The organism is Kosakonia sp. 1610 (genome assembly GCF_050435845.1).
Classification (GTDB): domain Bacteria; phylum Pseudomonadota; class Gammaproteobacteria; order Enterobacterales; family Enterobacteriaceae; genus Kosakonia; species Kosakonia cowanii.
The window spans coordinates 288,357-344,542 of record NZ_JBNDKZ010000004.1 but is presented as its reverse complement, the minus strand read 5'-3'; the positions used below and the strand labels follow the sequence as shown (position 1 = coordinate 344,542).

Here is a 56,186-nt window from a genome sequence, read left to right as displayed (position 1 = left end):
GCCACGAATATAACAAATCAATGGATGTAAATAATTAATGGCTATCTTTTTGCACATCGAAATAATGACAGATAAAGAGCAAAAGATCAGTCGTGATAAATTAGATGCCATTGAGCAGGAAATTATCAGTAGCTTAGAGAAACTGTCTTTTTCGTCTGAAATTTGTATAAGAAAAAGTCATTTCAAAGTGCTCAAAGAGCCTGCCATAAAACTTGATGAACAAAAAAAACAAGTAATGGAAAGCCTGCGCTTTATCTGGCAAAAAGATAATTCGAGTCACTGAGTAATCCCGCCACACAATTTTTAGGGTGTGGCGGGATTGGGCAAACAGCAAGGCGAGGCGGCAGGAGGACAATATGGGCGTGAAAGATAGCAATTATCAGGTGGTTAAACGTGGCGAAAGCCTGCCACGATTTGTAGATGGCGGCTGGGTCTTTTTTCAGCGTCTCAAAGAATATGGCGGCGGGTTTTGGGTCGGTCGAACTTATATGGATGTTTTCATTTTTGGCATAGAAAGGCCGGTTTCGCTCATTGAGGGCATGCAGTTTATGATTGCAGTCAATTCAGCCGAATCAAGGTATATGGAGTTTTTAACAGCGGAGGAAGATCCAAATTTATCATTATTCTAACGTTAGAAAAAAAGTAAAATTCAAAGGGATAGCCCTTTATAACGGGCTATCAATACCATTTGTTATATTTGAGATATAAATAAGAAACGACTAAGAACCATATAAAAGTAAGAACACCAGAATAGCCGGGGATGAACTTAATAAATAAAAAGGCACCTGCCAGTATAAGGGCGATGGGAACTAAGTGAGAGTGAGCGCCCCATAAAAACAAGAAAAACCTTTTCATTTTTTTAACATCTCGTATAAGGCGTCACCGATAACCTCTTCATTATTCCCACCGGATTGAAACTCGTAAATTACTTTCGACATTTTAGGTTCGATAAGGAAATACAGCATCTCTAACTTTTCTTGATAAAGTATTTGATAATATTCTGAATCCTGAAATTTAAGTTTCCTTGCTGCCTGTGCCGCTACCTCAGCCTTGGAATAAAATGTCGTTAGTTGAACAAACCACATGGACATTTGATTCACGTTCCGAATAAATGACTCTTGAAAATCACCACTGCTTACGATCAATTTAGCGATAGTAAATGAAATGGCGAGCTTGCTTGAGCGGTCAGCTGCATAATAAGCCCTCTCTCCAATTTTCTCTTTTAAGTAAGAAACAAGCGTATTACTTTTGCTTTCCCCGAGGCGCTTGAAAGCTTTGCGAAAGTAAAGTTCGACCATATCAAGCACGACATCATTTCGTTTGTATATTTCTAGCAAGGATAAATACAAGCGCCTATCTTCGCTCCATTGCTCATGGCAAGTACTTCTGTAATATTCATTAGTAACGAAGCATGAGCCATAATTAATAAGCCTTTGGCTACCAAGTTTCACTTTTTCAATGGTTTCCATTTGACCTTCATGGATCTCTCTTAAAGCCTTCGTTACAGCTATAGCCATATTTCGGTCTGTTTCCGATTTCCACTTAAGATAGTTTTGTGCCATTTTCATGTGCCTTGTTGTAACATTGTAGGTTAATGATTGATCATGGTCGCTCGCGGGGGCAAGGTTGAAGATGAAAAAAAGTCGAAAAATACTCATTAATGTTGCGGCTGCAATTATTTCATTTCTAATAATTCCCGAAATTATATTAAGGACGGTTCCTAATGACATTCTTGGCAGACTTAGCGACTTTACGAGCCTGGGTGGTTTGTTCAGTCCCTTCCTCTCGTCAATTGTATTTTTTGCGGTTTCATCGATATTATTCGGCATTCTGGCCGTGTATGTAGTGGGTAAAATTTATTGTGCTATCACGCGTGAGAAGCATTAATAATCGCGCGTTAATAATACGAGACATCGCCCCTTTAGTGGGCTGCATGCATTACTGCATCGTTTTGCATGCGTCACGTAATTTCCGAGATGCTGAACGGAGTCAGTACAGGCAAGGATTTGCCGACCCGATGCAACTGCATTAAAACCGACACGCGAAGCGGGCAGGCGAGGAGGGGAAAGCACTGCGCGCCGGAGGCATAAATAATTAATTTATTTACGCCCTGTGCGGTGCGCTGAGGCGTCGGGAGAGGGAAAAGTGTGAAAGAGTGAGACAAGGCGACAGCGCGCAGTGTGCGCGTGCTCACGGCGTCTGATGCGGGGGGATGAAAAAGCCGCCCGTAGGCGGCTGAGGTGGGTTATTCGTTGTCGCCGTCGAGGCTGTATTTCTGGAACCTGACGATCTCCTCGCCCGCCCACTCGTTAAGCTCCATAAAGCGCGACTGCAACGGAATCAGCTCGTTGCGCACAAACACCTTTGCCACCTTCTCAACATCCCCGACAGAGCCCGCATTTTCTGGCTTGCAGCCCATCAGCTGAAACGGGATGCGGTGTGCATCGAGCAGGTCGGCCGCACTTACCTTCTTAATGTTGAAAAAATCGTCTTTGGTGGCGACTTCACTTAGCGGCACAATTTTAATGCCGTCAGCCTTTCCGTTCGGTGCGTAAAAAAAAAGGTTCTTGAAGTTGCCGAGCCCTTTCGAATCGCGCATTGCCTTGCGCAGCGCCTCAACATCAGTACTGCTTTGCGCCGCGTCGGTGACGTACATGATGTAACCGGCGTGCGCCCCGTTCTGGTAATACTTGCGGCGAAACAGCGTGGCACTCTCGTTGAGCCAGGCCGAGTTAAGTGCGCTCAGGTATTCGGGCACCCCGTATAGCTCCTGATTGATGTCCGGCTCCAGCAGGTGAAACACCGAGCCCGGTGCAAACTGGTGCGGCTTTGTGAAGTTCTGAATATACCAGTAGGTGTCCTGTTCGACGCCGCGCCGGGTGTATTTAGCCGGGGAGGTTTCATACTTTACCGGCTTGCCTGTGACGCTCAGGCGCTCCTCAATAAACGCATTCCCGAACACCATGTAATCGAGCGCAAAGCGGCTGAAATCCTGTCGGGACAGGCGCGGGTGCGGAATATAGGTCGACACCAGAATGTTACGCTTTACGTAAATCGGTGAGCTGTGGTGAACGGCGGCGCGCATGCTTTTCGCCAGTCCCGAAAAGCTGACCGGCGGCTCGTACCACTGACCGTTATCGATGCACTCCACGTAATCCAGAATGTCGCGCTTATCGAGCACCGGAACCGGCTCGCCGAAGGTGAATGCCTCCATGCTCTGTGCGGGCGTGGCGGTCTGCTGGCGCGGTTTCGGTGTGTATTTCTTTTTATTTTTGCTCATCAGTTGAAGTCCAGAATGGAGGATGATGGCTGGCCGGTTGCGGCGGTCAGCGGTTCGTTAATCAGTACGTGCATGGTTGCCCAGGCTAAATCTGCGTGGCTGGCTTCCTCGGTGCGGCTGGCCTCGTAGGTGGCGCTGCGCCCGCTGCTGGTCATGGTTTTACGAATCGACATAAACGACTGCGTGATGTCGGTTGCACTGACGTCATACTCCAGGCAACCGCGCATGATGGTGTCCTTGGCCTTGAGCACCATTGCGGTTTTCATTTCGGGGGTATAGCGGATATCACGCGCAGCCGGATAGAACGAACGCACAAGCTGAAACACGCCCTGACCGAGACCGGTCGAGTCGATGCCGATGTATTCCACGTTATATTTCTGCGTAAGGGCGCGAATGGACTCGGCCTGGGTGGCAAAGTCCATGCCTTTCCACTGATGGCGCTCCAGTATGCGGAACTTGCCCCCGGCAACTACCGGCGGCGCGATAACCACGCACCCGGCGCTGTCGCCCCGGTGCGACGGGTCGTAACCAATCCACACCACGCGATGACCGAATGGCCGGTCGGCAAACGGCGCGTAGTCCTCCCACTCCTCCATGCTGTCGACCATGCAGCGTTGCAGCTCCTCAAACGGGAACACCGAGGCTTTATCGTCGACAAACTCGCACATAAACAGATTGCGGAAGTCGTCTGCGCTGTTTTCGCGGCGCAGTGTGTCCAGGTCAAACAGGGTACAGCCCCCGGCGAGTGCGTCCTCAATGGTCACAATCTGTCGCCACTGACCATCGGCGCACGCCACCCCGCGCGCGAGTGCGGCGTGGCTGATATCAATCTCGACCCGCTCGCTGGCGCTGGCGCGCCCGCGGTTAAACAGGTCGCCTGACCAGAACGGATACGCACCGTGACCGAGTGAGGACGGGGTTGAAAAATAGGTCGTGCGCAGGTGCTTTTGTGACGCCATGCCCGAGGCAACTTTGCGTAATTTCTGGAAGTTGGGTATCCAGAAAATCTCGTCGACATACAGGTCGCCGTTATGACTCTGCGCGGTGTTGCTGTTGGTGCCGAGGAAAAGCAGCTCTGCGCCGTTGTTGCCGATGACAATCGGATCGCCGCTCAGGTCAACATCAACCAGCCTCGCAAACGCGATGATGTATTTGCGGAACACATACGCCTGTGTTTTCGATGCCGATAAAAATATCTGGTTCTGGCCGGTCGCAAGGGCGCGCAGCAGCGCCTCGCGGGCAAAATAAAATGTCGCACCAATCTGGCGGGATTTCAGGATGTGGCGAATACGGTGCTTAAGCCCCGCCTTGTGCCAGTTGAGCTGATACTCAAATGACTGGTCGAAAAAAATCGCCTGTAATTTCTCGATCGCCTCCTCGCTGAAATAGTTCTTTTTCGGCTTCTTACGCTCGCCCTTGTTACGGTTCGCCACGTTTGGATTGAGATCCGCCTCGTTTCCGGTCTGGCCGTAGCGGTTGATGCGGGCGAAGCGCTCCAGCTGGCGCGCGAGAAAATCAGCAACCTTGAAATCATGTGCGGTGAGGTCGGGCTTGGCGTAAAGCTGAATCAGGCGCGCCTCAAGCGTGTTCCCCACCCGGTCTGGCGGGGCGGTCTCGTCCCATCCGTCGCGCTGTTTCCAGCTCTGCACCGTCGGGCGTTTGGTCTGCAACATTTCCGCGATTTGCGGCACGGAAAACCCCTGCCAGTAGAGCAGCGCGGCCTGCCGTCGCGGGTCGTTAAGGAGTGTGGTGTCGGTGGTGATGGTCATGGATGCCTCGCCGTAATCAGTACAGGGCAAGGCTACTGAAGCGCGGGCGGCGATTCGCTAAGGGACTGATGTGCAGGCGGCAAGCCATCTGTGACTGATGGCGAACCAGCGGACGAGCCGGGAAACTACACCCCGACAGAACGCAATCCTTCACACAATCAGGACTCCTGACGATGGCAAAAAAAGTATCAAAATTCTTTCGTATTGGCGTAGAGGGCGACACCTGCGACGGGCGTGTAATCAGCGCGACGGATATTCAGGAAATGGCCGATTCATTCGATCCGCGCGTTTACGGTTGCCGCATCAACCTTGAGCATCTGCGCGGGCTTCTGCCGGATGGCGCGTTTGCCCGTTACGGCGATGTGATCGAGCTGAAAGCGGAGACAATCGAGGACGACTCCGCGCTTAACGGCAAACTGGCGCTGTTTGGCAAAATCGCGCCGCTCGACACCCTGGTCGATATGGTGACAAAAGGCCAGAAGGTTTATACCTCCATGGAAATTCAGCCGAACTTTGCCAACAGCGGCAAGTGCTATCTGGTCGGCCTGGCCGTCACTGATGACCCGGCAAGCCTTGGCACTGAGTATCTGGAGTTTTGCAGCAAGGCGAAACACAACCCGCTACAGCGTTTCAAGATGAGCCCGGAGAATCTCTTCTCTGTCGCCTCCCTGGCCGAGCTGGAGTTTGAGGACGTGCCCGACACCCTACTTAACAAACTGACCGACTCCGTTAAATCCATTTTCAGCCGCAAACAGACCAGCGACGACGCGCGTTTCAGCGACGTGCATGAAGCGGTCACCACCATCGCCGAGCGTGTGCAGACCAGCACCGACAGCGCTGAGACGCGCTTTTCATCTCTCGAAAGCGAAATCGCCACGCTGAATCAGCGCCTGATTGACCAGGCAACCACTACCGGCGCGAAGCTCAGTGCGATCACCGCCACCCTGGACAAAACACCGGATGGGACGCAGCCGCGCCGCACGCTCAGCACCGGCGGCGAAGGGGCATCCGTCACCCTGACCGACTGCTAATCCGACCAATTTCATAACAGGAAAATACCATGCGCAAAGAGACACGTTTCAAGTTTAATCAGTACCTGACTCGCCTCGCCGAGCTGAACGGCATTGGGGTTGAAGACCTGAATAAAAAATTCAGCGTTGAGCCGTCAGTAACGCAGACGCTGTTTGAAAAAATCCAGCAGTCGTCCTCCTTCCTGCAACAGATCAACATGGTGGTCGTGCGCGAGCTGACCGAGGAGAAAGTCGGCATCGATGTTAACGGCACCATTGCCAGCACCGCTGACACCGACAACGGTGTAAAGCGCCAGACCGCCGATTTTTCGAAGATGGACGCCTATCGCTATTTCTGTAAGCCGGTGAACTTCGATTACCACCTGAAATATAACAAGCTTGATTTGTGGGCGCGTTTTCAGGACTTCCAGACCCGTATCCGCGATGCGATCGTTAAGCGTCAGGCGCTGGACTACATCACCATCGGCTTTAATGGTGTAAGCCGTGCGGCAACCTCTGACCGCCAGAAGAATCCGCTTCTTCAGGATGTGGCGGTCGGCTGGTTGCAGAAATACCGCAACGACGCGCCAGACCGCGTGATGAGCAGCGTCACCGATGAAACCGGTAAGGTGATTTCCCCGACCATCAAAGTTGGCAAAGCCGGTCATTACAAAAATCTCGACGCGCTGGTTATGGATGCGCATGAGTCCCTGATTGCTGAAATCCACCGTGAAAACCCGGATATGGTCGTGATTTGTGGTCGCCGTATTCTGACCGACAAATATTTCCCGATGATCAATAAATTCCAGCCCAACAGCGAGCAGCTCGCCGGTGAGCTGATTATCGGCCAGAAGACTATCGGCCAGTTGCAGGCGGTACGCGCGCCGTTCTTCCCGGCGAACAGCATTTTTATTACCACGCTGGATAACATTTCCATCTATCTCTACGAGGACGGTCACCGCCGCCACCTCATCGAAAACCCGCAGCTCGACCAGGTGGAAAACTACGAGCAGGTAAAAGTCGATTTCGTTATCGAGGATTACGAAGCCGGGTGCCTGATTGAGAACATCGAAGTTCTTGAGCCGGAAGAGAGCGACACCCCGGAAGCGGACGCGGCGAAAGTCATCGCGCGCGAGCTGGCGCTCGCCATGCAGGCGCTGGCACCCGGTGCCGCCCCTGCAACCGGTGAAGGAGCGTAAACTATGACGACCCCGGCGCAGCGCCATGCGATGCGGGTCTCGGCCAGCGCCAGTTATGGATGTGAGATCACACACTTGAGTGGGTCTTTTGTGGCCTTTTTCAATATATGCTAAAAACCCACCGCCATTTTATCGCCACTCGAAAAATGAGAAACAAAAAAGCCACTCTCTCGAGTGGCTTAATTATATGATTTTAATGCTAAAATTTGGTGGCCCCTGTTGGGTTTGAACCAACGACCAAGCGATTATGAGTCGCCTGCTCTAACCACTGAGCTAAGGGGCCGTGGCGGTGAATTATAGAGTAACTTACCCTCGCAATCCAGCAGGAATCGCCCGGCTGATGATTTTATAAACAGCGCATTTTCAATCTCTTATACTTAAGTTTATCGTTTCTAATCGGGAGTAAAGCATGATCCACGATATTCTGGCGCCGGGTCTGCGCGTCGTGTTTTGTGGCATTAATCCGGGGAAATCCTCTGCCCATACGGGATTTCATTTTGCGCATCCGGGGAATCGCTTCTGGAAAGTGATTCACCAGGCCGGCTTTACCGACCAGCAGTTGCGCCCGGAGGATGAGCACCATCTGCTGGATACGCGCTGCGGCATTACCATGCTGGTGCAGCGTCCAACGGTGCAGGCGACGGAAGTCGGGCTGCATGAGCTGCGTAACGGCGGCAGGGATCTAGTACATAAAATAGAGGAGTATCAACCCGCCGCGCTGGCGGTGCTTGGCAAACAGGCGTTTGAGCAGGTCTTTAGCGTGCGCGGTGCGAAGTGGGGTAAGCAGGAGATGACCATTGGCGTGACGCAAATCTGGGTGCTGCCCAATCCGAGCGGCCTGAACCGCGCTTCGCTGGAGAAGCTCGTAGAGGCATATCGTGAACTGGATGAGGCGCTGGCATCGCGCGGCTTGTAAATAACAGGCGAAAAAAAAGCTCCCGTCGGGGAGCTTTTTTGTCTGGCGTGACGATTAATCGTCGAGGAAGCTACGCAGCACTTCAGAGCGGCTCGGGTGGCGCAGTTTGCGCAGTGCCTTCGCTTCGATCTGACGGATACGTTCGCGGGTAACGTCGAACTGTTTACCCACTTCTTCCAGCGTATGGTCGGTATTCATGTCGATACCGAAACGCATGCGCAGCACCTTCGCTTCACGGGCGGTAAGGCCAGCCAGCACATCGTGCGTTGCAGCGCGCAGGCTCTCGGTGGTCGCTGAGTCCAGCGGCAGCTCGAGGGTGGTATCCTCGATAAAATCACCCAGATGCGAATCTTCATCATCGCCAATCGGCGTTTCCATGGAGATTGGCTCTTTGGCGATTTTCAGCACTTTGCGGATCTTATCTTCCGGCATCAGCATACGCTCAGCCAGCTCTTCCGGCGTCGGCTCGCGGCCCATCTCCTGCAGCATCTGGCGAGAGATACGGTTGAGCTTGTTGATTGTCTCAATCATGTGCACCGGAATACGGATGGTGCGCGCCTGATCCGCGATTGAGCGGGTGATTGCCTGACGGATCCACCAGGTTGCATAAGTTGAGAACTTGTAACCACGGCGGTATTCAAACTTATCAACCGCTTTCATCAGGCCGATGTTCCCTTCCTGAATCAGATCGAGGAACTGCAGACCACGGTTGGTATATTTCTTGGCGATAGAGATAACCAGACGCAAGTTCGCTTCAACCATCTCTTTCTTCGCACGACGCGCTTTCGCTTCGCCGATAGACATACGACGGTTGATATCTTTAACCTGTTCAATCGTCAGGCCGGTCTCTTCTTCAATCTGCTGCAGCTTCATCAGGCCGCGTTGCACTTCTTCAGTCACATCTTTCAGCTTCTCAGACCACGGTTTGTTCATGGCCAGCGCGGCGTTGAACCAGGTTTCGCTGGTTTCATTACCGGTGAAGAGGGTGATGAAGTTTTTCTTCGGCATTTTGCACTGTTCAACGCACAGCTTCATGATGATGCGTTCCTGGGTACGTACGCGATCCATCATCACGCGCATGCTGTTTACCAGGTAGTCGAACTGCTTCGGCACCAGACGGAACTGCTTGAAGACTTCAGACAGCTTAAGGATCTCTTCCTGTGCGGCAGCGTGGCTGCGTCCTTTTGCTTTGATTGTGTCGCGAGCCAGCTCGTACTGCGTACGCAGTTCAGCGAATTTCTCACGCGCCAGCTCAGGGTCGATGCTGTTGTCATCGTCGCTGTCGTCATCGCTGTCGTCTTCTTCTTCATCTTCATCGTCGTCCATCTCTTCGCTGGAGAGCTCGGAGCCGACGTGGGTCGCCGTTGGCGCCATATCTTCTTCGGCGTTCGGATCGACGAAACCGGTGATCAGATCGGAGAGGCGAGCCTGCTCTGCTTCAACACGGTCGTACTGTTCCAGCAGGTAGGTGATAGCTTCCGGATACTCGGCAACGGAGCACTGAACCTGGTTAATCCCGTCTTCAATACGTTTGGCGATGTCGATTTCGCCTTCACGGGTCAGCAGTTCAACGGTGCCCATTTCGCGCATATACATGCGCACCGGGTCGGTAGTTCGTCCGATTTCAGACTCTACGCTGGACAGAACCTGTGCAGCGGCTTCTTCAGCATCTTCGTCTGTGTTGTTGGAGTTTTCAGCCAGCAACAGATCATCAGCATCCGGCGCTTCTTCCATCACCTGGATGCCCATGTCGTTGATCATTTGGATGATGTCTTCGATCTGATCGGAGTCGACGATATCTTCCGGCAGATGGTCATTGACCTCGGCATAGGTCAGATAGCCTTGCTCCTTACCACGGGTAACAAGAAGCTTCAGCTGTGACTGCGGGTTTTGCTCCATAAGACGGTATCCACACTTAAATTCATGAGGTTGGTGTCGGTTAGCGAAATAAACCGCCAACATTTAACGCGAGGGTGTATTTATATTTTTGCCGCTGGCCCTCGTCGCGGCTGTCGGGATCAACCCGAACGATTATCGGCACTTAAGCCGTTAAATTTATTTTTTAGCCAGCTCCTGGTTCAACTGCCAGAGCTCCCGGCGTTCTTCGCTGCTTAGACCGTGCGTGCGATCGCGAGCTATCAACTCTTCTTGTCGCCGTTCAAGCATCGAATCAAACATATGATTGAGCGCGTCGGTAAAGGTTTTTTCAGCGATGTCCTTATCTGCTATATCGTCCCACATTGACAGTTTTTCAAGGGTTGCGGCCTCATTCGTGCCGCGATAATGTTCCAGTAACTGCCCAGTTGTCAGACCAGGTTGAGACAAACAAGTGTTGACCAGTTCTGCAAATAAGCCAAGTCCGGGCAGTCTGGATTGATCAAGACCGGCCAGCGAAGGCACTTTTGGTGCAAGCTCCGGATTCTGGATCAACAACCCTATCAGTATACGCATGGTTGTGCGTTTTAGCTGAGGGGCAGGGCGCGCCGCCGCGCTCTCCACCTGCTTTGGCATTAATCGATCGAGCTGTGCATCGTCGAAAATGCCAATCTTGTTGCCGAGGATCTGGCGTAACTGAATGCGCAGCGTCTCGCCCGGCACCTGGTTGATCAACGGCAGTGCCAGCGCGGCAAGCTGCGTTGTCCCATCCGGCGTGGTGAGATCCGCCTTCGGCAACAGGCTGTTAAACAGAAACGTGGAGAGAGGCTGAGCCTGCTCCATCCGCGCTTCGAACGCCTCTTTGCCCTCTTTACGCACCAGCGTATCCGGATCTTCGCCATCCGGCAGAAACATAAAACGCAGCTGCCGCCCGTCGCTCATATAGGGCAGCGCGGTTTCCAGCGCCCGCCATGCGGCTTCGCGGCCGGCACGGTCGCCGTCGTAACAGCAGATAACGTTTTTCGTCACCCGGAACAGCAGCTGAATATGATCCGCCGTCGTAGAGGTGCCAAGCGATGCAACGGCATAGTTAATGCCATATTGCGCTAGCGCCACCACGTCCATGTAACCTTCGACCACTAACAGCCGCTGCGGTTCATCCTTATCCTGCTGCGCTTCATAGAGGCCATATAGCTGGCGGCCTTTATGAAAAATATCCGTTTCCGGGGAGTTCAGGTATTTGGGCGTATCGTTGCCCAGCACGCGTCCACCAAAACCAATCACCCGGCCGCGCTTGTCGCGAATCGGAAACATCACCCGCTCGCGGAAGCGATCGTAACTGCGTCCTTGATCGTTTGTGACCAGCATGCCTGCATCGATCAGCGACTTGCGGTTTTCGCTATTGTTGCCGAAACGCTTTAAAACGTTGTCCCAACCGGGCGGCGCGTAACCAATAGCGAATCGCGTAATGACTTCACTGCTCAAACCACGCCTGGAGAGGTACTGACGAGCAGGCTCTGCGGCGGATTGGGTCAGCGATTGCTGATAAAAAGCATTCAGCCCGTCCATCAGTTGATAGAGTGTTTGCCGTTGATGGCGCTCTATCAGGCTCGGTCCGCTGCCTGCTTCGAACGGCACTTCGAGGTTGTGCATTGCCGCCAGCTCTTCGACGCTTTCGACGAACTCGAGCTTGTCGTAGTTCATTAAAAAGTCGAGGGCGTTGCCGTGCGCGCCACAACCAAAGCAGTGGTAAAACTGTTTTTCACCGTTCACGGTGAAAGAGGGGGTTTTCTCGTTATGGAATGGACAGCACGCGTGGTAGTTCTTGCCCTGCTTTTTTAGCTTTACGCGCGCGTCGATAAGATCGACGATGTCGGTACGCGCCAGCAGGTCATTGATAAAAACACGTGGGATTCGTCCAGCCATAGGCCCCGTTTTGATCTTATATAGTTTTCGTTATGCTCATCAGCGGTAAGTTGCTGAAAAGGCGAAAATTATATCAGGTTATAAACGAAAATAAGCCGCGCATTCCTTTCGGAAGCACGGCCTTACAACTACAACTCGGTCTAACACAGAGGGCGCTCGCCCTCAGTAATTAGTACAGACGAGTACGGCGTGCGTTTTCGCGAGCCAGTTTCTTCGCGTGACGTTTCACAGCGGATGCTTTAGCGCGTTTACGTTCGGTAGTCGGTTTTTCATAGAACTCACGACGACGAACTTCCGCCAGAACACCTGCTTTCTCGCAGGAACGCTTGAAGCGACGCAGAGCTACGTCGAACGGCTCGTTTTCACGTACTTTAATTACCGGCATGTGCCTCTCACCTTTGATTAAATCGGTTTGCCGCTGGCGTTCACGCCAGCTTATTTCAAAATGGTGCGGAATTTTACTGCAACTGGTGCTGCTTTGTAAAGCACCGCCGCCCTTTTTGAAAGGGGACTTTTGTAAGGGTGAGGAGTATACACGAACTCAGCTGCACAAGTGAGCAAAGTTTTACATCGCCCCGCATTCGCCCTACACTGCGCGCTATTGCAAAGAGGTAAACAGAGCCATGCGCGTACTGGGTATTGAAACATCCTGCGATGAAACCGGCATCGCTATCTATGACGACCAGAAGGGTCTTCTCGCTAACCAACTCTATAGTCAGGTAAAACTGCACGCCGATTACGGCGGCGTGGTGCCGGAGCTCGCCTCCCGCGACCACGTGCGCAAAACCGTGCCGCTGATTCAGGCTGCTATAAAAGAGGCCGGATTAACCGCCAAAGAGATTGATGCAGTGGCCTATACCGCGGGTCCAGGCCTTGTCGGCGCGCTGCTGGTTGGTGCAACCATTGGTCGTTCGCTGGCCTTCGCCTGGGATGTTCCGGCGATTGCCGTGCACCATATGGAAGGGCACCTGCTGGCACCGATGCTGGAAGAGAACCCGCCTGCGTTTCCGTTTGTCGCGCTGCTGGTTTCCGGCGGTCACACGCAGCTTATTAGTGTGACCGGCATCGGTCATTATGAACTGCTTGGCGAGTCTATAGATGATGCTGCCGGCGAAGCGTTCGACAAAACGGCCAAACTGCTGGGTCTTGATTACCCCGGCGGGCCGATGCTGTCGAAGATGGCGGCGCAAGGAACAGAGGGGCGCTTTGTCTTCCCGCGTCCGATGACCGACCGACCGGGGCTCGATTTCAGCTTCTCCGGCCTGAAGACCTTTGCCGCCAACACTATTCGTAATAGTGGCAATGACGATCAGACCCGGGCAGATATCGCGCGCGCCTTTGAGGATGCGGTAGTCGATACGCTGATGATTAAGTGCAAGCGCGCGCTGGATCAAACTGGTTTTACCCGGCTGGTGATGGCGGGCGGCGTCAGCGCTAACCGTACGCTGCGTGCGAAACTGGGGCAGATGATGGAAAAACGTCGCGGGGAAGTGTTCTATGCGCGCCCGGAATTCTGTACCGATAACGGGGCGATGATCGCTTATGCGGGCATGGTGCGTCTGAAAGCGGGTCATGATGTCGGGCTTGGCGTGACGGTGCGTCCGCGCTGGCCGCTGGCGGAACTTCCCGCCGCGTAATTTACTGTTGCCCGGTGTTTTCACATGCCGGGCAAGTTTACGCTTTATCCTGCCGCTTCTTCCTTTTCAGCTTCGTCCAGATTTTGCTCTCCTGATGCCGCCATAAACGCTGAATATTGTCATGATGACGCAGCAGGATCAGGCATGAGAGCATCGCTACCGGAAAGGTGAACTGCGGTTTAAACCACCAGACATAGAATGGCGCAATCAGCGCACTGACAATTGCGCCCAGCGACGAATAGCCGCTTAACAGCACCGTCAGCAGCCAGGTTCCCGCCATTACGCCCGTTAAATCCCAGCCAATCGGCGCAATCGCGCCAAACGCGGTGGCCACGCCTTTACCGCCTTTAAATTTAAAGAATACCGGCCAGATATGGCCCAGACAGGCGGCGATAGCGATAAGACCCAGCCAGAAGGGCGTAACGCCAAGCGCATAGGCGCCCCAGACCGGCAGCATCCCTTTTAAAACATCAAAAATCAGTACCGCTGCGGCTGCGCCCTTGCCGCCAATACGTAATACGTTGGTAGCACCGGGATTACCGGAGCCACTCTCTCGCGGGTCAGGGAAACCTGCAAGGCGGCAGACAAGGATGGCGCTGGAGATTGAGCCACAAAGGTACGCAAGGAAAATCATCCCAGGCGCGATTGCACTCATAACGCTGTTCCGTTTTGAAAATGTCGTTTTATTCTCTGCATCCATGGATAATACGCATAAATTTTGCAAAGTGGTATCCGGGTTTCGTGCAAATCCTGAAAGATAACCACTCAATTAGCGGCCTGGCGGCAGTAGCCCAGACGCAAATAAGCAGGCGGAGAAAAATGGACATTGTATTTATCGAACAGCTTTCTGTGATCACCACCATTGGTGTTTATGACTGGGAACAGACCATTGAACAGCAGTTGGTGTTCGATATCGAAATGGCGTGGGATAACCGTCAGGCGGCAAAGAGTGATGATGTTCAGGACTGCCTGAGTTATGCAGACATTGCCGATACCGTCGTCGGGCATGTCGAAGGTGCGCGTTTTGCGCTGGTCGAACGCGTCGCGGAAGAGGTGGCAGATCTGCTGCTTGCGCGCTTTAGCTCCCCCTGGGTGCGCATCAAACTGAGCAAACCTGGCGCGGTAGCGCGGGCAAAAAATGTCGGCGTGATCATCGAGCGTGGCCTAAATCCGAAAAAAAGTTTTTAAATTCATCATCGTTAAACCAAACGCTAGTATTCAGGTCATAGATACGGCTTTTCGCGGCTTCTCCACTGGATGAGCCGTTTTTTATATCTTTTTAGGGGTTTATTTGATGAGCGATATGCACTCCCTGCTGGTGGCGGCCATTCTTGGTGTCGTTGAGGGGCTTACCGAGTTTCTTCCCGTCTCAAGTACGGGTCATATGATTATCGTCGGGCATCTGTTGGGCTTTGAAGGCGATACTGCAAAAACCTTCGAAGTGGTGATCCAGCTCGGCTCGATCCTCGCCGTGGTAGTGATGTTTTGGCGCCGCCTTTTCGGCCTTATCGGCATCCATTTTGGCAAACCGCCGCGCCATGAAGGCACCAGCAGCGGGCGTTTGTCGCTGGTCCATATTCTGCTCGGTATGATTCCGGCGGTGGTAATTGGGCTGGTGTTCCACGATGCAATCAAAACACTCTTCAACCCGAAAAATGTCGCCTATGCCTTAGTGGTTGGTGGCGTGCTGCTGATCGCCGCTGAACTGCTGAAGCCGAAAGTGCCGCGCGCGCAGGGCGTGGATGATATGACCTACCGCCAGGCGTTTTTGATTGGCTGCTTCCAGTGTCTGGCGCTGTGGCCGGGCTTCTCCCGCTCTGGTGCGACCATCTCCGGCGGTATGCTGGTGGGTGTCAGCCGTTACGCGGCTTCGGAGTTCTCGTTCCTGCTGGCGGTGCCGATGATGATGGGCGCGACGGCGCTGGATCTCTATAAGAGCATCGGTTTTCTCACCACTGGCGATATCCCGATGTTCGCCGTCGGTTTTGTGACGGCGTTTATCGTCGCGCTGATCGCTATCAAAACCTTCCTGGAGCTGATTAAACACATCTCCTTTATTCCGTTCGCGATCTACCGCTTTATCGTCGCCGCAGCGGTCTACGTCGTCTTCTTCTAAGCGTTATCGCCCTCAGGCTTCGGGCTGAGGGCAGTGCTCGGCTTTCCACTGCGCAACCGCCGCAATACGTCGGCGGGTCAACTCTTCACGCACTGCCGCACCGGTAAAACCTGCTTCAATCACCGCTTTTGTTGGCACAGCACGTGCCACTTTCCAGGCCGCACGCAGTAAGCGCCCCTGCGAGTAATCAATGGCTTCAAAGCCGGTACGCCCGCGCACATCCGCTTCGCTGGTGAGCGCGATTTGCTCGACCCGCTGCGGTTTGCGCCAGGCATCAATAGAGTCGAACAGCTTGACGATGGTTTTAGGCTGCAAAACAGGGAAGGTGTGGATCAGATCGTGATACTCAGCCACCAGCTTCGCTAAATCGCGCAGCTCATTCGGCACGCGCAGGCGCTGGCACAACCCCTCAACCAGCCGGACACCCGCCGGGCCGTGGCCGTGATGGCGCGGCCAGAGCGCAGGTGGGGTCAGCCCCTTGCCGAGATCGTGGCACAGTGTGGCGAAACGCACATCCACCTCGGGGCTCAGCATCGCTGCCATTGATACCGTCATCAGCGTGTGAATACCGGTATCAATCTCCGGGTGCCATTTCGCCGGGGCCGGAACACCAAACAGCGCATCGATCTCCGGGAAGAGCACCTTCAGCGCGCCGCAGTCACGCAAAACCTGAAAGTAGACCTGCGGATTACGGGTGCGCAGCGCGCTCTCCGTCTCTTTCCACACTCGCTCAGGCGTCAGGTGCGCCAGCTCGCCCGCCCCGGTCATGTCGCGCATCAGCGTCATGGTTTCATCGGCAATACGGAAGCTGAGATGGGCGTAACGGGCGGCGAAACGCGCCACGCGCAGCACGCGGAGCGGATCTTCATTAAACGCGGGGGAGACATGGCGCAGAATGCGCTGACGCAGATCCTGCTGACCATTAAACGGGTCGATAATCGTGCCGTTTTCATCCTGCGCCAGCGCGTTAACCGTTAAATCACGGCGCAGCAGATCCTGTTCAAGGGTGACATCGGGGGCGGCATAGCAGGTAAAACCGGTATAGCCGGAGCCGGACTTCCGCTCGGTGCGCGCCAGTGCATATTCTTCGCGGCTTTGCGGATGGAGGAACACAGGAAAATCGCGGCCTACCTGCTGGTAGCCCGCGTCGAGCATCTCTTGCGGCGTGGCGCCGACCACTACCCAATCTCTGTCTTTGACCGGCAGACCCAACAATGTATCGCGTACTGCACCACCGACCAGATAACTCTTCACCCGCCACTCTCCTCTACACATTTGTCGTCAGATAATACGTAAGTGTAGAGAAGATGGCGAATCGGCTTAGTTCATCCAGCGATCTTTGCGTTTACGTGTCGGGATCATGTGCGGCAGTAGCAGGCCGAGCAGCAGACCCGCGCCCAGCACGCCACCGCCATACATAAACCACTGCATAATGATGGTGCGCTGCTTGTCATCAAGCTGCAGGTTAGCGGCGTTGACCTTCTTCTGCGCGACGATTAGCTCATTTTTGAGCTTCTGGTTCTCATCTTTCAGACCGTTAATCACCCCGTCGCTGCGCGCCACTTTCTGCTGCATATCCGCGGTGCGCTGGTTCCAGGTGTTGTCGATATTGGTCAGTTTATCGGTCAACGTTTTCACCTGGTTTTCCAGTTCCGGCACGCGGGTGCGCAGACTTGGCTGGGTGTTAAGCTGTTTAAGCGGGATCCAGGCAGTACGGCCGCTGCTGTCACGCACCTGGCCATACTCATTATTTTGTTGCAGCAGGGCGACCTCCTCACCGGCGTTTACCGTGCCAACAAGGCGGTAATTATCGCCGGGGCCGCTGCGGACCCAGGTGCTCAATTCGTCCGAAACATACCGCTTCTCTTCAGCGTGGGTGCCGACAGAGACGCTAAGCGCGAAAAGGGTTATTCCAATCAGGCGTAAATTTGGCATCAGGCAATCATTATTTTCTTTGAATGTGAATGGTAAACAGTGGCGACAGTCTGACGACACCCGGCAGGTACCATCAATCGGAATCCTCCAGATCAAACTGCGCACTGATGCGAACATTTGCACCCGCCAGATTGCGCATTCATGGCAATTTGGCAAAAAATACTATCTACTGACAAACCGAGGGCGCGTTAGTTCGCCAAAAATTTTCACTGATGTGACATAACCATAAGTGCAAGGCCATGGCTCAGGAAATTGAATTAAAGTTTATCGTGAAGAGCGACTGCGTGGAAACGCTTCGTCAACATCTTCATACGCTGACGGACGAACATATCCCGTCCAGCCAGTTACTCAACATCTATTACGAAACGCCTGACAACTGGCTACGCAGCCATGATATGGGTCTGCGTATTCGCGGTGTGAACGGCCAATATGAGATGACGATGAAAATCGCCGGTCGCGTGATCGGCGGTTTACATCAGCGCCCGGAATACAATATTCCCCTTGATAAGGCCGAACTTGACCTTTCGCGCTTTCCCGCCGAAGTGTGGCCCGCAGGCGGCCTGCCTGAAGACCTGCAATCGCGCGCGCAGCCGCTGTTCAGCACCGATTTTTACCGCGAAAAGTGGCTGGTTAACGTCGGCGACAGCCGCATTGAGATTGGCCTCGATTTAGGCGAAGTGAAAGCGGGTGAGTTCGCCGAGCCAATTTGTGAACTGGAACTGGAGCTGCTGAGTGGCGATGCGGCGGATATTCTCAAGCTGGCGCGCCAGCTGGCGACGCTCTCCTGCCTGCGTCAGGGCAGCCTGAGCAAAGCCGCGCGCGGGTACCATCTCGCGCAGGGCAATGCGCCGCGCGAGCTTCGCCCGACCCCCTTTTTGCAGCCCGCGCCGAAAGCGACCGTCGAACAGGCGTTTGCCAGTGCGCTGGAACTGGCCCTCTCCCAGTGGCAGTACCATGAAGAGCTGTGGGTGCGTGGTGACGACGCCGCACGGCCTGAAGTGCTGCGCGCGATTGCGCTTCTGCGTCACACCTTCACGCTGTTTGGCGGCATTGTGCCGCGTAAAGCGAGCGCTCACTTACGTGACCTGCTGACCCAGGCGGAAGCGACACTGACCTCCGCAGTTTCCGCTGAAACGGCGGTGTGGGATGTGCCGTCGGCGATGGCGAAATTGCTGTTAACAGAGTGGCTGGTGACTCAGGGCTGGCGCGCGTTTCTTGATGAAAAAGCGCAGGCGAAATTTGCCGACTCCTTCAAGCGCTTCGCCGATATCCACCTCTCGCGCACCGCTTCTGAACTGAAAAAGACCTTTGCTCACCACCTTGGCGACAGCTATCGCGATCAACTGCCGCGCCTGGCGCGTGATATCGACAGCACGCTGCTGCTGGCAGGTTACTACGACCGGGCGCTGGCGAACGCGTGGCTGGAGAACTGGCAGGGTCTTTACCATGCGATTGAAACGCGTCAGAAAATCGAAATTGAGCATTTCCGTAATACCGCCATTAACGAGGAGCCATTCTGGCTACACAGCGGGAAACGCTAACGTAAGGACGTTTTGAATGCAGCACGCATCCCTCTTATCGCAACAGTGGCAAACGGTGCTTTCCCGCTTGCCGGAGGCGCTGACCGCCCGGCCGCTTAGCGCGCAGGCGCAGTCAGTGCTCACGTTCAGTGATTTCGTCCAGCAGAGCCTGGCCGCTTATCCCGAGTGGCTGGCAGAGCTTGAGAGCGCGCCGCCCACCGCAGAGGAGTGGCAGCACTATGCGACGTGGCTGGATGCGCTGCTGCAAAACGTCACCGATGAAGCGTCGCTAATGCGCGCGCTGCGGCAGTTTCGCCGCCGCATCATGGTGCGTATCGCCTGGGCGCAGGCGCTGCGACTCATCAGCGATGAAGCGGTGCTGCAGCAGTTAAGCGTTTTGGCGGAAACCGTGATCGTTGCCGCGCGCGAGTGGCTCTACAGCGCCTGCTGCCGCGAATGGGGAACGCCGTGTAATGCGCAGGGTGTTCCGCAGCCGATGCTGGTGCTCGGCATGGGCAAGCTCGGCGGCGGCGAACTTAACTTCTCTTCCGATATCGATCTCATCTTCGCCTGGCCGGAAAATGGCGTGACGCAAGGCGGCAGGCGCGAACTCGATAACGCCCAGTTTTTCACCCGCCTTGGGCAGCGGCTAATCAAAGTGCTGGATCAGCCGACGCAGGATGGTTTTGTCTACCGCGTCGATATGCGCCTGCGCCCGTTCGGTGAGAGCGGCCCGCTGGTGCTGAGCTTTGCCGCGCTGGAGGATTATTACCAGGAGCAGGGGCGCGACTGGGAGCGCTATGCGATGGTAAAAGCGCGGATCATGGGCGATGACGAGGGTGCGCACGCCAGCGAACTGCGCGCCATGCTGCGCCCGTTTGTCTTCCGCCGCTATATCGACTTCAGCGTCATCCAGTCCCTGCGTAATATGAAAGGGATGATTGCCCGCGAAGTGCGCCGCCGGGGTTTGAAGGACAACATCAAGCTCGGCGCGGGCGGCATTCGCGAAATCGAATTTATCGTGCAGGTGTTCCAGCTGATTCGCGGCGGGCGCGAACCGGCGCTGCAATCCCGCTCGCTGCTGCCGACCTTAGCGGCTATCGATCGGCTGCATCTGCTGCCGGAGGGCGATGCGGAGAAACTGCGCGCTGCCTATCTCTGGCTGCGGCGGCTGGAAAACCTGCTGCAAAGCATTAATGACGAGCAGACGCAGACGCTGCCGGGCGATGAGCTGAACCGCGCGCGTCTCGCCTGGGGCATGGGCGTGGAGAGCTGGGATGCGCTGAGCAGCCAGCTTGAGGCGCATATGGCCGCCGTGCGGCGCATCTTTAATGAGCTGATTGGCGATGATGAAGCGGAGTCCGCCGACGAGGCGCTCTCTGAACAGTGGCGCGAACTGTGGCAGGACGCGTTGCAGGAGGAGGACAGCACGCCGGGGCTTGCGCATTTAAGCGATGAGGATCGCCGCCGCGTGGTGGCGCTGATTGCCGATTTCCGCCACGAGCTTGATAAGCGCCCCATCGGCCAGCGCGGCCGCCAGGTGCTCGATCACCTGATGCCGCACCTGCTGAGCGATGTCTGCTCGCGCGCGGATGCGCCGGTGCCGTTATCGCGCCTGACGCCGCTGCTTACCGGTATCGTGACCCGCACCACCTATCTTGAGTTACTGAGTGAATTTCCCGGCGCGCTGAAACATCTTATTTCGCTGTGTGCCGCTTCACCGATGGTAGCGAGCCAACTGGCACGCTACCCGATCCTGCTCGATGAACTGCTCGATCCCGCCACGCTCTACCAACCGACGGCGATGAACGCCTATCGCGATGAGCTGCGCCAGTATCTGCTGCGTGTGCCGGAAGAGGATGAAGAGCAGCAACTGGAAGCGCTGCGCCAGTTCAAACAGGCACAGATGCTACGCGTTGCGGCGGCGGATATCGCCGGTACGCTACCGGTAATGAAAGTGAGCGATCACTTAACCTGGCTGGCAGAGGCGATTATCGATGCCGTGGTTCAGCAAGCCTGGGGGCAGATGGTGAAGCGTTACGGTCAGCCTGCGCATCTGCACGATCGTGAAGGGCGCGGCTTTGCCGTGGTCGGCTACGGCAAACTGGGCGGCTGGGAGCTGGGTTACAGCTCCGATCTCGATCTGGTCTTTTTACACGACTGCCCAATGGATGTGATGACTGACGGCGATCGCGAAATCGATGGCCGCCAGTTCTACCTGCGGCTGGCGCAGCGCATTATGCACCTCTTCAGCACGCGCACCTCTTCCGGCATCCTCTATGAAGTGGATGCGCGCCTGCGCCCCTCCGGTGCGGCAGGCATGTTAGTGACTACCGCCGAGGCCTTCGCCGATTACCAGAAAAACGAAGCCTGGACCTGGGAACATCAGGCGCTGGCCCGTGCGCGCGTGGTCTACGGCGACCCGCAATTGACGGTGCAGTTCGACGCTATTCGCCGCGATATTCTGCTGACGCCGCGCGATGGCGCGACGCTGCAAACCGAAGTGCGCGAGATGCGCGAGAAGATGCGCGCCCATCTTGGCAATAAACAGAAGGATCGCTTCGATCTGAAAACCGATGAGGGCGGCATTACCGACATCGAGTTTATCGCGCAATATCTGGTGCTGCGTTACGCCCACGATAAGCCGAAGCTGACGCGCTGGTCAGACAATGTGCGCATTCTGGAGGGGCTGGCGCAGAACGGCATTATGGAGGAGCAGGAGGCGCTGGCGCTGACCCATGCTTACACCACGCTGCGCGATGAGCTGCACCACCTGGCGCTGCAGGAGCTGCCGGGAAATGTGCCGCTCTCCTGCTTTGTCGCGGAACGAGAGCTGATTAAAACCAGCTGGGTGAAGTGGCTGGTGGAACCGTGCGCCCCGGCGTAAGTGTGATATCATCGCGCGCAAATTTTGTATCTCTCAGGAGACAGGAATGAAAGTTACGCTGCCAGAGTTTAAACAAGCCGGTGTGATGGTGGTGGGCGATGTGATGCTGGATCGTTACTGGTACGGTCCAACCAGCCGCATCTCCCCGGAAGCGCCGGTGCCGGTGGTCAAAGTCGATACCATTGAAGAGCGTCCGGGCGGCGCGGCGAACGTGGCGATGAACATTGCCTCGCTGGGTGCCTCCGCGCGCCTGGTCGGCCTGACCGGCATTGACGATGCGGCGCGCGCGCTGAGCAAAGCGCTGGCGGATGTTAACGTCAATTGCGACTTCGTTTCTGTTCCGACTCACCCGACCATCACCAAGCTGCGCGTGCTGTCACGCAACCAGCAGCTGATCCGCCTCGATTTTGAAGAGGGGTTTGATGGCGTCGATCCGCAGCCGATGCATGAGCGCATCAACCAGGCGCTGGGCTCGATTGGCGCGCTGGTGCTCTCCGATTACGCCAAAGGTGCGCTCAACAGCGTTCAGCAGATGATTGCGCTGGCGCGTAAAGCCGGTGTACCGGTGCTGATCGATCCGAAAGGGACCGATTTTGAGCGCTATCGCGGCGCAACGCTGCTGACGCCGAATCTCTCCGAGTTCGAAGCGGTGGCGGGCAAATGTAAGAGTGAAGAGGAGATCGTCGAGCGCGGTATGAAAGTGATCGCCGATTACGATCTCTCTGCATTGCTGGTGACCCGCTCCGAGCAGGGGATGACGCTGCTGCAGCCGGGCAAAGCGCCGCTGCATATGCCGACTCAGGCGCAGGAAGTGTATGACGTGACAGGCGCAGGCGACACGGTGATTGGCGTGCTGGCGGCAACGCTTGCGGCGGGTAACTCGCTGGAAGAGGCCTGTTTCTTTGCCAACGCTGCCGCTGGTGTGGTGGTTGGTAAACTCGGCACCTCAACCGTTTCGCCGATCGAGCTGGAGAATGCCGTGCGCGGTCGTGCGGAAACCGGCTTCGGCGTGATGAGCGAAGAGGAGCTGAAAGTGGCCGTTGCCGCCGCGCGCAAACGCGGTGAAAAAGTGGTGATGACCAACGGCGTCTTCGACATCCTCCACGCCGGGCATGTCTCTTACCTGGCGAACGCGCGCAAGCTCGGCGACCGCCTGATTGTTGCCGTCAACAGCGATGCTTCGACCAAACGCCTGAAAGGCGAGACGCGTCCGGTCAACCCGCTTGAGCAGCGCATGATTGTGCTGAGCGCGCTGGAAGCTGTGGACTGGGTGGTGTCGTTTGAAGAGGATACGCCACAGCGTCTGATTGCCGGCGTTCTGCCGGATAAGCTGGTGAAAGGCGGGGATTACAAGCCGGATCAAATCGCTGGCAGCGAAGAGGTGTGGGCGAACGGCGGTGAAGTGCTGGTGCTCAACTTCGAAGATGGTTGCTCGACGACGAATATCATCAAAAAGATCCAGAAAAACAGCCAGTAAACGGCGGTTAACTCTGTAAAGCAGAACGGGCCTTGCGGCCCGTTTTTTATTACGGCGTATCGTCCACAGGCGGTATCGCCGGTGCCGGTTTTATCTCCGTCACCTCAGAGGCGACAACAGGCGCAGCAGCCGGTTGCGCGCTGGCAGCGGTGGAACCGCGGTTTTCCAGATCGTTCAGACGCTGCTCCAGCAGCGCCAGCTTTTCGCGGGTGCGCAGCAGAACCTGCGTCTGCACATCGAACTCTTCCCGGCTGACCAAATCAAGGCGGGTTAACTGCCCCTGCAAGGCCTGGCGAATCTTCTTCTCAACATCTTCGCCAAGCTCACGGATCCCTTTCGGCATGGATTCGTGAACCTGTCGTGCAATCTGTTCAATTTTCTTCGGATCAATCATTTTCGGTTCCCTGCTCGGATGGGCTCAACTAATTATTGTAGTGTGATAACCGCAGGTGATAAACCAGAATTGTTTGAAGCTTATGCATTGCCCGCCGTTATCATTGGCGTTATAGTTATCGCGCTTATTCTCAGGGCGGGGCGAAATTCCCCACCGGCGGTAAATCAGCGTACGCTGAAAGCCCGCGAGCGCTTCAGACTTCGGTTTGAAGGTCAGCAGATCCGGTGTAATTCCGGGGCCGACGGTTAAAGTCCGGATGGGAGAGAGTAACGATTCTGCCGGGCAAAGGTGCCCGCTCGCGTTATTTTTGGTCGTTTAATGACACTCCTAAGACTGCCCTGATTCTGGTAACCATAACTTTATTGAGGTCTTTTACCATGAATCAGACGCTACTTTCCTCTTTTGGCACCGCTTTCGATCGCGTTGAACAGGCGCTTGCCGCCCTGCGCGAAGGGCGTGGTGTGATGGTTCTCGATGATGAGAGCCGTGAGAACGAAGGCGACATGATTTTCGCCGCTGAAACCATGACCGTTGAGCAGATGGCGCTCACTATCCGTCACGGTAGCGGCATTGTTTGTCTCTGCCTGACCGACGAGCGTCGTAAACAGCTCGACCTGCCGATGATGGTGGAGAACAACACCAGCGCCTTCGGCACCGGTTTTACCGTCACCATCGAAGCGGCACACGGCGTTACCACTGGCGTTTCCGCCGCTGACCGCCTGACCACCGTGCGTGCTGCGATTGCTGACGACGCCAAGCCGTCCGATCTGCACCGTCCTGGCCACGTCTTCCCGCTGCGCGCGCAGAAGGGCGGCGTACTGACCCGCGGTGGCCACACCGAAGCGACCATCGACTTAGTATCGCTGGCGGGCTTTAAACCGGCCGGCGTGCTATGCGAATTAACCAATGATGATGGCTCAATGGCGCGCGCGCCGGAGTGCATCGCCTTTGCGAAGCAGCACAATATGGCCGTCGTAACGATTGAAGATCTGGTGGCTTATCGCCAGGATCTGGAGCGCAAAGCCAGCTAACGGCGAGTGCTCAGCAGAGAAAATCCGATGCCAGCGGCGTCGGATTTTTTTTTGCCTGCGCCATGTCAAAGTTTGGTGTGCTTACAGGACTTCCGCATTGCTATTAACCCTTCCTACTTATAAAGTGGTAGTCGCTGCGGCACGGACACGCCGCAGCTAACCTATTATTTTTGCGAAGGTTTATTTGCGGAGGCGCCGTGTTTATTTCCTGGTATTGGTTACTGCTCGTGGTAGTGCTGGTGGTTGGTTATGTTCACGCCCTAAGACGCCGTTATAAGGCCTGCCGCCACGAGCGCGATGCCGTTTACGAGGGCTATCAGCGCGCGCAGGCGGAGCTGAAAAGATTTCAGCGCGCAGGCCAGACCAAATAGCGCAGCCGTTAACCGCCGAAGCCCATCGCCTGCAGGGCGACCAGGCTTAAGCCCATCACCGACATGCCGCACAGCACGCCGTAGCTTGGGTTGTTGTTGGGATCGATCTCCTTTGCCAGCGGCATTAACTCATCCACCGACAGCGCGACCATAATACCCGCGACCGCCGCCATAATCGCCGCCATCACCACCGGCGAGACCAGGCTGCCGAGAATTAACCACGCCAGCACGCCGCCCAGAATCTCCGCTAAACCGGAAATACCGGCCCACATTACCGCGCTGCGCTTTGAGCCCGTCGCCGCGTAGACCGGGCCTGCGACCGCCAGCCCTTCAGGAATATTGTGTAAAGCCACGGCAAAAGCGATGCCGAAGCCCAGCTCCAGATCGTTGCTGGCGGTGACATAAGTGGCGATCCCCTCCGGGAAGTTGTGCAGGCTAATACCGAGGGTCAGCAGAATAGCGGTACGGCGAATGCCGCGCGGCAACGCCTCCTGCGAGCCCTGCATTAAATCCTGCGCATGGGCATGGGGCAGCAGGCGGTCCAGCGCGAAGTAGCCGAGCAAACCCACGACAAACATGCCGTAACCGAGCATCGGCGGCATACTTTCGGTTGCCAGCGCGGCGGGGAGCATCTCCATTAACGAGATAAGCAGCATGATGCCGGCGGCAAAGCCGAGCGAAAACGCCAGTACGCGGTTAGAAGGTTTCTGGCCGATAACGCCCAGAATGGCGCCAATAAACGTGGCGGCGCCCGCCAGGATGGTCAGAATCAACGGGACTGACATACATCGCTCCTTTATGATAATCATTCTCATTAATGTAAGTTTTCGCCCGCAGAAAAGCGAGGCAGCCACGGCACTTTTACCTATTCCTTACATTCAAAATTACTGACGATCTTCATCATGCTTATCTGAGTTCATCGCCCTGAGAAAAAGCGTAACCTGCTTTCATCATATTGGCATCTTCTGTAAGGATATCCTCATGTCTGCACCTCGTATGCCCGCGCTGTTTCTGGGGCACGGCAACCCAATGAATGCGCTGCAGGATAACGTTTATACCCGCGCCTGGGGGAAACTGGGCGATACCTTGCCGCGTCCGAAAGCGATTGTGGCGATCTCCGCGCACTGGTTTACACGCGGCACTGGCGTAACGGCGATGGAGACACCGCAAACGATCCATGATTTCGGCGGTTTCCCGCAGGCGCTGCACGACGTGCATTACCCCGCGCCCGGTTCGCCCGCGCTGGCACAGCGGCTGGTGGATCTGCTCTCACCGCTGCCGGTGACGCTCGATCATGAAGCCTGGGGCTTCGATCATGGCTCCTGGGGCGTGCTGATCAAGATGTACCCCAATGCGGATATTCCCATGGTGCAGCTCAGTATCGACAGCACCAAACCGGCGGCGTGGCACATGGAGATGGGGCGTAAACTCGCCGCGCTGCGCGATGAAGGGGTGATGATTGTCGCCAGCGGTAACGTGGTGCACAACCTGCGCACGGCGCGCTGGCACGGTGACACCACGCCTTTTCCATGGGCCGTCGCTTTCAACGATTTTGTGAAGCAGAACCTGACGTGGCAGGGGCCGGTCGAGCAGCATCCGCTGGTCAACTACCTCGACCATGATAGCGGTTCGCTCGCCAATCCAACGCCGGAACACTTCCTGCCGCTGCTCTATGTGCTTGGCGCATGGGATGGCAACGAGCCGCTGTCGATCCCCGTTGAGGGGATGGAGATGGCTTCCATCAGCATGCTGTCGGTGCAGGTGGGGTAAAAACGATGGCGCGCAATGCGCCATTTTTTTTGCGCCAGGATCGCGGAAACCGGAGAATGATCGCAAAAAAACGCCGCTGAACCGGGTTTTTTATGAAAATAAAAAGATCTGTTCTGCAAAAATGAAACGCCGTGCTGAATTTGGTGTTTTTTTGTGAACCCCATCGTCGCGCAAATTCTCACCAGTAACTACTCTTCTGATTGTCCTGCTCTCATACCCATAACCACTCTCGACTTCCAGCCACGTGCTTTCTGCTCGCGGCAGTTTTGACTGTGCCAAAAATTAAACCTCTGGAGATCCGGCAATATGAACTCTGCACAACGTTTTCTGACTTTTTCGATCGGTTCCGCTCTGCTCTTTATGTCGCATACCGCGCTCGCACAAACGTTTCGCGCCGCCGATGTTCATCCGGCGGATTACCCCAATGTCGTGGCGGTAAAACATATGGGTGAGAAATTAAGTAAAGCTACCGATGGCCGTCTGGAAATTAAAACCTTTCCCGGCGGCGTATTAGGCGATGAGAAACAGGTGATTGAGCAGGCGCAAATCGGCGCTATCGATATCATTCGCGTCTCGATGACGCCAGTGGCGGCGATATTGCCGGAGATTAACGTTTTCACGCTGCCCTACATCTTTCGCGATGAAGATCATATGCACAAAGTGCTCGACGGCATGATTGGCCAGGAGATTGGCAACCGGCTCTCTGCGAGCAGCAAATCGCGGCTGATTTTCCTCGGCTGGATGGATGCCGGCACGCGCAACCTGATTACCAAAGCGCCAGTTACTAAAGCGGAAGATTTGAAGGGGATGAAAATCCGTGTTCAGGGCAGCCCGATTGCCCTTGATACCCTGAAAGCGATGGGGGCGAACTCGGTGGCGATGGGGGTGAGTGAAGTCTTCAGCGGCATGCAGACCGGAGTGATTGACGGCACGGAGAACAACCCGCCGACCTTTGTGGCGCACAACTATTTGCCGGTAGTGAAGAACTATACCTGGAGCAAACACTTCATTATTCCCGAGCTGTTTCTCTTCTCAAAAGCCAAGTGGGACAAGCTGAAAAAAGAGGATCAGGAGCTGATCCTGAAGCTGGCGAAAGAGGCGCAGGTGGAGCAGCGCGAGCTGTGGAAAGCCTATAACGAGAAGTCGCTGCAGGCGATGAAAGCGGGTGGCGTGCAGTTCCACGACATCGACACCAAAGCTTTCTACGATGCCACGCAGTCGGTACGCGATAAGTACGGCAATGCGCACCAGGATTTGATTAAGCGTATTCAGGACGTGCAGTAAGCTGGCCGGGCAGGTTTGCCTGCCCGTTTGCGACTTCTACCGGGAAAACCGTTATGGCAGAACGCTATTCGTTGTTAATGGATATTCTCTATCGCCTCTCTATGTGGGTGGCCGGTCTGGCGCTGTTGGTGATGGTGGCGATTATCCCCGTGGGGATTTTCGCCCGCTATGTGTTGAACAGCGCGCTCTCCTGGCCGGAGCCGGTGGCGATCATCTGCATGGTGACCTTTACCTTTATCGGCGCTGCCGTGAGCTACCGTGCCGGATCGCATATCGCTGTCACCATGATGACCGACCGCTTAAGCGAACCGCTGCGTAAGGTCTGTTTCCTGCTGGCGGATCTGATGCTGATGGCTATCAGCCTCTTTATACTCTGGTACAGCGCGACGCTGTGCGCCGAATTGTGGGAGCAGCCGGTGGCAGAGTTCCCGCTCTTTACCGCCGGAGAGAGCTATTTACCGCTGCCGATAGGCTCTGCGATCACCCTTCTGTTTATTGTCGAGAAGATGCTTTTTGGCGCGCAGTACCACCGTCCGGTGGTGATGCTCGGCTCGTCGAGCTGACTCCGGTAAGGAACCTTTATGGATGCATTTATTCTGGTCTTTACGCTCGCCATTATGTTGGCGATTGGCGTGCCGGTCGCCTATGCGGTCGGCATTAGCGCGGTACTCGGCGCGTGGTATATCGATATTCCGCTGGAAGCGGTGATGATCCAGCTGACCAACGGCGTGAATAAATTCTCACTGCTGGCGATCCCGTTTTTTATTCTGGCCGGGGCGATTATGGCGGAGGGCGGCATTGCCCGCAGGCTGGTCAACTTTGCCTATATCTTTGTCGGCTTTATTCGTGGCGGCCTGTCGCTGGTTAATATCGTCGCTTCGACCTTTTTCGGTGCCATTTCGGGATCGTCGGTGGCAGATACCGCCTCGATCGGCTCGGTAATGATCCCGGAGATGGATAAAAAGGGTTACCCGCGCGATTTCGCTGCCGCCGTTACCGCCAGCGGATCGGTGCAGGCGATCCTCACGCCACCCAGCCACAACTCGGTGATCTACTCGCTGGCAACGGGCGGTACTGTCTCCATCGCGGCGCTGTTTATCGCCGGGATTTTACCAGGCCTGCTGCTCAGTTTTACCCTGATGGTGATGTGCGTGGTCTTTGCCCACAAGCGCGGTTACCCAAAAGGGGAGCGGGTGCCGTTTCGCCAGGCGTTGAAGATCTTTGCCGATACGCTGTGGGGGCTGATGACGGTGGTGATCATCATGGGCGGCATTCTCTCCGGCATCTTCACCGCCACCGAATCAGCGGCAATCGCCTGTCTGTGGGCCTTCTTCGTCACCATGTTTATCTATCGTGACTACAAATGGTCCGAGCTGCCGAAGCTGATGTACCGCACGGTGAAAACCGTCACTATCGTGATGATCCTGATTGGCTTCGCCTCGGCCTTCGGTGCGGTAATGACCTATATGCAGCTGCCGGGGCGCATCACCGAGGCGTTTACCCAGCTCTCTGACAACAAGTATGTGATTCTGATGTGCATTAACATCATGCTGCTGCTGCTCGGCACGCTGATGGATATGGCGCCGCTGATCCTGATCCTGACGCCGGTACTGCTGCCGGTGACCAATGCGCTGGGTATCGATCCGGTGCATTTCGGTATGATCATGCTGGTCAACCTGGGGATTGGGTTGATTACGCCGCCGGTGGGATCGGTGCTGTTTGTCGCCAGCGCGGTGAGTAAACAGAAGATCGAGCAGGTGGTGAAGGCGATGCTGCCTTTCTACGCCATCCTGTTCGTGGTGTTGATGCTGGTGACCTATATTCCGGCCATCTCGCTCTTCCTGCCGAAGCTGTTTGGCGTGATGTAAGCTGGGCCTGAGAGAATAAAAAACCCGGCGCTGAGGGCCGGGTTTTTACTTATTCGACAAAGATATGCGGGTAGAAGCGGGAGAGATCCTGGGTGATCAGCGCCCGATCTTCGCGGATGCCGATACCGGCAGGCTGATCGTTAATAAGCCAGCTGCCAATCAGCGTATAGCTGTCGCCAAACTTCGGCAGCGGGTAGAACTCCTGCACGATCATCCCCTCTTCGCCGTACGGGCCCTCCACCGACTCGACGGTTTTGCCGTTCTCAACGATCGAGACGTTGGCACCTTCGCGGGAGAAGATCGGTTTCACCACATACTTCTCCATCGGCGGATGATCTTCATCGGCAAACCAGGCTGGCAGCAGATTAGGGTGATCCGGGAACATCTGCCACAGCATCGGCAGCAGCGCCTTGTTGGAGATGATGCTCTTCCAGGCCGGCTCCAGCCAGCGCACGCCAGCATCTTCCAGCTTGGTGGAGAACATTTCGCGCAGCATGTATTCCCACGGATAGAGCTTGAAGAGGTTGCCAATCACCTGATCCTGCAGATCGGAAAACTGCCCCTTTTCACCGAGGCCAATATCTTCGATATAGAGAAACTCAGAGGCCAGCTCCGCTTCGGCCGCGCAATCCTGGAGATACTGCACCGTACCGCGATCTTCTACCGTATCGCGGCAGCAGGTGAAGTGCAGCAGCTGGAAGCCGTGCTGCTCGCGCAGCTCTGCAAAGCGTGCGATGAGCTTCTCCTGCAGGCTGTTGAACTGATCGCTGCCCTGCGGCAGGTTGCCGGCGTTGAGCTGATCTTCGAGCCAGATCCACTGAAAGAAGGCCGCTTCATACAGCGAGGTCGGCGTGTCGGCATTGTTTTCCAGCAGCTTAGGCTCCCCGATGCCATCCCAGGCGAGATCGAGACGTGAATAAAGCGAAGGCTGATGCGTGTCCCACGACTGGCGCACAAAGCCCCAGGTGTGTTTTGGAATGCGGAATTTGGTCATCAGTTCATCGCTGGCAACGACCTTCTCTACCACCTGCAGGCACATCTGGTGCAGCTCGGCGGTGACATCCTCCAGTTTCTCAACCTGGGCGAGCGTCAGTTTGTAGTAGGCATCTTCACACCAGTAGGGCTCGCCATACATGGTGTGAAAATTAAAGCCGTACTCCGCTGCTTTTTCGCGCCAGTCCGGGCGCTCGCTAATGCTGATTCTTTCCATCGACGTCAGCCACCCATTGAACGGCTGGAGGTGCCGGAGGCGCTGCTGCGCTGCATGGTGTTCTGTTTGGCGACCGATTCACCAAAGCCGCCGCGGGTTACGGTGGTAGTGGTGGCCGGTTTCGGCGCCATCGCGGTTTTAGGCACCGTTGCGGTACGGCCCGGCTGCGCTGCACCGTAACCTTTACCGGAGGCGTCGGTGTATTGACCGTAAGCCGGACTTGCCGGGTTACGCGAGCTGAAGAGCGGCTGCTGAGCAAAGCCCGCGCCGCCGCCCATTAAGCGGCCCATCATGTAACCGGCCATCAGCGGCATCCAGAAGCTGCCGCTGGACTGATTCTGCGCCTGGTTTTCTGTGCCCGCCGCACCTACGCCTGCCTGCGCGGGTGCCTGCTGGCACTGGCCTTCGCCAAACTCCGCCACGCAATCTTCGCGTGAGGCGTATTTCGGCGCGGTACGTTCAGCTTCTTTTAAGGCATTGTTGTACGCGGCTTTACACTCCGCGCTTTTACCCGGATTCGCCGATGAGCAGTCGTCGGCGTTCTGGTACATGGAAACCGTTTCGTCATTTTGTTCACAGGCTGCCAGCATAAACACGGCGGAGACCGCCAGCGCGACAGGCGTTAAATGACGTGCGCTCCAGCTTTTGCGGAACGTCGCATGATTAATATTTTTTGTCCGTTTCATTGTTATCTTCCTGTGGACCCAAAGGCATGAATAAAACAATCAGGATAGAGGATGGGGGGGCGAAGTTAAAGCGAGGCGGGAAGGCCTTTACGTTGCCTTACGTAAAAACGGGGGCTGTGTGCCCCCGTGATCTATAGCGGGTGTTTAACGAGTCAGGCCGGTGCGTGCGGCGGCAGGTTGTGCACCCGCGCCGAAGTTCTCAACCTTAGCCTGCTGCTCCGGGTTCTCCGGTGCCACGCTCTCTGGCGCAGTAGAGATGGATTTGCCCAGCGCACCGTTAAGCGCAACCAGATCCTGCTCATTCAGCGTACCGAGCGCCTGCTTAATATTAAGCTGGTTAATCAGGTAGTTATAACGAGCGCTTGAGAGCTGCTGCTTCGCGTTGTAGAGCGTGGTAGTGGCATCCAGCACGTCAACAATGGTGCGTGTACCGACTGAGTAGCCTGCTTCCATCGCATCAAGGGAGCTCTGCGCAGAGACCACCGCCTGTTTGTAGGCGTTGATGCTGCTGATCGAGGCGTTGACGTTATTAAAGGAGGAGCGAACGTTCTGCACTACGCTGCGGTGCGCGCTCTCCAGCTGCTCGCTGGCACCCACGAAGTTAAATTGTGCCTGTTTGACCTGCGAGTTTACCTGACCACCCTGATAGAGCGGCAGGGAGAAGCTCAGGCCAACTTTGTTCTGACCAACGTCGGAGTCGCTGAACTGCGAGTTGTTACGCGTTCTGGAACCGCTGTAGGAGGAGTTCGACACGCCGGTAGAGGCAGTTAAATCCAGGGTCGGCAAGTGACCATCCTGCGCCTGACGAATCTGCTCGCGCGCCAGATCCTGGCTCAAACGCGCCTGCAACAGCGTCAGGTTGCGGTTTTCCGCTTCTTTCAGCAGGTTGTTCACCGGCTGCGGTTTGTCGGTCTTAAAGCTCTGGACGTTCAGCGACGCCAGCTCCGGGTAGTAATTACCGGTCACCTGGCGCAGCGTCTCTACGGCGTTATCCAGTGCGTTACGCGCCGAAACTTCGTTCGCCAGCACGGTGTCATACTGTGAGCGGGCGTTCTGCACATCGGTGATGGCAACCAGGCCAACGTTAAAGCGCTGGGTGGTTTGATCTAACTGGCGATAGATAGACTGCTTCTGCGCTTCGGTGTAGGAGAGCGTATCGATGGCGCTCAGCACGTTGAAGTAGGCGGTAGCGGTGTTCAGCATCAGCGTCTGCTGGTCGGTCTGCCAGGTGACATCCTGAATCCCGGCTGTTTTTTCCTGTAAAGTCAGCGCGCGCCATTTCGACATATCAAAAATGGTCTGCGTTAATTGCAGTGAACCGCTGGTCACGTTGGAATCGACGCCCTGGCTATCGCGGAAGCCGTTGGTATAGGTGTAGTCTGCCCCCAAACCAAGCTGAGGCAGTAACGGGCTACGCGCTTCATTAATCTTTTCGAAGGCGGCATCGCGGTCGGCGGCGGATTTACGCAGATCCGGGTTGCTTAAACGCGCCTGCTGATAAACCTGTAACAGGTTTTCTGCCTGGCTCATCGCACTGAAACCGGTCAGGCTCAGGCCGATAAAGAGGGGGAGCAATTTCTTCATTTGCATTCCTTGTTGTGAAGCAGTACTAGCGCTGATCTAAATTGGAAAAATAATCGCAGATTCTACCAGAAGTACGCACCGCGAAAGCTTGGCGTAACGTGCCATCGGCATAAATTTGCATCAATCTAACACATAGCGCTTGAAACACGCGTAAAACAGGCTTGAAAATCCACCGATTTATCATCACTTCATATGAGATGCCGCCAATGAATAAGCCAGACTCATCCATCGTCACTTTCACAAAAAATGATGTAGAAATTATTGCACGGGAAACGCTCTACACCGGTTTTTTTTCGCTTGTTCGCTATCGTTTTCGCCATCGTCTTTTTAATGGCGGAATGAGCGGCGAAGTGCAGCGTGAAATTTTTGAACGCGGTCACGCCGCAGTCTTGCTACCCTATGACCCTGTGCGCGACGAAGTCGTGCTGATCGAACAGATTCGCATTGCAGCATTTGATACCAGCGACACGCCGTGGCTGCTGGAGATGGTTGCCGGCATGATCGAAGTGGGCGAGTCGGACGAAGAGGTCGCACGGCGTGAGGCGGATGAAGAGGCCGGTTTAGCGGTCGGACGCGTGAAAAGGATGCTGAGCTACCTGGCAAGCCCGGGCGGTACCAGCGAGCGCACTGCCGTACTGGTTGGTGAAGTGGATGCCACACAGGCCTCAGGTATTCATGGTCTGGTGGATGAAAACGAAGATATTCGTGTTCATGTGGTGAGCCGGGAACAGGCTTACCAGTGGGTAGAAGAGGGGACAATTGACAACGCAGCGTCTGTCATCGCCTTGCAATGGCTGCAGCTGCATTATGAGAGCTTACAAAACGAGTGGAAAAAATGAAGCGTTACACACCTGACTTCCCAGAAATGATGCGCCTGTGCGAGACCAATTTCGCCCAGCTGCGCCGCCTGCTACCGCGTAATGATGAGGCGGGCGAAGCGGTAAGTTATCAGGTGACCAATGCGCAGTACCGATTAACGATTGTTGAATCCACCCGCTACACTACGCTTGTGGAGATTGAACAGACCGCGCCTGCCGTCAGCTACTGGAGCCTGCCCTCAATGACAGTGCGCCTGTATCACGATGCGATGGTGGCCGAAGTGTGTTCGAGCCAGCAGATCTTTCGATTTAAAGCGCGTTATGATTATCCCAATAAAAAGTTGCATCAACGCGACGAAAAGCATCAAATTAATCAGTTTCTGGCCGACTGGCTGCGTTACTGTTTAGCACATGGAGCAATGGCGATTCCGGTTTGTTAGCGTCGTGAAACCTAAGGACACCATTTGGAAAGCCTGTTAAACCTCTCTCTGGGGAGTGAGTCCAGAGTCAGGGTATTACAAATAACCGATTCTCACCTGTTCGCCAAAAAGCATGAAACGCTGTTAGGAGTAAACACCTGGGAGAGCTATCAGGCGGTACTGAATGCGATCCGGGCTCAGCAGCGTTCGTGCGATCTGATCGTCGCCACCGGCGATTTGGCGCAGGATCATACCGCTGCGGCTTATCAGCACTTTGCTGAAGGTATCGCAAGCTTCGACGCACCCTGCGTCTGGCTGCCGGGCAATCACGATTTTCAACCTGCCATGTACAGCGCGCTGCAGGATGCGGGGATCTCCTCCGCGAAACGTGTCTTTGTCGGTGAGCAGTGGCAAATCCTGCTGCTTGACAGCCAGGTGTTCGGCGTTCCGCACGGTGAGCTAAGCGAATTTCAGCTCGACTGGCTGGAGAAAAAACTCGCCGACAGCCCGCAGCGCCACACGTTACTGCTTTTGCATCACCATCCGCTGCCGTCCGGCTGCAGCTGGCTTGATCAGCACAGCCTGCGCAACGCCGCGGAGCTGGATAACATGCTGCAACGCTTTCCGCAGGTGCGCACGCTGATTTGCGGGCATATCCACCAGGAACTCGATCTCGACTGGAATGGCCGCCGCCTGCTGGCGACGCCGTCGACCTGCGTGCAGTTTAAGCCGCACTGCGCCAGCTTCACGCTGGATACTATCGCGCCAGGCTGGCGCTGGCTGGATCTCTACCCTGACGGAACGCTGCACACTGAAGTGTGCCGTCTGGCGGGGAGCGAATTCAGACCCGATACCGCCTCAGAAGGCTATTGATGTCAACGCTTCTTTATCTACATGGTTTCAACAGTTCGCCCAGCTCCGGCAAAGCGACGCAGCTGGCGCAATGGGTCGCACAGCATCATCCGCATATTGAAATGGTGGTGCCGCAGCTGCCGCCCTATCCGGCCGAAGCCGCAGAGATGCTGGAGTCGCTGGTGCTTGCCCGGGGTGGAAAAACGCTCGGTATTGTCGGCTCTTCCCTCGGCGGTTATCTGGCGACCTGGCTCTCGCAATGCTTTATGCTGCCAGCGGTGGTAGTCAATCCGGCGGTACGGCCGTTTGAATTGCTGGCGGATTATCTCGGCCCTAACGAGAACCCCTACACAGGGCAGCAATATGTGCTAGAGTCTCGCCATATTTACGAGCTCAAAGTGATGCAAGTTGACCCGCTTGAGGCGCCGGATCTGATCTGGCTGCTGCAACAAACCGGGGACGAAGTGCTCGATTACCGCCAGGCGGTGGCCTATTACGATGCCTGCCGCCAGACAGTTGAAGAGGGCGGAAATCACGCCTTCACGGGCTTTGAGAAACATTTCACACAGATTATCGATTTCCTTGGGCTTGAATAAGCCGCCGGAAACGATGCGATCACTATCTACGAATACACCATGACGCAATCCTATAACGCTGATGCCATAGAGGTACTCACCGGGCTTGAGCCGGTTCGCCGCCGTCCGGGGATGTATACCGATACCACGCGCCCTAACCATCTGGGCCAGGAAGTTATTGATAACAGCGTGGATGAAGCGCTGGCGGGCCACGCGAAGCGCGTGGAGGTCATTCTTCACGCCGATCAGTCGCTGGAAGTTATCGACGACGGGCGCGGCATGCCGGTGGATATCCACCCGGAAGAGGGCGTTCCTGCCGTCGAACTGATCCTCTGCCGCCTGCACGCGGGCGGTAAATTCTCCAACAAAAACTACCAGTTCTCGGGCGGCCTGCACGGCGTCGGCATTTCGGTGGTTAACGCCCTGTCACGCCGTGTGGAAGTAACCGTCAAACGCGACGGCCAGGTCTACAGCATCGCCTTCGAGAATGGCGACAAGGTGCAGGATCTGAAAGTGATCGGCACCTGCGGTAAGCGCAATACCGGCACCAGCGTTCACTTCTGGCCGGATGAATCCTTCTTCGACAGCCCGCGCTTCTCCGTTTCCCGCCTGATGCATCTGCTGAAAGCGAAAGCGGTGCTCTGCCCGGGTGTTGAGATTGTCTTTAAAGACAATGTGAATAATGCCGAGCAGCGCTGGTGCTATCAGGATGGTCTGAACGACTACCTGAGCGAAGCGGTAAATGGCCTGCCGACGCTGCCGGAAAAACCGTTTATCGGCAACTTCTCTGCCGAAACGGAAGCGGTGGACTGGGCGCTGCTCTGGCTGCCGGAAGGCGGCGAGCTGCTGACCGAAAGCTACGTTAACCTGATCCCGACCATGCAGGGCGGTACCCACGTTAACGGCCTGCGTCAGGGCCTGCTCGATGCGATGCGCGAATTCTGCGAATACCGCAATATCCTGCCGCGCGGCGTGAAGCTCTCGGCGGAAGATATCTGGGATCGCTGCGCTTACGTGTTGTCGGTCAAAATGCAGGATCCGCAGTTTGCCGGGCAGACCAAAGAGCGTCTCTCCTCCCGTCAGTGCGCAGCGTTCGTCTCCGGCGTGGTGAAAGATGCCTTCAGCCTGTGGCTGAACCAGAATATTCAGACGGCGGAAATGCTGGCGGAGATGGCGATCTCCAGCGCTCAGCGCCGCATGCGCGCTGCCAAAAAAGTGGTGCGTAAAAAGCTCACCAGCGGCCCGGCGCTGCCCGGCAAGCTGGCGGATTGCACCGCGCAGGATCTCTCGCGTACCGAACTCTTCCTGGTGGAAGGGGACTCCGCGGGCGGATCGGCGAAGCAGGCGCGCGATCGCGAGTTTCAGGCGATCATGCCGCTGAAGGGCAAGATCCTTAACACCTGGGAGGTCTCCTCCGATGAAGTGCTGGCCTCGCAGGAGGTGCATGATATTTCGGTGGCGATCGGTATCGATCCGGACAGCGAAGATCTCAGCCAGCTGCGTTACGGCAAGATCTGTATTCTGGCGGATGCGGATTCCGACGGGCTGCACATCGCCACGCTGCTCTGCGCGCTGTTTGTGAAGCATTTCCGTACGCTTGTGAAAAATGGTCACGTCTACGTTGCGCTGCCGCCGCTCTACCGTATCGATCTCGGCAAAGAGGTCTATTACGCGTTAACGGAAGAGGAAAAAACCGGCGTGCTGGAGCAGCTGAAACGCAAAAAGGGCAAACCGAACGTACAGCGCTTTAAAGGGCTGGGCGAGATGAACCCGATGCAGCTGCGTGAAACCACGCTCGATCCGAATACGCGCCGCCTGGTGCAGCTCATCATCAGCGATGAAGATGACAAGCAGACCGACGCCATGATGGATATGTTGCTGGCTAAGAAGCGCTCGGAAGATCGACGCAACTGGCTGCAAGAGAAGGGCGATACGGCGGAGATCGAAGCCTAAACCCGTCACGCCCGGTGGCGCTCCGCTTACCGGGCCTGGTCAACGCTTTCAGGTTGTATGTAGGCCGGATAAGGCGCAAGCCGCCATCCGGCATGTTGTGCATCTTACCTGAAGCGTGTGGCTGTATAGATCTCATCGTTCTCGCGTTTGCCCACACCGATCACCGTCACGGTGATGATCTCGTCTTCGACTTTATAGACCAGCCGGTATCCCGCACCGCGTAGCTTAATTTTGTACTGATCTTTGCGCCCATGGAGCTGTGCTGCCGGGACGCGCGGGTTTTCGAGCCGCTCCTGAAGCTTCTTTTTGAACTGCTCGCGAACAGTGCTTCCCAGCTTCTTCCACTCCTTTAATGCCGATACGTTGAACGCCAGCTTATAGGTCATCAAGCTTGACCTCGATGGTGGGTTCATCAGCACGCTCGTCCGCAATGCGCCCCAGCTCTTCGTCTTCAAGCATCTCCATCAGGCGTGCATAGAGCGCGGGCGGGACGCAGTAGAACGCGGGTTCATTGCGATTAAGAATGGCAACCGGCGCGCCTTCCCCGGCATTAAATGTCCCCATCGGGTCACGTTTCAGTTCGGTGATGCTGGCTGCGGTGGTCGTCAGAATCTGGAATGGCATAGTCGTTCTCCTGTCAAAGAGAGGCCATTATGGTGCATTAAAAAGTGCTTTTAAAGGTGCTTTTTAAGGGCGTGTTCGTTGCGATGATTCTTCCTGTACTGCAACGGCGTTTCGCCGATGCCGCGTTTAAACGCGCTAATAAAATAGGTCACATCGGAAAACCCGACATCAAGGGCGATCTCGCGGATGCTGAGCGGTGTGTGAAGCAGCGAGTCGCACGCTTTGCGCAAACGCAGGGTGTTTAAATATTGATGGATCGGCTCGCCGGTCTCGAAATGAAAGCGGCGCGAGACATAGCTGCGTGATTTGCCAAGATCCCCGGCGAGCCGTTGCAGGCTAAACTTATGCCGGTAATTCTCCTGTAGCCAGAACATCACCGGCGTGGCGATCCCGCTCTGCTCTTCCGGTAATTTCTCAATATCCTCCGGCAATATACTTAGCAGATTCAGCAGCAAGCAGGCGACCTGCTCGACATTCAGGCTGCGGTTCTCGGCCAGCTTCCCATAACAACTAAACAGATGATCGATATGGGGGTGGATATCGGCCGCGTCCATCACCACCGCCGCGCCCCCGCGTAAGGAGAGGCGCTGTAAACGCTGGTGATTATGCGGAAAATCGCGCAGGTGTTTCAGCACCACATGGTGATCGACATGGATAATGGTGCGGCGATAACAATCCTGTGCCTGCTCATCCACCATTACCCGGTGCAGGGTAAAGGGCGGAAAGAAAAAGAGCCTGCCGGGCCGCATGGTGTAGTGGCGATTATCAACAATCACCACGCCAAAGCCCTCTTCGACATAGAGCACTTCCAGGCACTGATGCCAGTGGTGGTAACGCACGGTATTGGCGTAAAGGCGGCTAAACGACACGATCGCGTCGTTGAGGGTAATTAGTTCCAGCCGCTCTGCCTGCAAGCCTGAAGTCATGGTGCAATCAATCTCAATTTTTACTTCCCTGTAGCCATTTATAAACCACGGTTTTAAATTTTCTCAATAACGGGTTCAGAGAAGTTACGGTGTTGTGACAGAGGTAACATTTCACCGCGCTGTTGATTAACTATTCTTCTGCCACACATCAGGGGAGGAAAGGTTATGCAGGCGGCGCACGAGAAAAAATCAAATCCATTGTCATCCCGCGACGAGGTAGTCAGCGCGCTGACCACTATGCTCGACGCGCTGGATAAACAGTTTCCGGCCGGTGCGGCGCAATTCTCCCTCGGTGCCACCAGCGCCCACTACAGCGATGAAATTGCTGAAATGGAGGGGCTCTCCCGCGCGCTGTGGGGGCTGTTTCCGCTGATGGCGGGCGGCGATACGGAAACATTCAGCGAGAAATATCTGGCAGCGATCAAGCGCGGCACCGATCCGCAGGATAGCGGCTACTGGGGCGACACCGTGGCATACGATCAGCGGCTGGTGGAGATGGCGGCCTACGGTCTCGGGCTGGCGCTGCTGGGTGATAAATTCACGCTCAACTTCAGTGCGCAGGAAAACGAAAACCTCTACCGCTGGCTTAACCAGATCACCGAAGCGGAAATGCCCGACAGCAACTGGAACTTCTTCGCCATCATGGTGCAGTTGGGCTTCAAACGCGCCGGTTTGCCGTGGGATGTGCAGGCGATTGAACGCCGCTTTGCGATGATGGATGCCTACTATCTTGGCGACGGTTGGTACTCCGACGGCCCCGGCCGACCAAAAGATTACTACATCTCGATGGCGTTTCATTTTTACGGCCTGATCTATGCTGCGCTGAATGGCGAAGAGGATGCGCCGCGCGCGGCAACCATTCGCGAGCGCGCCAGCCTCTTTGCTGAGGACTTTATCTATATGTCAGCGGCAGAAGGGGAGTCAGTGCCGTTTGGCCGCAGCCTCACCTACCGCTTTGCGATGGTCGCCTTCTGGAGCGCCGTCGCCTTTGCTGACCTGCCGGTCTTTACGCCGGGCGTGGTAAAAGGCGTGATCCTGCGCCATCTGCGCTGGTGGCTTAAACAGCCTATCTTCGATCGCGACGGCATTCTGACCCTCGGTTTTGCCTACCCTAACCTGGCGATGTGTGAAGATTACAACTCACCCGGCTCGCCCTACTGGGCGCTGAAGGTCTTCTTGATCCTCGCGCTGCCCGCCTCTCACCCCTTCTGGCATGCCGAAGAGCAGCCGTTACCACGGCTCAACGCGCAGCGCGTAATTGCCCCTGCCGGGCAGCTTATCGTGCACAGCGAAGAGTCGAAGCATGTCTGGATGTTGACCGCCGGACAGCTGGAGCTGAACAACTACGTCAATACCGAAGCGAAATACACCAAATTTGCCTACTCCAGCCGCTTTGGTTTCACCATCGAGCGCGGGCGCTACGGCATCAAGCATGCCGCCTGCGACTCAATGCTGCTGCTGAGTGAAGGGGATAACTACTTTCGCGGCCGCCGCGAGTGCGACGAAGTGGTGATAAGCGAACAGGCGATCTTCTCCCGCTGGTCGCCGTGGCATGACGTGCAGATCGCCACCTGGCTCATCCCCTGCGGCGAGTGGCATCTGCGCGTTCACCGCATCGACACCGCACGCGCGCTGACCAGCGTAGAAGGGGGCTTTGCGGTGCTGAAAGCGCCCCATCGCGCTGAGCAGCACGGCAGCCTGGTGGTCGCTGAAAACGGCGTCAGCGGCATTTTCAACCTGCTCGCCGATGTTCCGCGCGAGGCGGATAGCGTCGTCACACCGCCCAACAGCAGCATCATGTTTTCACCCTGCGCCTCCATTCCGGTGCTGCGCACAGAGATTGCACCAGGCCAGCAGTGGCTGGCGTGTGCCGTGCAGGCGGCAACCTGCGAACTGGCCTTCAACCCGCTCTTACCGGAACTGCTTATCAACAATAACGCGCTGGTCATCCATCAACCGGGGCAGAAAAACCGTATCGAGATTGCACTTTGATGCCCGGCGCTGGCCGGGAAATAACGCTGAACCCTACATGCTTTCGTCGAGGATAGTATGGAAAAAATCACCATAAATAATAAAACTGAATATTACAAAATCAGCACCTTTATCTTTCTCTACTTTTTTACCTGGTCGGCGAGCATTGGTTTGCTGGCGATCTGGCTGGGGCAAAAAGCCAATTTAAGCGGGACGGTGATCGGCACGGTCTTTGCCGTTAACGGTATCTTCTCCGTTATTCTGAAACCGATTTATGGCTATATCCTGGATAAAATCGGCATGAGCAAATATCTGCTCTATTTTGTCGTGCTGATGTCGGCCTTAATGGCACCGTTTTTTATCTATGTCTATCAGCCGCTGTTAATGTCCAACACCCTGGTCGGGATTATTGTTGGCGCTATCTATTTAAGCTTTGCATGGTATGCGGGCGTGGCGGCATGCGAATCCTATACCGACCGTTACAGCCGCTTAAACGGCATGGAGTTTGGGCAGATCCGCATGTGGGGATCGCTGGGCTGGGCGGTGGCTTCCTCTTTCTCCGGCCTGCTGTTTAACCTCTCTCCGGCCTATAACTTCATCATGGGTTCTGTGGCGTCGCTGATCATGCTGGCGGTGCTGCTGAGCCTGAAAGTGAATGTCCACTCCGCCCACGCGGGTGAAGTGCTGACTAAAGAGAAGATCGCGCCTGCCGATGTCTATGCGCTGCTGCGTAACCGCAAATTCTGGGCCTTCTGCCTCTATGTCGCCGGTGTCGCGTGGATGATGTTTATCGCCGAGCAGCAGTTCTCACGCTACTTCGTCACCTTCTTTGACGATGTGCATGAAGGCAATGCGGTGTTTGGTTATCTGGGCACGGTGCAGTCGGGCATGGAATTTGTCATGTATATGGTCATCCCGCTGTTTGTGAACTTTATTGGCGCCAAGCGCGGGTTATTAATTGTCGGCCTGATTGTCGGCGCGCGGTTAATTATCTCCGGGCTGTGCGAATCGCATCTGCTTATTTCGATCCTCAAACCGCTCTACGGTCTCGAAATCTGTCTGCTGCTGGTGTCGGTATTTAAATATATCGCCGAGCATTTCGATAAACGCGTTAATGCCACCATGTATCTGCTGGGCTACCAGGCGATGCTCTACGTCGGCAATGTGGTGGTCTCGTCGCCCGCCGGGATTTTGTATGACCGCATCGGCTTTGAACACACCTACATCATCATGGGCGCGATTGCGCTGACCTTTACCTTTATCTCACTGTTTACCCTGTCTGCCTGCCAGAGCAAATGGCGGCAAGCCCGCACGCTGGATGCAAAAACGGCAGGGTAATGGCTATCCGATTATCGACCAGAGAAGGAACCGAACAATGTTAAGTAAAATCAACGAGGAAACGTTACGCCCATGCCCGGCTGCGCCCGATGTGCAGGCCTTTAAAGATGAGCTGGACTCTGCGCGTAGCCATACCCTTGAGCTGATTCGCCGTCATTTAACCGAGTTCGGCGAGCAGTTCCCGGCGGAGACCTGCGTCGACGGCTTTTACCCGCTCACCGGCAACGTCGAGTGGACCACCAGCTTCTGGACCGGGCAGCTGTGGCTGGCGTGGGAGATGAGCGGCGATGAGGCGTTTCGCGCGCTGGCCGAGCGCCACGTGCGCTCCTTTGGCCTGCGTATTGCCGGACGCGAAGACACCAACACGCACGATCTCGGCTTTCTATACACGCTCTCCTGCGTGGCGGCCTGGCGCTTAACCGGCAATCGCGATGCGCGCGGCTTTGGGCTACTGGCGGCCGAAGCGTTGCTGGAGCGCTTTCATGAAAAAGCGCAGATCATTCAGGCGTGGGGCGATCTGACCGATCCTGCCCAGGCCGGGCGAATGATCATCGACTGCAATATGAACCTGCCTCTACTCTACTGGGCGACGGAGCAAACCGGCGACCGGCGCTTTGCCGATGCCGCCGAAGCCCATGTGCGCCAGGCGGCGAAATACCTTATCCGTGAAGATGCCTCCACCTTTCACACCTACTATATGGATGTGCAGACCGGCGCGCCGCGTTATGGCAACACCCAGCAGGGCTACGCCGATGATTCCTGCTGGTCGCGCGGCCAGGCGTGGGGCATTTACGGCTTCCTGCTGAGCTATATCTACACCGGCGATAAAGAGATGGTGGCGCTGTCAAAACGGCTGGCGAACTACTTCCTCAACCGCCTGCCGGAAGATGCGGTCTGCCACTGGGATCTGGCGCTGGTGGGTACCGACGCGCTGCGCGACTCCTCATCAGCGGCAATTGCGGTCTGCGGCTTGCTGGAGCTGGTAAAGCAGTTGCCGGTGACTGACCCGGATCGCGCCCATTACCAGCAGTGGGCAATGCGCATTATGTCATCGCTGAGTAAACACTACCTGGCGGGCAAGCAGGAGGCGACCAACGGTCTGCTCAAGCACTCGGTCTACCATCTGTCGAGCAATAAAGGGGTGGATGAGTGTGCAAGCTGGGGGGATTACTTCTATGTCGAAGCGCTGGCGCGTTTCTCGCTGAGCTGGAAGTTGTACTGGTAAACAAAGGGCCGGCAAGCGCCGGCCTGAATATTCTCCCCCCGCCTGGCGGTGAGGGGAAGGCTGTTACAGACCCGATTCGAGAATACGGATATGGGTCTCGAGGACATCGCCTTTTACTGCTTCGCTCCACGCTTTCATGTGGGGCGTTTGCAGGTGCGCTTCAAGATGCGCCACGCTTTCCCAACGCTCAACCATTGTGATGGAATCCGGCGCGGTCGTCTGGAAGCTGACGCCAGCGGCGTGGTCGATCAGCGGCTCATAGCCGTGGCAGCCTGCTTCTTGCAGCACAACCGGTACAATTTTCGCGAATTCATCAAGCACGGCCTGGCGATGGTGCTGCCCCGGGCGAGTGCGGATCTCTGCTACTACTGTCAACATGGTTTACTCCTTTTAAGTCCAGCTACAGTTAAGCAAAAATCTCCGCCAGATGCTTGCGATATTCTGCAATATAACGCGGGACGTCCGGCATTTTGATCACGTCATTGGCGATAAATGTCGGCAATGCGTCCATACCGAGGAACTGGTTCGCTTTATGGAACGGCAGGTAAACACCGTCAACGCCGACGCCGTGGAAGAACTGCTCTTTATCGGTAAAGGCGTCGATTGGCGCGTTCCAGGTGAGCGACAGCATGTAGGTTTTGCCCTGGATTAACCCGCCGGAGCCATACTTTTTCGCCGCATCGGAGCGGGTACGGCCATCGCTGGCATAGAGTGAACCGTGGCCTTCGGTAAAGACATCATCCATATACTTTTTCACCGTCCACGGCGCGCCCATCCACCAGCCCGGCATCTGCCAGATCACCGTGTCGGCCCACAGGAAGTTCTCCACTTCCGCTTTAACGTCGTACTCGCCGTCGGTACGCACGGTTTTCACCTCGTGCCCGGCATCGCGCAGGAAGCTGGCCGCAACGTCGGTCAGGGTATCGTTCAGTTCGCCATTGGAGTGGGCGAATTTCTTCGCACCGTTGATAATCAGAATATTGCTCATTTTTTGTTCCCGGATAAATACGTTTGTCGGCGATTCTATCCGCATCAACGGGGCGATTAAATTGGCAATAATGGCAAAGACTTTTGCGCAATAAGCAATAATCCCGCTACCAGCGCAGAGTAACGATAAAACCGCCCTCCGGATGATTAGCAAAGGTGGCCTGCATCTGATGCAGAGCGGCAATACGCTGGACAATCGATAACCCCAGCCCGCTACCGGTCTCACTCTGCCCCGGCGGGCGATAGAAGCGCTCGCCAATCCGCGCCAGCGCCTCGTCGCTGACGCCCGGGCCATTATCCCGCACGCTCAGGCTGTTGGCTTCAAGGGTGACATCCACCACGCTGCCCGGCGGGCTGTAGCGGATGGCGTTATCCAGCAGGTTGCGCACCAGCAGGCTGAGCAGCAGCGGCTGGCCCTGGCGGCGCACGCCGTGGGCGTTGAGATGCAGGCGGATATCCATTCCCGCTTGCTGCGCGCTGTGGTAGGTCTCCATCACCGCCGATTGCAGCAGCGCATCCAGCTCCAGCGTCTCAACATCCTCCATATGCTCCAGCGAATCGAGGCGCGAAAGGGTTAACAGCTGATCGACCAGCCGGGTCGCGCGATCGATCCCGAGATGTAACTGGCTCAGCGCTCTGGCGCGCGCGGTGGGATCGTCATCGGAGAGCTGTGCGACTTCCGTTTGCACTTTTAGCGCCGCCAGCGGGCTGCGCAGCTCATGGGCGGCGTCGGAGGTAAAGCGCCGCTCGCGCAGCATCATGGTGTGTGTGCGGGCAAAGAGTTGGTTGAGGGCATCCAGCAGCGGGCGTACTTCGCCGGGTACGCCGCGGGTTTCCAGCGCATCGGCGCGATCCGGAGCGCGTGAACGCAGCGCCAGCGCAACCTTGTTTAATGGCCGCAACTCAAGGGTCAGCAGGGCGATTAACAGTAACAACATTAATGGCAGCGCCACCAGCCACGGGGTCAGCTGTGAGGTGATGATCTCCAGCGCCATCTCCTGGCGATACTCCCACTCCTGGCCAACCACAATGCGGTACTCGCCGCCGGGCGCGGTCAGCCACAAAAAGCGCCACTTATCGTCATCATCGCGTAGTTGCCCATCATCAAAGCCATCGCGACGCCAGGAGTAGGGGATATCGCGCCCGTTGTCGCCATCGTGCAGCAGCAGTTTGCCGTCGGTGGAGTAGATGGCGAAGGCCAGCACGTCATCATCAAGATGGCCATGCTTAATCTTCTTTTTAGTCACCTGCGGCGCGGCGCTTTGCAACTGGTCGAGCTTCATCACGCTCAGGCGTTTTGCGAACAGCATCTGCTGGGTATCAAACAGCTTGTCGAGTTTGTCGCGCGTCTGCTGCCAGGCGACGACGCTGGCGCAGAGCCAGGCCGCCAGCGAGAGCAGCAAAAAGAGCAGCGTCAGACGCAGCCGCAGGCTATGGGGAAACGTAAATTTCATGCCTCTCCTAAGGTGTAGCCGATGCCGTGAACGGTGCGGATAAAGTCGCTGCCGAGCTTGCGGCGCAGATGGTGCACATGCACCTCCACCGCGTTGCTGGAGACATCGCCATCCCAGTTGTAGAGCTTCTCTTCAATCGCTTTTCGCGGCAGCACGCGCCCAACGTTGCGCAGCAGAAGTTCCAGCAGGGCGAACTCTTTCGGTTTCAGCACCAGCGTCTCGTTATGAAAGGTGGCGACCAGGCTTACCGGGTCGAGGGTAACCTGGCCGTGGCGCAGCAGGCTTTGCGCCTGGCCGTGGGTGCGGCGAATCAGCGCCTCCAGCCGGGCGGCCACTTCCACCAGCGCAAAGGGTTTACACAGATAGTCATCAGCACCGAGCCGCAGCCCTTCGACCCGCTGCTCGATGGCGTCGCGGGCGGTAAGGATCAGCACCGGCTCGCTGCGCTTCTGCTCACGCCAGTCGCGCAGGATGGTTAACCCATCAAGTCCCGGCAGCGTTAAGTCGAGGATCACCGCATCATAAGGGGCGGCAAACAGCGCCGCTTTGCCGAGCTTGCCGTCGGTAAACCAGTCGACGGTGAAGCCTTTTTTGCCAAGACCAGCCTTCAGACCGTCGCCAATCAGCGCATCATCTTCTATCAGCAGAATTCGCATACTCTCTCCGTGTACTCAGGCCTGGAGGCAGTTAACCCGCTCACAGCGGGCGTTGTACAGCGAAAAATAATCTTTTTATGCCTTAAGAAGTTGTTAAGAAGTGGCTGGCTTAATGGAGCCTTACCAACAAAAAGGGAGAGATAAGATGAAAAAGTTTGCTGCTATCACCGCTGTTCTCGCACTCTGCGCCGCACCGGCATTTGCTGCTAATCAGGGCGGTTTTACCGGCCCGGGCGCGGCACAACAACAAACCACCTCTCAGCAGGGCGGCGGCTTTACCGGGCCAAACGGCAGTAAAGCGACCGTTGAGAGCGCAAAATCCCTGCGCGATGATGCGTGGGTTACGCTGAGCGGGAACATCGTTGAGCGTATCTCGGATGATACCTACTCCTTCAAAGATGCCACCGGCACCATCAATGTCGATATTGACCAGAAACGCTGGAAAGGGCTGAGCGTCGGACCGCAGGATAAGGTCGAAATCCAGGGTGAAGTGGACAAAGACTGGAACTCCGTTGAGATCGACGTAAAAGAGATCCGCAAAGTCGGTCAGTAAGCGCTGACCGCTCGTGAAAAAATCGCGCATCGCTATGACTCCTCGCCGCAGATAGGGTAGTATCTGCGGCAATATTGCCGCCGAAAAGGTGGGCGCATACGTTGAGGAATCACGATTAATGAGCGATATGGCAGAGCGCCTTGCGCTGCATGAATTTACGGAAAACGCATACCTGAACTACTCCATGTACGTCATCATGGATCGTGCGTTGCCGTTTATCGGTGATGGCCTGAAACCCGTTCAGCGTCGCATCGTCTACGCAATGTCTGAACTGGGGCTGAGCGCCAGCGCGAAGTTCAAGAAATCCGCCCGTACCGTGGGCGACGTTCTGGGTAAATACCACCCGCACGGCGACAGCGCCTGCTACGAAGCGATGGTGCTGATGGCGCAGCCCTTCTCCTATCGCTACCCGCTGGTCGACGGCCAGGGGAACTGGGGGGCACCGGACGATCCGAAATCCTTTGCCGCCATGCGTTATACCGAATCCCGCCTGTCGAAATATGCCGAGCTGCTGCTGAGCGAGCTGGGGCAGGGCACCGTTGAGTGGGTGCCGAACTTCGACGGTACGTTGCAGGAGCCGAAAATGCTGCCTGCCCGCCTGCCGAACATTTTGCTGAACGGCACCACCGGGATTGCAGTCGGTATGGCGACGGACATTCCGCCGCACAACCTGCGCGAAGTCGCCAACGCGGCGATGGCGCTGATTGACCAGCCGAAAACCACCCTCGATGAGCTGCTGGACATTGTCCAGGGGCCGGATTACCCGACCGAAGCAGAGATCATCACCTCGCGTGCTGAAATTCGCAAAATCTACCAGAACGGTCGCGGCTCGGTGCGTATGCGCGCGGTGTGGAAAAAAGAGGATGGCGCCGTGGTGATCACCGCGCTGCCGCACCAGGTCTCCGGCGCGCGCGTGCTGGAGCAGATCGCCAGCCAGATGCGCAATAAAAAATTGCCGATGGTCGATGACCTGCGCGATGAGTCGGACCACGAAAACCCGACCCGTCTGGTGGTGGTGCCGCGCTCCAACCGCGTCGATATGGATCAGGTGATGAACCACCTCTTCGCCACCACCGATCTGGAGAAGAGCTACCGCATCAACCTCAATATGATTGGCCTCGATGGTCGCCCGGCGGTGAAAAACCTGCTGGAGATCCTCACCGAATGGCTGACCTTCCGCCGTGATACGGTGCGCCGCCGCCTTAATCACCGGCTTGAGAAAGTGCTCAAGCGCCTGCATATCCTTGAAGGTTTGCTGGTGGCATTCCTCAATATTGACGAAGTGATTGAGATTATCCGCGGCGAAGATGAGCCGAAGCCGGTACTGATGTCGCGTTTTGGCATCAGCGAAACCCAGGCGGAAGCCATTCTTGAGTTAAAACTGCGCCATCTCGCCAAACTGGAAGAGATGAAGATCCGCGGCGAGCAGAGCGAGCTGGAAAAAGAGCGCGATCAGTTGCAGGCGATCCTCGCTTCCGAGCGCAAGATGAACACCCTGCTGAAAAAAGAGCTGCAGGCGGATGCCACCGCTTTCGGCGACGATCGCCGCTCACCGCTGCACGAGCGCGAAGAGGCCAAAGCGATGAGCGAGCACGATATGCTGCCGTCAGAGCCGGTGACAATTGTGCTGTCGCAGATGGGCTGGGTGCGCAGCGCCAAAGGGCATGACATTGACGCTCAGGGGCTGAGCTACAAAGCGGGCGACAGCTGGAAAGCGTCGGCGAAGGGCAAGAGCAACCAGCCGGTGGTCTTTATCGATACCACCGGGCGCAGCTATGCCGTCGACCCGATTTCGCTGCCATCGGCGCGCGGGCAGGGCGAGCCGATCACCGGCAAGCTGACGCTGCCGCCGGGCGCGACGGTTGAGCATATGATGATGAGCAATGAAGATCAGAAGCTGCTGATGGCCTCCGATGCCGGTTACGGTTTCGTCTGCACCTTCAATGACTTAATTGCCCGTAACCGTGCCGGTAAAGCGCTGATCAACCTGCCGGAGAACGCGCGCGTGATGGCACCGATTGCCATCGAGCACGACGACGATATGCTGCTGGCGATCACCGCCGCCGGGCGTATGCTGATGTTCCCGGTCAGCGATCTGCCGCAGCTCTCGAAAGGCAAAGGCAACAAAATCATCGGCATTCCTTCCGCTGATGCGGCGAAAGGGAGCGACGCGCTGGCGCATCTCTGCCTGCTGCCGCCGCAGAGCACGCTGACGCTCCACGTCGGCAAACGCAAGATCAAACTGCGTCCGGAAGAGCTGCAAAAAGTGCATGGCGAGCGCGGACGTCGCGGTACGCTGATGCGCGGTTTGCAGAAAATTGACCGCATAGAGATCGACGCGCCGACCCGTCCGGGCGCGGGCGATAGCGAAGAGTAATCTTCATCATCCTCTCCCCGCCGCGCGCGGGGAGATATTTCTTAGAAATTTCCCGTAAAGACGTTGTTTATTCGCAGATTGCGATTAACAATACGTTCTTTTTAAAGGCCGCATAACACAAGCCCGGACCGCATGGCGGTCAGCGAGGCGCAGCCAGCATCAGCGGATTTACGCTGGCGTGTATATAATGCTCAGGGTATGGGCTTCAGAGGTCGCTATGTTATTTATTTTTCGTGTCATCATCATCGTAATCTACTCCATTCTTGTCTCGATATTCGGCTCGATTTACTGCCTGTTCAGTCCAAGAAACCCAAAACATGTTGCCACCTTCGGCCATCTTTTTGGTCGCCTTGCGCCAGTGTGCGGGCTGAAAGTGGAAAGACGCCTGCCGCCGGGCGCGGATAAGTTCGGCAACGCTATCTATATCGCTAACCACCAGAACAACTACGATATGGTCACCGCTTCCAGCATCGTGCTGCCGCCGACGGTTACCGTGGGTAAAAAGAGCCTGCTGTGGATCCCGTTTTTTGGTCAACTCTACTGGCTGACTGGCAACCTGCTGATTGACCGCGACAACCGCGCCAAAGCGCACGGCACCATCGCGCAGGTGGTGAAGCAGATCCAGAAACGTAACATCTCGGTCTGGATGTTCCCGGAAGGGACGCGCAGCCGTGGTCGCGGCCTGCTGCCATTTAAAACCGGTGCGTTCCACGCCGCGATTGCGGCCGGTGTGCCGATTATTCCGGTCTGCGTCTCCACCACCTCGAATAAAGTGAATCTCAACCGCCTGAAGAATGGGCTGGTGATTGTAGAAATGCTGCCGCCGGTGGATGTGACGCAGTTCGGTAAAGATCAGGTTCGCCAGTTAGCGACCCACTGCCGCGAACTGATGGCGGCAAAAATCGAAGAGCTCGATAAAGAAGTGGCAGAACGCGAAGCCGCCGGTCGGGTATAAACGTCAGTTGTGAGCAAACCCGGAGGCACCCAGCCTCTGGCGTATTAAGTCAGTGTTACTCGGAGCAAATATGTCACTCAGTCGGCGTCAGTTTCTTCAGGCTTCCGGCCTTGCGCTATGTACCAGCGCAGTGCCGCTGAGGGCGAATGCTGCCGGGCAGCAACCGCCGCTGCCCGTTCCGCCGCTGCTCGAATCGCGGCGCGGACAGCCGCTTTTTATGACGCTCCAGCGCGCGCACTGGTCCTTTGTTAAAGGCACCCGCGCGCCGGTTTCCGGCATCAACGGTCGCTATCTCGGGCCGACCATCCGCGTGTGGAATGGCGATGACGTAAAGCTGATTTACAGCAACCGGCTGACGGAAAGCGTGGCGATGACCGTGAGCGGCCTGCAGGTGCCAGGCCCGCTGATGGGTGGCGCAGCGCGTATGATGAGCGCCAGCAATGACTGGGCACCGGTGCTGCCAATTCGCCAGAGCGCCGCGACATTGTGGTATCACGCCAACACGCCAAACCGCACTGCTGAGCAGGTCTATAGCGGGCTGGCGGGGATGTGGCTGGTGGAAGATGAGATCAGCAAAGCGCTGCCGATCCCCAACCACTACGGCGTGGATGACTTTCCGATCATCATTCAGGATAAGCGGCTGGATAACTTCGGTACGCCGGAGTACAGCGAGCCGGGCAGCGGCGGTTTTGTCGGCGATACCTTGATGGTCAACGGCGCGCAAAGCCCCTTTGTCGAGGTCTCCCGCGGCTGGGTGCGCCTGCGTCTGCTCAATGCCTCCAACTCCCGACGCTATCTGCTACAGATGAGCGACGGCCGCGCCCTGCATGTAATCGCCGGCGATCAGGGCTTTCTACCCGCGCCGGTGTCGGTCAAACAGTTGTCGCTGGCGCCCGGTGAGCGGCGCGAAGTGCTGGTCGATATGACCAACGGTGATGAAGTTTCGATTACCTGCGGCGAAGCGGCGGGGATCATGGATCGGCTGCGCGGCCTGTTTGAGCCGTCGAGCATTCTTATCTCCACGCTGGTGCTGACGTTGCGTCCTACCGGCCTGCTGCCGCTGGTGACGGATACCCTGCCGATGCGCCTGCTGCCTGCGGATCTGATGGCCGGTTCGCCGTCGCGCAGCCGGGACATGACTCTCGGTAGCGATCCGGGCATCAATGGCCAGCTGTGGGATCCACAGCGCATCGATGTGACCGCCCAGCAGGGCACCTGGGAGCGCTGGACGGTGCGCGCAGAGATGCCGCAGTCGTTCCATATTGAAGGCGCAATGTTTATGCTGCGCAGCGTCAACGGCGCGCTGCCGTTCCCGGAAGATCGCGGCTGGAAAGATACCGTCTGGATCGACGGCCAGGTGGAACTGCTGGTGTGGTTTGGTCAACCTTCGTGGCCGCACTTCCCGTTCCAGTTCCAGAGCCAGACGCTGGAGATGGCCGATCGCGGCTCGGTCGGCCAGCTGCTGGTCAACCCCGCGCCGTAATTTCCTCCAACCCGGCGGCGCTCTGCCTGCCGGGTGCTGAAAAAACCTCCTTCTATTCCCACACAAAGAGGGCGTATAATCGCCGCCCTTTGACTCCCTTTTTACCTTTTCTGGAAGCACGATGAGCGCACTCTCCCTGATCCAGCCGGATCGCGATCTTTTCTCCTGGCCGCAGTACTGGGCGGCCTGCTTCGGCCCCGCGCCTTTTCTGCCGATGTCGCGCGAAGAGATGGATGAACTCGGTTGGGACAGCTGCGACATTATCCTCGTCACCGGCGACGCCTATGTCGATCACCCGAGCTTCGGCATGGCAATCTGCGGCAGGATGCTGGAAGCGCAGGGCTTTCGCGTCGGCATCATTGCCCAGCCGGACTGGAGCAGCAAAGCGGACTTTATGCGCCTCGGCAAACCGAATCTCTTTTTCGGCGTTACCGCCGGTAATATGGATTCGATGATCAACCGCTACACCGCCGATCGTAAGCTGCGCCATGACGATGCTTATACGCCGGATAACGTGGCCGGTAAGCGCCCGGATCGCGCGACGCTGGTTTATACCCAGCGCTGTAAAGAGGCGTGGAGAGAGGTGCCGGTGATCCTCGGCGGGATCGAGGCCAGCCTGCGCCGCACCGCCCATTATGATTACTGGTCTGATACCGTGCGCCGCTCGGTGCTGGTCGATTCGAAGGCAGATATGCTGATGTTCGGCAACGGCGAGCGCCCGCTGGTGGAAGTTGCGCACCGCCTTGCCGCTGGTGAGCCGATCGGTGAGATCCGCGATGTGCGCAATACGGCGATTATGGTGAAAGAGGCGCTGCCTGGCTGGAGCGGGGTGGACTCCACCCGCCTCGATACGCCGGGGAAGATCGATCCGATCCCCCATCCGTACGGCGAAGATCTGCCCTGTGCCGATAATAAACCCGTTGAGCCGCAGGCCGCGAAACGCGTGACCGTGCAGCCGCCGCGCCCGAAGCCGTGGGAAAAGACTTACGTGCTGCTCCCCTCCTACGAGAAGGTGAAAGCGGACAAAGTGCTCTATGCCCATGCATCGCGGATTCTGCATCACGAAACCAACCCCGGCTGCGCCCGCGCACTGCTGCAAAAGCATGGCGATCGCTATATCTGGATCAACCCGCCGGCCATTCCGCTCTCCACCGAAGAGATGGACAGCGTCTTTGCGCTGCCTTACCAGCGCGTGCCGCACCCGGCCTATGGCGAGAGCCGCATTCCGGCCTACGACATGATCCGCTTCTCGATTAACATTATGCGCGGCTGTTTCGGCGGCTGCTCCTTCTGCTCCATCACCGAGCATGAAGGGCGCATTATTCAGAGCCGCTCCGAGGATTCGATCATTAATGAGATCGAAGCGATTCGCGACACGGTGCCCGGTTTTACCGGAGTGATCTCCGATCTGGGTGGGCCGACGGCCAATATGTATATGCTGCGCTGCACCTCGCCGCGCGCCGAACAGACCTGCCGACGCCTCTCCTGTGTCTATCCGGAGATCTGCCCGCATATGGACACCAACCATCAGCCGACCATCGATCTCTACCGGCGTGCCCGCGATCTGCGCGGCATCAAGAAGATCCTGATCGCTTCCGGCGTGCGGTACGATCTGGCGGTGGAAGATCCGCGCTATGTCAAAGAGCTGGCGACGCACCACGTTGGCGGCTATCTGAAGATAGCGCCAGAACATACCGAAGCGGGGCCGCTGTCGAAGATGATGAAGCCGGGCATGGGCAGCTATGACCGCTTTAAGCAGCTTTTCGACACCTACTCGAAGCAGGCGGGCAAAGAGCAGTATCTGATCCCCTACTTTATCTCTGCGCACCCCGGCACGCGTGATGAGGATATGGTGAACCTGGCGCTGTGGCTGAAGCGCCACCGTTTCCGTCTCGACCAGGTGCAGAACTTCTACCCGTCGCCGCTGGCCAACTCGACAACGATGTATTACACCGGCAAAAATCCGCTGTCGAAGATCGATTACAAAAGTGAAGAGGTGGTGGTGCCGAGAGGGGAGAAGCAGCGCCGCCTGCATAAAGCGCTGCTGCGCTACCACGATCCGGCCAACTGGCCGCTGCTGCGCCAGGCGCTGGAAGCGATGGGGAAAAAGCACCTGATTGGTTCCCGCCGCGAGTGCCTGGTGCCCGCGCCAACGGTGGAAGAGATGCGCGAAGCGCGTCGCCAGAGCCGCAACGCGCGACCGGCATTAACCAAACATACGCCGATTGCGCAGCAGAGGAAAAAAGCGACGCGCTAAGGTGGGCCGGATGACCTTGTAGGCCGCATAAGGCGAAGCCGCCATCCGGCATCGGCGGTGAGAGTGCCGGATGGCGCTGGCGCTTATCCGGCCTACGCGTACTTCCAGCCTACGTTTAACGGCTTTTACCCGCCGAACTGATCCGGGTCTGGACCCAGGCGTTTGCCCTCGTCCAGTTTGGCAATTTCGCTCAGTTCATCTTTATCAAGGCGGAAATCCCAGACGTCGAAGTTCTCAACGATGCGCGCAGGGGTGACCGATTTCGGGATCACCACCAGACCGCTGTCGAGATGCCAGCGAATAACGATCTGCGCCGGGGTTTTGCCATATTTATCCGCCAGATCGCGAATGATTTTCTGATCGAAAACGCCTTCGCCACCCTGTGCCAGCGGGCTCCAGGATTCAGTCTGGATCTTGTGCGTGGCGTTCCAGGCATGCAGCTGGCGCTGTTGCAGCAGCGGATGGAGTTCAATCTGGTTAATCACCGGAATGACGCTGGTTTCATCAATCAGCTTTTGCAGATGGTGGGTCTGGAAGTTACAGACGCCGATACTCTTAATCAGCCCCTGCTGCTGCAACTCGATCATCCCTTTCCAGGCCTCGACATAGTGATCGATTGCCGGAACCGGCCAGTGCATCAGATAGAGATCGACATAGTCGAGCTGAAGCTTCTCCAGGCTCTCTTTAAACGCTTCAGCCGGGCGTTTCTGATCGTCATTCCACAGCTTGGTGGTGATGAACAGCTCTTCACGCGGTACGCCCGCGCTGGCTAAGGCTTTACCAACACCCTCTTCGTTCTTGTAAGCCGCAGCGGTATCGATAGAGCGATAACCCACTTCCAGAGCTTTATGGATGGCGGTAACCACTTCCTCGTTGCTCGCTTTCCACACGCCAAGACCCAGTTGCGGCATCAGATTGCCGTCAGCGAGTTTAATCACCGTTGGATGTGTCATGCATTTCTCCTTTCGCTAGGCTTACCGGGACGCGCCCGGTAAGGTGGTTTGCATTAAGTGTGGCC

Annotated in this window: 53 protein-coding genes, 1 tRNA gene and 1 riboswitch (1 of these 55 only partly in view); of the genes, 31 read left to right on the top strand and 23 right to left on the bottom strand. The window is 56.4% G+C overall.

All coding sequences use genetic code 11. The annotated features are described in order from the left end of the window. From ABIC80_RS14605 to ABIC80_RS14595, 3 genes are all read left to right on the top strand, one after another. Positions 1-38 carry the 3' portion of a hypothetical protein gene (locus ABIC80_RS14605; RefSeq protein ID WP_139567127.1) on the top strand. The gene continues 151 nt to the left of window position 1, outside the view, so the window shows 38 of its 189 coding nt (coding positions 152-189); its start codon lies beyond the left edge, outside the window; the stop codon is at positions 36-38. After that, the gene (locus ABIC80_RS14600) at positions 38-283 is read left to right on the top strand and encodes a DinI family protein (protein WP_429177612.1); all 246 of its coding nucleotides are present in this window, start codon (positions 38-40) and stop codon (positions 281-283) included. The genes ABIC80_RS14605 and ABIC80_RS14600 overlap by 1 nt, the downstream gene beginning before the upstream one ends. A gap of 73 nt (positions 284-356) precedes the next feature. Then, positions 357-629: a hypothetical protein gene (locus ABIC80_RS14595; protein ID WP_139567129.1), complete on the top strand. Its 273-nt coding sequence runs from the start codon at positions 357-359 to the stop codon at positions 627-629. A gap of 222 nt (positions 630-851) precedes the next feature. Here ABIC80_RS14595 and ABIC80_RS14590 read toward each other — a convergent pair whose 3' ends face one another. The 3 genes from ABIC80_RS14590 to ABIC80_RS14580 form a co-directional block, all read right to left on the bottom strand. Continuing rightward, entirely contained in the window at positions 852-1,562 is a 711-nt protein-coding gene (locus tag ABIC80_RS14590; protein WP_429177610.1) for a hypothetical protein, read from the bottom strand. Positions 1,563-2,245: 683 nt separating this feature from the next. Continuing rightward, on the bottom strand, positions 2,246-3,280 hold the full coding sequence (locus tag ABIC80_RS14585) for a phage portal protein (protein ID WP_429177608.1): 1,035 nt from the start codon (positions 3,278-3,280) through the stop codon (positions 2,246-2,248). After that, positions 3,280-5,049, bottom strand: a complete 1,770-nt coding sequence (locus ABIC80_RS14580; protein ID WP_429177606.1) for a terminase ATPase subunit family protein — start codon at positions 5,047-5,049, stop codon at positions 3,280-3,282. Before ABIC80_RS14580 ends, ABIC80_RS14585 begins: the two co-directional genes overlap by 1 nt. Positions 5,050-5,222: 173 nt before the next feature. Between ABIC80_RS14580 and ABIC80_RS14575 the strand changes: the two genes are divergently transcribed. Next, the gene (locus tag ABIC80_RS14575; RefSeq protein WP_429177604.1) at positions 5,223-6,080 is read left to right on the top strand and encodes a GPO family capsid scaffolding protein; all 858 of its coding nucleotides are present in this window, start codon (positions 5,223-5,225) and stop codon (positions 6,078-6,080) included. Between the two features lie 29 nt (positions 6,081-6,109). Beyond that, on the top strand, positions 6,110-7,258 hold the full coding sequence (locus ABIC80_RS14570; protein WP_429177602.1) for a phage major capsid protein, P2 family: 1,149 nt from the start codon (positions 6,110-6,112) through the stop codon (positions 7,256-7,258). A 207-nt stretch (positions 7,259-7,465) separates the two neighbouring features. Here the strand turns inward: ABIC80_RS14570 and ABIC80_RS14565 are convergent. Beyond that, a tRNA-Ile gene (locus tag ABIC80_RS14565) sits at positions 7,466-7,541 on the bottom strand. A gap of 126 nt (positions 7,542-7,667) precedes the next feature. Between ABIC80_RS14565 and mug the strand changes: the two genes are divergently transcribed. Next, complete coding sequence (mug, locus tag ABIC80_RS14560; RefSeq protein WP_429177600.1) at positions 7,668-8,174, top strand: G/U mismatch-specific DNA glycosylase; 507 nt, start codon at positions 7,668-7,670, stop codon at positions 8,172-8,174. Between the two features lie 54 nt (positions 8,175-8,228). On the opposite strand, the gene rpoD is transcribed toward mug, so the two are convergent. The 3 genes from rpoD to rpsU all read right to left on the bottom strand — a co-directional run bounded on the left by rpoD (position 8,229) and on the right by rpsU (position 12,360). Next, on the bottom strand, positions 8,229-10,073 hold the full coding sequence (gene rpoD, locus ABIC80_RS14555; protein WP_042715572.1) for an RNA polymerase sigma factor RpoD: 1,845 nt from the start codon (positions 10,071-10,073) through the stop codon (positions 8,229-8,231). 156 nt (positions 10,074-10,229) lie between these two features. After that, positions 10,230-11,975: a DNA primase gene (dnaG, locus tag ABIC80_RS14550; protein WP_023481053.1), complete on the bottom strand. Its 1,746-nt coding sequence runs from the start codon at positions 11,973-11,975 to the stop codon at positions 10,230-10,232. 169 nt (positions 11,976-12,144) lie between these two features. Continuing rightward, positions 12,145-12,360, bottom strand: a complete 216-nt coding sequence (gene rpsU / locus ABIC80_RS14545; protein ID WP_001144069.1) for a 30S ribosomal protein S21 — start codon at positions 12,358-12,360, stop codon at positions 12,145-12,147. A gap of 238 nt (positions 12,361-12,598) precedes the next feature. Here rpsU and tsaD point away from each other — a divergent pair, with 238 nt between their 5' ends. Further along, the gene (tsaD, locus tag ABIC80_RS14540; RefSeq protein WP_124967228.1) at positions 12,599-13,612 is read left to right on the top strand and encodes a tRNA (adenosine(37)-N6)-threonylcarbamoyltransferase complex transferase subunit TsaD; all 1,014 of its coding nucleotides are present in this window, start codon (positions 12,599-12,601) and stop codon (positions 13,610-13,612) included. A gap of 37 nt (positions 13,613-13,649) precedes the next feature. Here the strand turns inward: tsaD and plsY are convergent, their stop codons facing one another. Continuing rightward, the gene (gene plsY, locus ABIC80_RS14535) at positions 13,650-14,267 is read right to left on the bottom strand and encodes a glycerol-3-phosphate 1-O-acyltransferase PlsY (RefSeq protein ID WP_023480785.1); all 618 of its coding nucleotides are present in this window, start codon (positions 14,265-14,267) and stop codon (positions 13,650-13,652) included. 164 nt (positions 14,268-14,431) lie between these two features. Between plsY and folB the strand changes: the two genes are divergently transcribed. Beyond that, positions 14,432-14,800, top strand: coding sequence for a bifunctional dihydroneopterin aldolase/7,8-dihydroneopterin epimerase (gene folB, locus ABIC80_RS14530; protein ID WP_200134757.1), 369 nt, complete (start codon positions 14,432-14,434; stop codon positions 14,798-14,800). 106 nt (positions 14,801-14,906) lie between these two features. Beyond that, positions 14,907-15,728: an undecaprenyl-diphosphate phosphatase gene (gene bacA, locus ABIC80_RS14525; protein ID WP_429177599.1), complete on the top strand. Its 822-nt coding sequence runs from the start codon at positions 14,907-14,909 to the stop codon at positions 15,726-15,728. Positions 15,729-15,740: 12 nt separating this feature from the next. Here bacA and ABIC80_RS14520 read toward each other — a convergent pair whose 3' ends face one another. Both ABIC80_RS14520 and ABIC80_RS14515 read right to left on the bottom strand, forming a co-directional pair. Continuing rightward, positions 15,741-16,982, bottom strand: a complete 1,242-nt coding sequence (locus ABIC80_RS14520; RefSeq protein WP_429177598.1) for a multifunctional CCA addition/repair protein — start codon at positions 16,980-16,982, stop codon at positions 15,741-15,743. Positions 16,983-17,048: 66 nt separating this feature from the next. Then, positions 17,049-17,663 carry a TIGR04211 family SH3 domain-containing protein gene (locus tag ABIC80_RS14515; protein ID WP_023480821.1) on the bottom strand — a complete coding sequence of 205 codons (615 nt, stop codon included), beginning with the start codon at positions 17,661-17,663 and terminating at the stop codon, positions 17,049-17,051. 239 nt (positions 17,664-17,902) lie between these two features. Between ABIC80_RS14515 and ABIC80_RS14510 the strand changes: the two genes are divergently transcribed. From ABIC80_RS14510 to hldE, 3 genes are read left to right on the top strand one after another with little or no spacing between them, the layout of a single operon-like run. Next, on the top strand, positions 17,903-19,204 hold the full coding sequence (locus tag ABIC80_RS14510) for an inorganic triphosphatase (RefSeq protein ID WP_429177597.1): 1,302 nt from the start codon (positions 17,903-17,905) through the stop codon (positions 19,202-19,204). A gap of 16 nt (positions 19,205-19,220) precedes the next feature. Then, positions 19,221-22,070 carry a bifunctional [glutamate--ammonia ligase]-adenylyl-L-tyrosine phosphorylase/[glutamate--ammonia-ligase] adenylyltransferase gene (gene glnE / locus ABIC80_RS14505; protein WP_429177596.1) on the top strand — a complete coding sequence of 950 codons (2,850 nt, stop codon included), beginning with the start codon at positions 19,221-19,223 and terminating at the stop codon, positions 22,068-22,070. Positions 22,071-22,116: 46 nt separating this feature from the next. Beyond that, on the top strand, positions 22,117-23,547 hold the full coding sequence (gene hldE / locus ABIC80_RS14500) for a bifunctional D-glycero-beta-D-manno-heptose-7-phosphate kinase/D-glycero-beta-D-manno-heptose 1-phosphate adenylyltransferase HldE (protein WP_023480735.1): 1,431 nt from the start codon (positions 22,117-22,119) through the stop codon (positions 23,545-23,547). 49 nt (positions 23,548-23,596) lie between these two features. On the opposite strand, the gene ubiK is transcribed toward hldE, so the two are convergent. Then, positions 23,597-23,941, bottom strand: a complete 345-nt coding sequence (gene ubiK / locus ABIC80_RS14495) for a ubiquinone biosynthesis accessory factor UbiK (protein WP_094422146.1) — start codon at positions 23,939-23,941, stop codon at positions 23,597-23,599. A 122-nt stretch (positions 23,942-24,063) separates the two neighbouring features. Next, positions 24,064-24,213, top strand: a riboswitch (FMN riboswitch). 105 nt (positions 24,214-24,318) lie between these two features. On the opposite strand from ubiK, the gene ribB reads away from it, so the two are divergent. Together ribB and ABIC80_RS14485 are read left to right on the top strand one after the other, a co-directional pair. Next, the gene (ribB, locus tag ABIC80_RS14490; protein ID WP_023480747.1) at positions 24,319-24,972 is read left to right on the top strand and encodes a 3,4-dihydroxy-2-butanone-4-phosphate synthase; all 654 of its coding nucleotides are present in this window, start codon (positions 24,319-24,321) and stop codon (positions 24,970-24,972) included. Positions 24,973-25,169: 197 nt separating this feature from the next. Then, a complete protein-coding gene (locus tag ABIC80_RS14485; protein WP_042717974.1) occupies positions 25,170-25,343 on the top strand; it encodes a hypothetical protein in 174 nt (57 codons plus the stop codon). Between the two features lie 8 nt (positions 25,344-25,351). Here ABIC80_RS14485 and zupT read toward each other — a convergent pair whose 3' ends face one another. Beyond that, positions 25,352-26,128, bottom strand: a complete 777-nt coding sequence (gene zupT / locus ABIC80_RS14480; protein WP_023481018.1) for a zinc transporter ZupT — start codon at positions 26,126-26,128, stop codon at positions 25,352-25,354. A 196-nt stretch (positions 26,129-26,324) separates the two neighbouring features. Between zupT and ygiD the strand changes: the two genes are divergently transcribed. The 4 genes from ygiD (at position 26,325) to ABIC80_RS14460 (ending at position 30,265) form a co-directional block, all read left to right on the top strand. Then, positions 26,325-27,113: a 4,5-DOPA dioxygenase extradiol gene (gene ygiD, locus ABIC80_RS14475; protein WP_042717975.1), complete on the top strand. Its 789-nt coding sequence runs from the start codon at positions 26,325-26,327 to the stop codon at positions 27,111-27,113. A gap of 306 nt (positions 27,114-27,419) precedes the next feature. Then, entirely contained in the window at positions 27,420-28,397 is a 978-nt protein-coding gene (locus ABIC80_RS14470; RefSeq protein ID WP_200579708.1) for a TRAP transporter substrate-binding protein, read from the top strand. Positions 28,398-28,450: 53 nt separating this feature from the next. Then, complete coding sequence (locus ABIC80_RS14465) at positions 28,451-28,960, top strand: TRAP transporter small permease (protein ID WP_094422138.1); 510 nt, start codon at positions 28,451-28,453, stop codon at positions 28,958-28,960. 18 nt (positions 28,961-28,978) lie between these two features. After that, positions 28,979-30,265, top strand: coding sequence for a TRAP transporter large permease (locus ABIC80_RS14460; protein ID WP_042717980.1), 1,287 nt, complete (start codon positions 28,979-28,981; stop codon positions 30,263-30,265). 49 nt (positions 30,266-30,314) lie between these two features. Here the strand turns inward: ABIC80_RS14460 and ABIC80_RS14455 are convergent, their stop codons facing one another. The 3 genes from ABIC80_RS14455 to tolC all read right to left on the bottom strand — a co-directional run bounded on the left by ABIC80_RS14455 (position 30,315) and on the right by tolC (position 33,745). Beyond that, positions 30,315-31,475, bottom strand: a complete 1,161-nt coding sequence (locus tag ABIC80_RS14455) for a glutathionylspermidine synthase family protein (RefSeq protein ID WP_429177595.1) — start codon at positions 31,473-31,475, stop codon at positions 30,315-30,317. Positions 31,476-31,480: 5 nt separating this feature from the next. Next, positions 31,481-32,161 (bottom strand): DUF1190 family protein, encoded by a 681-nt coding sequence (locus tag ABIC80_RS14450; protein ID WP_054803016.1) that lies wholly within the window; start codon positions 32,159-32,161, stop codon positions 31,481-31,483. Positions 32,162-32,305: 144 nt separating this feature from the next. Then, positions 32,306-33,745, bottom strand: coding sequence for an outer membrane channel protein TolC (tolC, locus tag ABIC80_RS14445; RefSeq protein WP_263753919.1), 1,440 nt, complete (start codon positions 33,743-33,745; stop codon positions 32,306-32,308). A 206-nt stretch (positions 33,746-33,951) separates the two neighbouring features. On the opposite strand from tolC, the gene nudF reads away from it, so the two are divergent. From nudF to parE, 5 genes are read left to right on the top strand one after another with little or no spacing between them, the layout of a single operon-like run. Next, positions 33,952-34,584: an ADP-ribose diphosphatase gene (gene nudF / locus ABIC80_RS14440; protein WP_023480789.1), complete on the top strand. Its 633-nt coding sequence runs from the start codon at positions 33,952-33,954 to the stop codon at positions 34,582-34,584. Beyond that, the gene (locus ABIC80_RS14435; protein WP_023480711.1) at positions 34,581-35,003 is read left to right on the top strand and encodes a DUF1249 family protein; all 423 of its coding nucleotides are present in this window, start codon (positions 34,581-34,583) and stop codon (positions 35,001-35,003) included. Before nudF ends, ABIC80_RS14435 begins: the two co-directional genes overlap by 4 nt. A 24-nt stretch (positions 35,004-35,027) precedes the next feature. After that, complete coding sequence (gene cpdA / locus ABIC80_RS14430; RefSeq protein ID WP_429177593.1) at positions 35,028-35,855, top strand: 3',5'-cyclic-AMP phosphodiesterase; 828 nt, start codon at positions 35,028-35,030, stop codon at positions 35,853-35,855. After that, the gene (yqiA, locus tag ABIC80_RS14425; RefSeq protein WP_023480978.1) at positions 35,855-36,430 is read left to right on the top strand and encodes an esterase YqiA; all 576 of its coding nucleotides are present in this window, start codon (positions 35,855-35,857) and stop codon (positions 36,428-36,430) included. Before cpdA ends, yqiA begins: the two co-directional genes overlap by 1 nt. Positions 36,431-36,469: 39 nt before the next feature. After that, on the top strand, positions 36,470-38,362 hold the full coding sequence (gene parE / locus ABIC80_RS14420) for a DNA topoisomerase IV subunit B (protein WP_042717986.1): 1,893 nt from the start codon (positions 36,470-36,472) through the stop codon (positions 38,360-38,362). 104 nt (positions 38,363-38,466) lie between these two features. Here the strand turns inward: parE and ABIC80_RS14415 are convergent, their stop codons facing one another. The 3 genes from ABIC80_RS14415 to ABIC80_RS14405 are packed head-to-tail and all read right to left on the bottom strand — an operon-like array spanning position 38,467 to position 39,912. Then, positions 38,467-38,748, bottom strand: a complete 282-nt coding sequence (locus ABIC80_RS14415) for a type II toxin-antitoxin system RelE family toxin (protein ID WP_042717987.1) — start codon at positions 38,746-38,748, stop codon at positions 38,467-38,469. Next, a complete protein-coding gene (locus tag ABIC80_RS14410; RefSeq protein WP_042717989.1) occupies positions 38,738-38,986 on the bottom strand; it encodes a type II toxin-antitoxin system Phd/YefM family antitoxin in 249 nt (82 codons plus the stop codon). The genes ABIC80_RS14415 and ABIC80_RS14410 overlap by 11 nt, the downstream gene beginning before the upstream one ends. A 50-nt stretch (positions 38,987-39,036) precedes the next feature. Then, positions 39,037-39,912: a helix-turn-helix transcriptional regulator gene (locus ABIC80_RS14405; RefSeq protein ID WP_305207494.1), complete on the bottom strand. Its 876-nt coding sequence runs from the start codon at positions 39,910-39,912 to the stop codon at positions 39,037-39,039. Positions 39,913-40,077: 165 nt separating this feature from the next. Between ABIC80_RS14405 and ABIC80_RS14400 the strand changes: the two genes are divergently transcribed. The 3 genes from ABIC80_RS14400 to ABIC80_RS14390 are packed head-to-tail and all read left to right on the top strand — an operon-like array spanning position 40,078 to position 44,446. After that, positions 40,078-41,904: a DUF2264 domain-containing protein gene (locus tag ABIC80_RS14400; protein ID WP_429177591.1), complete on the top strand. Its 1,827-nt coding sequence runs from the start codon at positions 40,078-40,080 to the stop codon at positions 41,902-41,904. A 57-nt stretch (positions 41,905-41,961) separates the two neighbouring features. After that, complete coding sequence (locus ABIC80_RS14395; RefSeq protein ID WP_023480794.1) at positions 41,962-43,221, top strand: oligosaccharide MFS transporter; 1,260 nt, start codon at positions 41,962-41,964, stop codon at positions 43,219-43,221. A gap of 37 nt (positions 43,222-43,258) precedes the next feature. Continuing rightward, on the top strand, positions 43,259-44,446 hold the full coding sequence (locus ABIC80_RS14390) for a glycoside hydrolase family 88 protein (protein WP_042717994.1): 1,188 nt from the start codon (positions 43,259-43,261) through the stop codon (positions 44,444-44,446). Positions 44,447-44,509: 63 nt separating this feature from the next. Here the strand turns inward: ABIC80_RS14390 and ABIC80_RS14385 are convergent, their stop codons facing one another. The 4 genes from ABIC80_RS14385 to qseB all read right to left on the bottom strand — a co-directional run bounded on the left by ABIC80_RS14385 (position 44,510) and on the right by qseB (position 47,543). Continuing rightward, positions 44,510-44,824: a putative quinol monooxygenase gene (locus ABIC80_RS14385; protein WP_023480887.1), complete on the bottom strand. Its 315-nt coding sequence runs from the start codon at positions 44,822-44,824 to the stop codon at positions 44,510-44,512. A gap of 28 nt (positions 44,825-44,852) precedes the next feature. After that, positions 44,853-45,434 (bottom strand): NAD(P)H-dependent oxidoreductase, encoded by a 582-nt coding sequence (locus ABIC80_RS14380; protein WP_023480904.1) that lies wholly within the window; start codon positions 45,432-45,434, stop codon positions 44,853-44,855. 106 nt (positions 45,435-45,540) lie between these two features. Beyond that, entirely contained in the window at positions 45,541-46,887 is a 1,347-nt protein-coding gene (gene qseC, locus ABIC80_RS14375) for a quorum sensing histidine kinase QseC (protein ID WP_396461499.1), read from the bottom strand. After that, positions 46,884-47,543, bottom strand: a complete 660-nt coding sequence (gene qseB / locus ABIC80_RS14370) for a quorum sensing response regulator transcription factor QseB (RefSeq protein ID WP_429177589.1) — start codon at positions 47,541-47,543, stop codon at positions 46,884-46,886. The genes qseC and qseB overlap by 4 nt, the downstream gene beginning before the upstream one ends. Before the next feature lie 145 nt (positions 47,544-47,688). Here qseB and ABIC80_RS14365 point away from each other — a divergent pair, with 145 nt between their 5' ends. The 5 genes from ABIC80_RS14365 to ABIC80_RS14345 all read left to right on the top strand — a co-directional run bounded on the left by ABIC80_RS14365 (position 47,689) and on the right by ABIC80_RS14345 (position 55,168). Next, on the top strand, positions 47,689-48,096 hold the full coding sequence (locus ABIC80_RS14365; RefSeq protein WP_054803380.1) for a YgiW/YdeI family stress tolerance OB fold protein: 408 nt from the start codon (positions 47,689-47,691) through the stop codon (positions 48,094-48,096). A gap of 118 nt (positions 48,097-48,214) precedes the next feature. Further along, positions 48,215-50,473, top strand: a complete 2,259-nt coding sequence (parC, locus tag ABIC80_RS14360; RefSeq protein ID WP_200579699.1) for a DNA topoisomerase IV subunit A — start codon at positions 48,215-48,217, stop codon at positions 50,471-50,473. Positions 50,474-50,690: 217 nt separating this feature from the next. Further along, the gene (locus ABIC80_RS14355) at positions 50,691-51,428 is read left to right on the top strand and encodes a 1-acylglycerol-3-phosphate O-acyltransferase (protein WP_128482093.1); all 738 of its coding nucleotides are present in this window, start codon (positions 50,691-50,693) and stop codon (positions 51,426-51,428) included. A 70-nt stretch (positions 51,429-51,498) separates the two neighbouring features. After that, positions 51,499-52,911: a cell division protein FtsP gene (ftsP, locus tag ABIC80_RS14350; RefSeq protein WP_042718004.1), complete on the top strand. Its 1,413-nt coding sequence runs from the start codon at positions 51,499-51,501 to the stop codon at positions 52,909-52,911. 121 nt (positions 52,912-53,032) lie between these two features. Then, positions 53,033-55,168 (top strand): YgiQ family radical SAM protein, encoded by a 2,136-nt coding sequence (locus ABIC80_RS14345; RefSeq protein WP_429177588.1) that lies wholly within the window; start codon positions 53,033-53,035, stop codon positions 55,166-55,168. A gap of 125 nt (positions 55,169-55,293) precedes the next feature. On the opposite strand, the gene dkgA is transcribed toward ABIC80_RS14345, so the two are convergent. Further along, the gene (gene dkgA / locus ABIC80_RS14340) at positions 55,294-56,121 is read right to left on the bottom strand and encodes a 2,5-didehydrogluconate reductase DkgA (protein ID WP_042718007.1); all 828 of its coding nucleotides are present in this window, start codon (positions 56,119-56,121) and stop codon (positions 55,294-55,296) included. Positions 56,122-56,186: the final 65 nt, after the last annotated feature.

Excerpts from the sequence above, each read along its gene's own strand:
- ABIC80_RS14600 (WP_429177612.1), top strand. The coding sequence starts at position 38 with ATGGCTATCTTTTTGCACATCGAAATAATGACAGATAAAGAGCAAAAG.
- ABIC80_RS14595 (WP_139567129.1), top strand. The coding sequence starts at position 357 with ATGGGCGTGAAAGATAGCAATTATCAGGTGGTTAAACGTGGCGAAAGC.
- ABIC80_RS14590 (WP_429177610.1), bottom strand. The coding sequence starts at position 1,562 with ATGGCACAAAACTATCTTAAGTGGAAATCGGAAACAGACCGAAATATG.
- ABIC80_RS14585 (WP_429177608.1), bottom strand. The coding sequence starts at position 3,280 with ATGAGCAAAAATAAAAAGAAATACACACCGAAACCGCGCCAGCAGACC.
- ABIC80_RS14580 (WP_429177606.1), bottom strand. The coding sequence starts at position 5,049 with ATGACCATCACCACCGACACCACACTCCTTAACGACCCGCGACGGCAG.
- ABIC80_RS14575 (WP_429177604.1), top strand. The coding sequence starts at position 5,223 with ATGGCAAAAAAAGTATCAAAATTCTTTCGTATTGGCGTAGAGGGCGAC.
- ABIC80_RS14570 (WP_429177602.1), top strand. The coding sequence starts at position 6,110 with ATGCGCAAAGAGACACGTTTCAAGTTTAATCAGTACCTGACTCGCCTC.
- mug (WP_429177600.1), top strand. The coding sequence starts at position 7,668 with ATGATCCACGATATTCTGGCGCCGGGTCTGCGCGTCGTGTTTTGTGGC.
- rpoD (WP_042715572.1), bottom strand. The coding sequence starts at position 10,073 with ATGGAGCAAAACCCGCAGTCACAGCTGAAGCTTCTTGTTACCCGTGGT.
- dnaG (WP_023481053.1), bottom strand. The coding sequence starts at position 11,975 with ATGGCTGGACGAATCCCACGTGTTTTTATCAATGACCTGCTGGCGCGT.
- rpsU (WP_001144069.1), bottom strand. The coding sequence starts at position 12,360 with ATGCCGGTAATTAAAGTACGTGAAAACGAGCCGTTCGACGTAGCTCTG.
- tsaD (WP_124967228.1), top strand. The coding sequence starts at position 12,599 with ATGCGCGTACTGGGTATTGAAACATCCTGCGATGAAACCGGCATCGCT.
- plsY (WP_023480785.1), bottom strand. The coding sequence starts at position 14,267 with ATGAGTGCAATCGCGCCTGGGATGATTTTCCTTGCGTACCTTTGTGGC.
- folB (WP_200134757.1), top strand. The coding sequence starts at position 14,432 with ATGGACATTGTATTTATCGAACAGCTTTCTGTGATCACCACCATTGGT.
- bacA (WP_429177599.1), top strand. The coding sequence starts at position 14,907 with ATGAGCGATATGCACTCCCTGCTGGTGGCGGCCATTCTTGGTGTCGTT.
- ABIC80_RS14515 (WP_023480821.1), bottom strand. The coding sequence starts at position 17,663 with ATGCCAAATTTACGCCTGATTGGAATAACCCTTTTCGCGCTTAGCGTC.
- ABIC80_RS14510 (WP_429177597.1), top strand. The coding sequence starts at position 17,903 with ATGGCTCAGGAAATTGAATTAAAGTTTATCGTGAAGAGCGACTGCGTG.
- glnE (WP_429177596.1), top strand. The coding sequence starts at position 19,221 with ATGCAGCACGCATCCCTCTTATCGCAACAGTGGCAAACGGTGCTTTCC.
- hldE (WP_023480735.1), top strand. The coding sequence starts at position 22,117 with ATGAAAGTTACGCTGCCAGAGTTTAAACAAGCCGGTGTGATGGTGGTG.
- ubiK (WP_094422146.1), bottom strand. The coding sequence starts at position 23,941 with ATGATTGATCCGAAGAAAATTGAACAGATTGCACGACAGGTTCACGAA.
- ribB (WP_023480747.1), top strand. The coding sequence starts at position 24,319 with ATGAATCAGACGCTACTTTCCTCTTTTGGCACCGCTTTCGATCGCGTT.
- zupT (WP_023481018.1), bottom strand. The coding sequence starts at position 26,128 with ATGTCAGTCCCGTTGATTCTGACCATCCTGGCGGGCGCCGCCACGTTT.
- ygiD (WP_042717975.1), top strand. The coding sequence starts at position 26,325 with ATGTCTGCACCTCGTATGCCCGCGCTGTTTCTGGGGCACGGCAACCCA.
- ABIC80_RS14470 (WP_200579708.1), top strand. The coding sequence starts at position 27,420 with ATGAACTCTGCACAACGTTTTCTGACTTTTTCGATCGGTTCCGCTCTG.
- ABIC80_RS14465 (WP_094422138.1), top strand. The coding sequence starts at position 28,451 with ATGGCAGAACGCTATTCGTTGTTAATGGATATTCTCTATCGCCTCTCT.
- ABIC80_RS14460 (WP_042717980.1), top strand. The coding sequence starts at position 28,979 with ATGGATGCATTTATTCTGGTCTTTACGCTCGCCATTATGTTGGCGATT.
- ABIC80_RS14455 (WP_429177595.1), bottom strand. The coding sequence starts at position 31,475 with ATGGAAAGAATCAGCATTAGCGAGCGCCCGGACTGGCGCGAAAAAGCA.
- ABIC80_RS14450 (WP_054803016.1), bottom strand. The coding sequence starts at position 32,161 with ATGAAACGGACAAAAAATATTAATCATGCGACGTTCCGCAAAAGCTGG.
- tolC (WP_263753919.1), bottom strand. The coding sequence starts at position 33,745 with ATGAAGAAATTGCTCCCCCTCTTTATCGGCCTGAGCCTGACCGGTTTC.
- nudF (WP_023480789.1), top strand. The coding sequence starts at position 33,952 with ATGAATAAGCCAGACTCATCCATCGTCACTTTCACAAAAAATGATGTA.
- ABIC80_RS14435 (WP_023480711.1), top strand. The coding sequence starts at position 34,581 with ATGAAGCGTTACACACCTGACTTCCCAGAAATGATGCGCCTGTGCGAG.
- yqiA (WP_023480978.1), top strand. The coding sequence starts at position 35,855 with ATGTCAACGCTTCTTTATCTACATGGTTTCAACAGTTCGCCCAGCTCC.
- parE (WP_042717986.1), top strand. The coding sequence starts at position 36,470 with ATGACGCAATCCTATAACGCTGATGCCATAGAGGTACTCACCGGGCTT.
- ABIC80_RS14415 (WP_042717987.1), bottom strand. The coding sequence starts at position 38,748 with ATGACCTATAAGCTGGCGTTCAACGTATCGGCATTAAAGGAGTGGAAG.
- ABIC80_RS14410 (WP_042717989.1), bottom strand. The coding sequence starts at position 38,986 with ATGCCATTCCAGATTCTGACGACCACCGCAGCCAGCATCACCGAACTG.
- ABIC80_RS14405 (WP_305207494.1), bottom strand. The coding sequence starts at position 39,912 with ATGACTTCAGGCTTGCAGGCAGAGCGGCTGGAACTAATTACCCTCAAC.
- ABIC80_RS14400 (WP_429177591.1), top strand. The coding sequence starts at position 40,078 with ATGCAGGCGGCGCACGAGAAAAAATCAAATCCATTGTCATCCCGCGAC.
- ABIC80_RS14395 (WP_023480794.1), top strand. The coding sequence starts at position 41,962 with ATGGAAAAAATCACCATAAATAATAAAACTGAATATTACAAAATCAGC.
- ABIC80_RS14390 (WP_042717994.1), top strand. The coding sequence starts at position 43,259 with ATGTTAAGTAAAATCAACGAGGAAACGTTACGCCCATGCCCGGCTGCG.
- ABIC80_RS14385 (WP_023480887.1), bottom strand. The coding sequence starts at position 44,824 with ATGTTGACAGTAGTAGCAGAGATCCGCACTCGCCCGGGGCAGCACCAT.
- ABIC80_RS14380 (WP_023480904.1), bottom strand. The coding sequence starts at position 45,434 with ATGAGCAATATTCTGATTATCAACGGTGCGAAGAAATTCGCCCACTCC.
- qseC (WP_396461499.1), bottom strand. The coding sequence starts at position 46,887 with ATGAAATTTACGTTTCCCCATAGCCTGCGGCTGCGTCTGACGCTGCTC.
- qseB (WP_429177589.1), bottom strand. The coding sequence starts at position 47,543 with ATGCGAATTCTGCTGATAGAAGATGATGCGCTGATTGGCGACGGTCTG.
- ABIC80_RS14365 (WP_054803380.1), top strand. The coding sequence starts at position 47,689 with ATGAAAAAGTTTGCTGCTATCACCGCTGTTCTCGCACTCTGCGCCGCA.
- parC (WP_200579699.1), top strand. The coding sequence starts at position 48,215 with ATGAGCGATATGGCAGAGCGCCTTGCGCTGCATGAATTTACGGAAAAC.
- ABIC80_RS14355 (WP_128482093.1), top strand. The coding sequence starts at position 50,691 with ATGTTATTTATTTTTCGTGTCATCATCATCGTAATCTACTCCATTCTT.
- ftsP (WP_042718004.1), top strand. The coding sequence starts at position 51,499 with ATGTCACTCAGTCGGCGTCAGTTTCTTCAGGCTTCCGGCCTTGCGCTA.
- ABIC80_RS14345 (WP_429177588.1), top strand. The coding sequence starts at position 53,033 with ATGAGCGCACTCTCCCTGATCCAGCCGGATCGCGATCTTTTCTCCTGG.
- dkgA (WP_042718007.1), bottom strand. The coding sequence starts at position 56,121 with ATGACACATCCAACGGTGATTAAACTCGCTGACGGCAATCTGATGCCG.